The sequence below is a fragment of the Bacillus sp. AFS073361 genome (assembly GCF_002567005.1).
GTDB lineage: Bacteria > Bacillota > Bacilli > Bacillales > Cytobacillaceae > Neobacillus.
The window spans coordinates 115,343-173,013 of sequence record NZ_NUZU01000007.1; the positions used below are offsets into that span (position 1 = coordinate 115,343).

General features: G+C 38.9%; 56 protein-coding genes (2 of these 56 running past the window's edge). 41 read left to right on the forward strand and 15 right to left on the reverse strand.

What is annotated here, in order from left to right; translation table 11 throughout:
* Together gltB and gltD are read left to right on the forward strand one after the other, a co-directional pair.
* A protein-coding gene (gene gltB / locus COJ96_RS04945; protein ID WP_098571863.1) for a glutamate synthase large subunit crosses the window boundary here: on the forward strand, positions 1-3,645 show its 3' portion. 909 nt of this gene lie to the left of the window's left edge; the window shows 3,645 of its 4,554 coding nt (coding positions 910-4,554); its start codon lies beyond the left edge, outside the window; its stop codon occupies positions 3,643-3,645.
* 16 nt (positions 3,646-3,661) lie between these two features.
* A complete protein-coding gene (gene gltD / locus COJ96_RS04950) occupies positions 3,662-5,146 on the forward strand; it encodes a glutamate synthase small subunit (protein WP_098571864.1) in 1,485 nt (494 codons plus the stop codon).
* Between the two features lie 132 nt (positions 5,147-5,278).
* On the opposite strand, the gene COJ96_RS04955 is transcribed toward gltD, so the two are convergent.
* Positions 5,279-5,788, reverse strand: coding sequence for a DUF2179 domain-containing protein (locus COJ96_RS04955; protein WP_098571865.1), 510 nt, complete (start codon positions 5,786-5,788; stop codon positions 5,279-5,281).
* Between the two features lie 273 nt (positions 5,789-6,061).
* On the opposite strand from COJ96_RS04955, the gene purT reads away from it, so the two are divergent.
* Entirely contained in the window at positions 6,062-7,240 is a 1,179-nt protein-coding gene (purT, locus tag COJ96_RS04960) for a formate-dependent phosphoribosylglycinamide formyltransferase (RefSeq protein WP_098571866.1), read from the forward strand.
* 157 nt (positions 7,241-7,397) lie between these two features.
* Here purT and COJ96_RS04965 read toward each other — a convergent pair whose 3' ends face one another.
* On the reverse strand, positions 7,398-7,580 hold the full coding sequence (locus COJ96_RS04965) for a YolD-like family protein (protein ID WP_098571867.1): 183 nt from the start codon (positions 7,578-7,580) through the stop codon (positions 7,398-7,400).
* A 190-nt stretch (positions 7,581-7,770) separates the two neighbouring features.
* Between COJ96_RS04965 and COJ96_RS04970 the strand changes: the two genes are divergently transcribed.
* Positions 7,771-8,091 (forward strand): ribonuclease E inhibitor RraB, encoded by a 321-nt coding sequence (locus tag COJ96_RS04970; protein ID WP_098571868.1) that lies wholly within the window; start codon positions 7,771-7,773, stop codon positions 8,089-8,091.
* Positions 8,092-8,262: 171 nt separating this feature from the next.
* On the opposite strand, the gene COJ96_RS04975 is transcribed toward COJ96_RS04970, so the two are convergent.
* Positions 8,263-9,474 (reverse strand): MFS transporter, encoded by a 1,212-nt coding sequence (locus COJ96_RS04975; protein WP_098571869.1) that lies wholly within the window; start codon positions 9,472-9,474, stop codon positions 8,263-8,265.
* Positions 9,475-9,688: 214 nt separating this feature from the next.
* Here COJ96_RS04975 and COJ96_RS04980 point away from each other — a divergent pair, with 214 nt between their 5' ends.
* The 5 genes from COJ96_RS04980 (at position 9,689) to glnA (ending at position 14,874) form a co-directional block, all read left to right on the forward strand.
* Positions 9,689-10,447, forward strand: a complete 759-nt coding sequence (locus COJ96_RS04980) for a GNAT family N-acetyltransferase (protein ID WP_098571870.1) — start codon at positions 9,689-9,691, stop codon at positions 10,445-10,447.
* 34 nt (positions 10,448-10,481) lie between these two features.
* Positions 10,482-11,039: a DUF6155 family protein gene (locus COJ96_RS04985; RefSeq protein ID WP_180229984.1), complete on the forward strand. Its 558-nt coding sequence runs from the start codon at positions 10,482-10,484 to the stop codon at positions 11,037-11,039.
* 109 nt (positions 11,040-11,148) lie between these two features.
* A complete protein-coding gene (locus COJ96_RS04990) occupies positions 11,149-11,598 on the forward strand; it encodes a DinB family protein (RefSeq protein WP_098571871.1) in 450 nt (149 codons plus the stop codon).
* Between the two features lie 344 nt (positions 11,599-11,942).
* Complete coding sequence (sstT, locus tag COJ96_RS04995) at positions 11,943-13,181, forward strand: serine/threonine transporter SstT (RefSeq protein ID WP_098571872.1); 1,239 nt, start codon at positions 11,943-11,945, stop codon at positions 13,179-13,181.
* A 328-nt stretch (positions 13,182-13,509) separates the two neighbouring features.
* Entirely contained in the window at positions 13,510-14,874 is a 1,365-nt protein-coding gene (gene glnA, locus COJ96_RS05000; RefSeq protein WP_098571873.1) for a type I glutamate--ammonia ligase, read from the forward strand.
* A 133-nt stretch (positions 14,875-15,007) separates the two neighbouring features.
* Here the strand turns inward: glnA and COJ96_RS05005 are convergent, their stop codons facing one another.
* Complete coding sequence (locus COJ96_RS05005; protein WP_098571874.1) at positions 15,008-15,238, reverse strand: ABC transporter; 231 nt, start codon at positions 15,236-15,238, stop codon at positions 15,008-15,010.
* Between the two features lie 291 nt (positions 15,239-15,529).
* On the opposite strand from COJ96_RS05005, the gene COJ96_RS05010 reads away from it, so the two are divergent.
* Positions 15,530-16,816: an L-lactate MFS transporter gene (locus tag COJ96_RS05010; RefSeq protein WP_098571875.1), complete on the forward strand. Its 1,287-nt coding sequence runs from the start codon at positions 15,530-15,532 to the stop codon at positions 16,814-16,816.
* A 124-nt stretch (positions 16,817-16,940) separates the two neighbouring features.
* On the opposite strand, the gene COJ96_RS05015 is transcribed toward COJ96_RS05010, so the two are convergent.
* Positions 16,941-18,281 carry an FAD-dependent monooxygenase gene (locus COJ96_RS05015; protein WP_098571876.1) on the reverse strand — a complete coding sequence of 447 codons (1,341 nt, stop codon included), beginning with the start codon at positions 18,279-18,281 and terminating at the stop codon, positions 16,941-16,943.
* Between the two features lie 249 nt (positions 18,282-18,530).
* Between COJ96_RS05015 and COJ96_RS05020 the strand changes: the two genes are divergently transcribed.
* The 12 genes from COJ96_RS05020 (at position 18,531) to COJ96_RS05075 (ending at position 30,370) form a co-directional block, all read left to right on the forward strand.
* The gene (locus COJ96_RS05020; protein WP_306460578.1) at positions 18,531-19,529 is read left to right on the forward strand and encodes a hypothetical protein; all 999 of its coding nucleotides are present in this window, start codon (positions 18,531-18,533) and stop codon (positions 19,527-19,529) included.
* 311 nt (positions 19,530-19,840) lie between these two features.
* Positions 19,841-20,932, forward strand: a complete 1,092-nt coding sequence (locus tag COJ96_RS05025; protein WP_098571877.1) for an NAD(P)H-dependent flavin oxidoreductase — start codon at positions 19,841-19,843, stop codon at positions 20,930-20,932.
* A gap of 148 nt (positions 20,933-21,080) precedes the next feature.
* Positions 21,081-21,659 (forward strand): cysteine hydrolase family protein, encoded by a 579-nt coding sequence (locus COJ96_RS05030; RefSeq protein ID WP_098571878.1) that lies wholly within the window; start codon positions 21,081-21,083, stop codon positions 21,657-21,659.
* A gap of 135 nt (positions 21,660-21,794) precedes the next feature.
* Positions 21,795-22,745, forward strand: a complete 951-nt coding sequence (locus COJ96_RS05035; RefSeq protein ID WP_098571879.1) for a ribose-phosphate diphosphokinase — start codon at positions 21,795-21,797, stop codon at positions 22,743-22,745.
* A 242-nt stretch (positions 22,746-22,987) separates the two neighbouring features.
* On the forward strand, positions 22,988-24,544 hold the full coding sequence (locus COJ96_RS05040) for an acetate--CoA ligase (RefSeq protein WP_098571932.1): 1,557 nt from the start codon (positions 22,988-22,990) through the stop codon (positions 24,542-24,544).
* A gap of 117 nt (positions 24,545-24,661) precedes the next feature.
* Positions 24,662-26,056, forward strand: coding sequence for an MATE family efflux transporter (locus COJ96_RS05045; protein ID WP_098571880.1), 1,395 nt, complete (start codon positions 24,662-24,664; stop codon positions 26,054-26,056).
* 90 nt (positions 26,057-26,146) lie between these two features.
* Entirely contained in the window at positions 26,147-27,073 is a 927-nt protein-coding gene (locus COJ96_RS05050) for a carbohydrate kinase family protein (RefSeq protein ID WP_098571933.1), read from the forward strand.
* 81 nt (positions 27,074-27,154) lie between these two features.
* A complete protein-coding gene (gene purU / locus COJ96_RS05055) occupies positions 27,155-28,054 on the forward strand; it encodes a formyltetrahydrofolate deformylase (RefSeq protein ID WP_098571881.1) in 900 nt (299 codons plus the stop codon).
* Between the two features lie 93 nt (positions 28,055-28,147).
* The gene (locus COJ96_RS05060; RefSeq protein WP_373561653.1) at positions 28,148-28,891 is read left to right on the forward strand and encodes a helix-turn-helix transcriptional regulator; all 744 of its coding nucleotides are present in this window, start codon (positions 28,148-28,150) and stop codon (positions 28,889-28,891) included.
* Positions 28,892-28,897: 6 nt separating this feature from the next.
* Positions 28,898-29,536, forward strand: a complete 639-nt coding sequence (gene folE, locus COJ96_RS05065; protein ID WP_098571883.1) for a GTP cyclohydrolase I FolE — start codon at positions 28,898-28,900, stop codon at positions 29,534-29,536.
* 15 nt (positions 29,537-29,551) lie between these two features.
* Positions 29,552-29,752, forward strand: a complete 201-nt coding sequence (locus COJ96_RS05070) for a CDGSH iron-sulfur domain-containing protein (RefSeq protein ID WP_098571884.1) — start codon at positions 29,552-29,554, stop codon at positions 29,750-29,752.
* A gap of 195 nt (positions 29,753-29,947) precedes the next feature.
* On the forward strand, positions 29,948-30,370 hold the full coding sequence (locus COJ96_RS05075) for an SRPBCC family protein (protein ID WP_098571885.1): 423 nt from the start codon (positions 29,948-29,950) through the stop codon (positions 30,368-30,370).
* Positions 30,371-30,450: 80 nt separating this feature from the next.
* Here the strand turns inward: COJ96_RS05075 and COJ96_RS05080 are convergent, their stop codons facing one another.
* Positions 30,451-31,128, reverse strand: coding sequence for a Dph6-related ATP pyrophosphatase (locus tag COJ96_RS05080; RefSeq protein ID WP_098571886.1), 678 nt, complete (start codon positions 31,126-31,128; stop codon positions 30,451-30,453).
* Between the two features lie 247 nt (positions 31,129-31,375).
* Between COJ96_RS05080 and COJ96_RS05085 the strand changes: the two genes are divergently transcribed.
* The 6 genes from COJ96_RS05085 to COJ96_RS05110 all read left to right on the forward strand — a co-directional run bounded on the left by COJ96_RS05085 (position 31,376) and on the right by COJ96_RS05110 (position 38,361).
* Positions 31,376-32,755: a sigma-54 interaction domain-containing protein gene (locus COJ96_RS05085; RefSeq protein WP_257148435.1), complete on the forward strand. Its 1,380-nt coding sequence runs from the start codon at positions 31,376-31,378 to the stop codon at positions 32,753-32,755.
* Between the two features lie 305 nt (positions 32,756-33,060).
* Positions 33,061-34,194 (forward strand): iron-containing alcohol dehydrogenase family protein, encoded by a 1,134-nt coding sequence (locus COJ96_RS05090; protein ID WP_098571888.1) that lies wholly within the window; start codon positions 33,061-33,063, stop codon positions 34,192-34,194.
* Positions 34,195-34,229: 35 nt separating this feature from the next.
* Entirely contained in the window at positions 34,230-35,219 is a 990-nt protein-coding gene (locus COJ96_RS05095) for an ABC transporter substrate-binding protein (RefSeq protein WP_098571889.1), read from the forward strand.
* A 108-nt stretch (positions 35,220-35,327) separates the two neighbouring features.
* On the forward strand, positions 35,328-36,134 hold the full coding sequence (locus tag COJ96_RS05100) for an ABC transporter permease (protein WP_306460579.1): 807 nt from the start codon (positions 35,328-35,330) through the stop codon (positions 36,132-36,134).
* Positions 36,135-36,992, forward strand: coding sequence for an ABC transporter ATP-binding protein (locus tag COJ96_RS05105; RefSeq protein ID WP_098571891.1), 858 nt, complete (start codon positions 36,135-36,137; stop codon positions 36,990-36,992). It begins immediately after the preceding gene.
* Positions 36,993-37,038: 46 nt separating this feature from the next.
* The gene (locus COJ96_RS05110; protein WP_098571892.1) at positions 37,039-38,361 is read left to right on the forward strand and encodes an aspartate aminotransferase family protein; all 1,323 of its coding nucleotides are present in this window, start codon (positions 37,039-37,041) and stop codon (positions 38,359-38,361) included.
* A 42-nt stretch (positions 38,362-38,403) separates the two neighbouring features.
* On the opposite strand, the gene COJ96_RS05115 is transcribed toward COJ96_RS05110, so the two are convergent.
* The gene (locus COJ96_RS05115) at positions 38,404-39,228 is read right to left on the reverse strand and encodes a hypothetical protein (protein ID WP_098571893.1); all 825 of its coding nucleotides are present in this window, start codon (positions 39,226-39,228) and stop codon (positions 38,404-38,406) included.
* A gap of 181 nt (positions 39,229-39,409) precedes the next feature.
* Between COJ96_RS05115 and COJ96_RS05120 the strand changes: the two genes are divergently transcribed.
* Together COJ96_RS05120 and COJ96_RS05125 are read left to right on the forward strand one after the other, a co-directional pair.
* The gene (locus tag COJ96_RS05120) at positions 39,410-39,970 is read left to right on the forward strand and encodes a class I SAM-dependent methyltransferase (protein ID WP_098571894.1); all 561 of its coding nucleotides are present in this window, start codon (positions 39,410-39,412) and stop codon (positions 39,968-39,970) included.
* Between the two features lie 73 nt (positions 39,971-40,043).
* The gene (locus COJ96_RS05125) at positions 40,044-40,637 is read left to right on the forward strand and encodes a class I SAM-dependent methyltransferase (RefSeq protein ID WP_098571895.1); all 594 of its coding nucleotides are present in this window, start codon (positions 40,044-40,046) and stop codon (positions 40,635-40,637) included.
* A 94-nt stretch (positions 40,638-40,731) separates the two neighbouring features.
* On the opposite strand, the gene COJ96_RS05130 is transcribed toward COJ96_RS05125, so the two are convergent.
* Positions 40,732-41,025, reverse strand: a complete 294-nt coding sequence (locus COJ96_RS05130; RefSeq protein ID WP_098571896.1) for a hypothetical protein — start codon at positions 41,023-41,025, stop codon at positions 40,732-40,734.
* A gap of 174 nt (positions 41,026-41,199) precedes the next feature.
* On the opposite strand from COJ96_RS05130, the gene COJ96_RS05135 reads away from it, so the two are divergent.
* A complete protein-coding gene (locus tag COJ96_RS05135; protein WP_098571897.1) occupies positions 41,200-41,694 on the forward strand; it encodes a hypothetical protein in 495 nt (164 codons plus the stop codon).
* Between the two features lie 18 nt (positions 41,695-41,712).
* Here the strand turns inward: COJ96_RS05135 and COJ96_RS05140 are convergent, their stop codons facing one another.
* Positions 41,713-42,648 (reverse strand): AEC family transporter, encoded by a 936-nt coding sequence (locus COJ96_RS05140; RefSeq protein ID WP_098571898.1) that lies wholly within the window; start codon positions 42,646-42,648, stop codon positions 41,713-41,715.
* A gap of 143 nt (positions 42,649-42,791) precedes the next feature.
* Between COJ96_RS05140 and COJ96_RS05145 the strand changes: the two genes are divergently transcribed.
* Entirely contained in the window at positions 42,792-43,514 is a 723-nt protein-coding gene (locus COJ96_RS05145) for a DUF2161 domain-containing phosphodiesterase (protein ID WP_098571899.1), read from the forward strand.
* Positions 43,515-43,552: 38 nt separating this feature from the next.
* On the opposite strand, the gene COJ96_RS05150 is transcribed toward COJ96_RS05145, so the two are convergent.
* Together COJ96_RS05150 and COJ96_RS05155 are read right to left on the reverse strand one after the other, a co-directional pair.
* On the reverse strand, positions 43,553-44,368 hold the full coding sequence (locus tag COJ96_RS05150; RefSeq protein WP_098571900.1) for a cytochrome c oxidase assembly protein: 816 nt from the start codon (positions 44,366-44,368) through the stop codon (positions 43,553-43,555).
* On the reverse strand, positions 44,355-44,843 hold the full coding sequence (locus tag COJ96_RS05155) for a DUF2243 domain-containing protein (RefSeq protein ID WP_098571901.1): 489 nt from the start codon (positions 44,841-44,843) through the stop codon (positions 44,355-44,357). Before COJ96_RS05155 ends, COJ96_RS05150 begins: the two co-directional genes overlap by 14 nt.
* Positions 44,844-45,051: 208 nt before the next feature.
* On the opposite strand from COJ96_RS05155, the gene COJ96_RS28455 reads away from it, so the two are divergent.
* Both COJ96_RS28455 and COJ96_RS05160 read left to right on the forward strand, forming a co-directional pair.
* Positions 45,052-45,225: a hypothetical protein gene (locus COJ96_RS28455; RefSeq protein ID WP_180229986.1), complete on the forward strand. Its 174-nt coding sequence runs from the start codon at positions 45,052-45,054 to the stop codon at positions 45,223-45,225.
* Between the two features lie 269 nt (positions 45,226-45,494).
* On the forward strand, positions 45,495-47,660 hold the full coding sequence (locus COJ96_RS05160) for a malate synthase G (RefSeq protein WP_098571902.1): 2,166 nt from the start codon (positions 45,495-45,497) through the stop codon (positions 47,658-47,660).
* 82 nt (positions 47,661-47,742) lie between these two features.
* Here the strand turns inward: COJ96_RS05160 and COJ96_RS05165 are convergent, their stop codons facing one another.
* On the reverse strand, positions 47,743-49,332 hold the full coding sequence (locus tag COJ96_RS05165) for an acetolactate synthase large subunit (protein ID WP_098571903.1): 1,590 nt from the start codon (positions 49,330-49,332) through the stop codon (positions 47,743-47,745).
* A 419-nt stretch (positions 49,333-49,751) separates the two neighbouring features.
* Between COJ96_RS05165 and COJ96_RS05170 the strand changes: the two genes are divergently transcribed.
* The 3 genes from COJ96_RS05170 to COJ96_RS05180 all read left to right on the forward strand — a co-directional run bounded on the left by COJ96_RS05170 (position 49,752) and on the right by COJ96_RS05180 (position 52,097).
* Positions 49,752-50,204, forward strand: a complete 453-nt coding sequence (locus COJ96_RS05170) for a C40 family peptidase (RefSeq protein WP_098571904.1) — start codon at positions 49,752-49,754, stop codon at positions 50,202-50,204.
* A 136-nt stretch (positions 50,205-50,340) separates the two neighbouring features.
* The gene (locus COJ96_RS05175; protein ID WP_098571905.1) at positions 50,341-51,276 is read left to right on the forward strand and encodes an aldo/keto reductase; all 936 of its coding nucleotides are present in this window, start codon (positions 50,341-50,343) and stop codon (positions 51,274-51,276) included.
* A 248-nt stretch (positions 51,277-51,524) separates the two neighbouring features.
* Positions 51,525-52,097, forward strand: coding sequence for a DUF2062 domain-containing protein (locus tag COJ96_RS05180; protein ID WP_098571906.1), 573 nt, complete (start codon positions 51,525-51,527; stop codon positions 52,095-52,097).
* Here COJ96_RS05180 and COJ96_RS05185 read toward each other — a convergent pair.
* Together COJ96_RS05185 and COJ96_RS05190 are read right to left on the reverse strand one after the other, a co-directional pair.
* Positions 52,094-52,930 (reverse strand): SDR family oxidoreductase, encoded by an 837-nt coding sequence (locus COJ96_RS05185; protein WP_098571907.1) that lies wholly within the window; start codon positions 52,928-52,930, stop codon positions 52,094-52,096. The two genes, COJ96_RS05180 and COJ96_RS05185, sit on opposite strands and share 4 nt — an antisense overlap.
* Before the next feature lie 119 nt (positions 52,931-53,049).
* On the reverse strand, positions 53,050-53,244 hold the full coding sequence (locus tag COJ96_RS05190; RefSeq protein WP_098571908.1) for an alpha/beta-type small acid-soluble spore protein: 195 nt from the start codon (positions 53,242-53,244) through the stop codon (positions 53,050-53,052).
* Positions 53,245-53,429: 185 nt separating this feature from the next.
* On the opposite strand from COJ96_RS05190, the gene COJ96_RS28460 reads away from it, so the two are divergent.
* The gene (locus COJ96_RS28460; RefSeq protein WP_180229976.1) at positions 53,430-53,579 is read left to right on the forward strand and encodes a hypothetical protein; all 150 of its coding nucleotides are present in this window, start codon (positions 53,430-53,432) and stop codon (positions 53,577-53,579) included.
* A 21-nt stretch (positions 53,580-53,600) separates the two neighbouring features.
* Positions 53,601-54,725, forward strand: coding sequence for an NAD(P)/FAD-dependent oxidoreductase (locus tag COJ96_RS05195; RefSeq protein ID WP_098571909.1), 1,125 nt, complete (start codon positions 53,601-53,603; stop codon positions 54,723-54,725).
* Between the two features lie 56 nt (positions 54,726-54,781).
* Here COJ96_RS05195 and COJ96_RS05200 read toward each other — a convergent pair whose 3' ends face one another.
* Complete coding sequence (locus COJ96_RS05200) at positions 54,782-55,477, reverse strand: response regulator transcription factor (RefSeq protein WP_098571910.1); 696 nt, start codon at positions 55,475-55,477, stop codon at positions 54,782-54,784.
* Positions 55,478-55,622: 145 nt separating this feature from the next.
* Between COJ96_RS05200 and COJ96_RS05205 the strand changes: the two genes are divergently transcribed.
* Both COJ96_RS05205 and COJ96_RS05210 read left to right on the forward strand, forming a co-directional pair.
* Complete coding sequence (locus COJ96_RS05205) at positions 55,623-56,570, forward strand: alpha/beta hydrolase (RefSeq protein WP_257148436.1); 948 nt, start codon at positions 55,623-55,625, stop codon at positions 56,568-56,570.
* A 28-nt stretch (positions 56,571-56,598) separates the two neighbouring features.
* A protein-coding gene (locus COJ96_RS05210; protein WP_098571911.1) for a flavin-containing monooxygenase crosses the window boundary here: on the forward strand, positions 56,599-57,671 show its 5' portion. 577 nt of this gene lie beyond the right edge of the window; the window shows 1,073 of its 1,650 coding nt (coding positions 1-1,073); its start codon is at positions 56,599-56,601; its stop codon lies beyond the right edge, outside the window.

A 57,671-nucleotide genomic window follows, 5' to 3' on the forward strand; every position in this document is an offset into this window, starting at 1 on the left:
GTACTGGCGGGCCGAAAACCTGCTCATGCTGCCATGATGCTGATTCCGGAGCCATGGTCAGAAAACCCGCATATCACAAAAGAAAAGAGAGCATTTTACGAGTTTCATAGCTGCTTAATGGAACCATGGGATGGTCCAACGGCGATTTCTTTTACAGATGGTAAACAAATTGGCGCGATTTTAGATCGAAACGGCCTTCGTCCTGCTCGTTATTACGTTACGGATGATGATTATATTATTTTTTCATCAGAGGTTGGCGTCATTGATGTTGAACCTGAAAAAGTGCTATATAAAGATCGTTTAAGCCCAGGGAAAATGCTGTTAATTGATTTGGAAGAAGGACGGATTATTTCTGATGAAGAAGTAAAAAACGAGATGTCTGAAGCACTTCCTTATCAGCAATGGTTGGACGAACAGCTTATTCGTTTAAATGAAGAAAGATCCAACGAAGAAGAAGTCCTAGCTGATTTACTCATTCGCCAGAAAGCATTCGGCTACACCTACGAGGATATTTCAAAATACTTGGTTCCTGTTGTAAATGAAGGAAAAGATCCAATTGGCGCAATGGGTAATGACATGCCTTTAGCGGTTTTATCTGATCGGGCGCAATCATTGTTTAATTACTTTAAGCAATTATTTGCCCAAGTAACCAATCCGCCCATTGATTCACTACGAGAAGAAATTGTCACATCAACGATGACGGTATTAGGTGCAGAAGGAAATATATTACAGCCTTCACCGTTAAACTGCCGTCGAATTCAACTTGATACACCAGTCATTAACAACGGTCAATTAGAGCGTTTGAAATCTTTGGATTCAGCCGAATTTAAGAGTAAGGTTATTGACATTCTGTTTGATGATAATCTGGAAGGCAGTCTTGATAGGATTTGCCAAGAGGCAGATTCCGCGATCTCAGAAGGGGTAAGTCTAGTAATCTTATCTGACCGTAAAATGAATAAGAACCAAGCAGCGATTCCTTCGTTATTGGCAGTAAGTGCTCTTCATCAGCATTTGATTCGTGAAGGCAGCAGAACGAAAGTAAGTATTATTATCGAATCTGGAGAAGTACGTGAAGTTCATCATCTAGCTGCATTAATTGGTTATGGTGTTGATGCCATCAATCCATATCTTGCATTCGCCACCTATAAGCAGGCCATCGCAGAAGGAAGTTTACAATATACCTATGAAGACGCGGTAAATAATTATGTAAAAGCAATGACTGAGGGCGTTGTAAAAGTGATGTCCAAAATGGGGATTTCAACGGTCCAAAGTTATCGTGGTGCACAAATTTTCGAAGCAGTTGGAATCAGCGAAGAAGTCATTGAGCGGTATTTTACAGGAACGGTTTCACAGCTTGGTGGGATCGGTTTAGATACAATCGCGAAAGAAGCAAAAATGCTTCATACTTTGGCATATGCAGATTCTTATAATCAAACTTTAGATTCAGGCAGTAACTTCCAGTGGAGAAAAACAGGGGAACATCATGCCTTTAATCCTGGAACGATTCATACACTGCAATGGGCTTGCCGAAAGGGCGATTACGAATTATTTAAAAAGTATTCCAAACTTGCAAATGACGAGAGAATTGGGTTCTTACGGAATTTGTTCTCATTTGATGAAACAAGACAGTCTTTATCAATCGACGAAGTAGAATCAGTTGATTCCATTGTCACCCGTTTCAAAACAGGAGCGATGTCGTTTGGATCAATCAGCAAGGAAGCACATGAAACTTTGGCAATTGCGATGAATCGTTTAGGCGGAAAAAGCAACTCTGGTGAAGGCGGAGAAGATTCGCGCCGCTTTAGCTTAGATGTAAATGGCGATAACCGTCGCAGTGCTGTAAAGCAAATTGCTTCCGGCCGTTTTGGAGTCAAAAGTCATTATCTGGTTCATGCGGATGAGCTTCAAATTAAAATGGCACAAGGAGCAAAGCCAGGTGAAGGCGGACAGCTTCCGGGTAATAAAGTTTATCCATGGGTTGCTGATGTTCGTGGTTCCACACCAGGTGTTGGGCTGATTTCACCACCACCGCATCATGATATTTATTCGATCGAGGATTTGGCGCAGCTGATTCACGATTTGAAAAATGCCAACCGAGATGCACGAATCAGCGTAAAGCTTGTTTCCAAAGGCGGGGTTGGAACGATTGCTGCCGGTGTGGCCAAAGGTGCCGCAGATGTCATTGTCATCAGTGGATATGATGGTGGAACTGGAGCATCTCCAAAAACTAGTATCCAGCACACAGGATTACCATGGGAACTGGGGCTTGCCGAAGCGCACCAAACGTTAATGCTAAATGGTTTACGCGATCGTGTTGTGCTTGAGACTGACGGTAAATTAATGACTGGAAAAGATGTTGTAATGGCCGCGTTATTTGGGGCTGAAGAGTTTGCTTTTGCGACTGCACCACTTGTCGTGCTTGGATGTGTGATGATGCGTGTTTGTCATTTAGACACTTGTCCAGTTGGAATCGCCACACAAAATCCACAGCTTCGTCAAAAGTTCACGGGAGAAGCTGATTACATTGTCAACTATATGCGTTTTATTGCTCAAGAAGTTCGAGAACTAATGGCGGAGCTTGGCTTTAGAACAGTAGACGAAATGGTTGGTCGTACAGATGTATTGAAAATGAGTGCCCGAGCAAAAGCACATTGGAAAGCAAAGGACTTAGACCTAACTCCATTGCTTCACCAACCTGAGGGTGCTCGCACATATACAACACCACAAAATCACAAAATTGACGAGTCGCTTGATATTCAGAAAATCTTACCGGCCGTTCAAAAAGTATTACAAGATCAAGTTCCAGTGGATGTGAGCTTCCCGATTACAAACGTGAACCGTGTGGTAGGTACAATTGTTGGAAGTGAAGTGTCGAAGCAGTATGGCGAAGCGGGGCTGCCTGAGGATACGATTACCCTAAGATTTACAGGGTCCGCAGGTCAAAGTTTCGGTGCCTTTGTTCCAAACGGCGTGACATTAGAGATTACGGGAGACGTCAACGATTTTCTTGGGAAAGGCTTATCTGGAGGAAAGTTGATTGTGAAAACAGACCAATCATCTAAATTATTAGCTGGGGAAAATGTAATCGCTGGGAATGTTGCCTTATACGGTGCAACAAGCGGTGAAGCATATATTAATGGACGTGCCGGCGAACGATTTGCGGTCCGTAATAGCGGTGTGAATGTGGTTGTCGAAGGAATTGGCGATCATGGCTGTGAATATATGACAGGCGGACGCGTCGTTATTTTAGGTGATGTAGGTAAAAACTTTGCTGCAGGGATGTCTGGCGGGATTGCGTACGTATTAGCTGATGATCAAGAGGCTTTTAAGAAGTTATGTAATCAAGAGATGATTGAAATAGAGTTGTTGTCGAAAAACGATGAGGATGAATTAATGCAAATGATTCAAACTCATTTCTATTATACGAATAGTGTGAAAGCAAGCTATGTTCTAGAAAACTGGGGAAATTATGTCAGAAAATTTATCAAAGTCATTCCGAAAGACTATAAACGGATGCTTGAGCAAATTCAGAAGCAAAAGGATGCAGGTTTACCAGATGAAGACGCGATTATGAGTGCATTTTTAGCCAATTCTTCCAAACAGAAAAAAACTACAACTAAACAGCCAGAAGCTGTACTACGCTAAGAAAGGGGAGAGGAAGATGGGAAAAACAACAGGTTTTATTGATTACTATCGAGAAAAAGGTAAAGAACGAAATCCCCTTACGCGAGTAGGCGACTGGAAAGAGTATTCCCTGCCTTTTTCGGACGAAACTTTAAGCAGACAAGGTGCACGGTGCATGGATTGCGCCACTCCTTTCTGCCATATGGGAATGGAAATTCAAGGAGCAACATCCGGGTGTCCGATTCATAATCTTATTCCCGAATGGAATGACTTGGTATATCGCGGGAGGTGGAAAGAAGCCCTTGATCGGTTGCTTAAAACGAATAATTTCCCGGAATTCACCGGGCGGGTATGCCCTGCACCGTGTGAAGGATCATGTACGTTAGCCATAACGGACCCAGCAGTAACCATTAAAAACATTGAACAAGCGATTATTGATAAGGGTTTTGAAAATGGCTGGATTGCCCCTCGGATTCCAGTAAGCAGAACGGGGAAAAAAGTGGCGATTATCGGTTCAGGTCCGGCTGGATTAGCCAGTGCGGATCAACTCAACCAAGCAGGTCACTCGGTAACGGTTTTTGAACGTGCAGACCGTCCTGGTGGTTTACTCATGTATGGTATTCCAAATATGAAGCTCGATAAAGGAGTGGTTGAGCGTCGAATCAGCTTATTAACCCAAGAAGGGATCAAGTTTGTCACGAATACAGAGGTTGGAAAAGATATTACTGCTGAAGAACTCCACGCACAATTCGATGCTGTGATTCTTTGTACAGGTGCTCAAAAACAGCGTGATCTAGTCATTGAAGGGCGTGAGGCGAAAGGGATTCACTTCGCCATGGAATACTTGACCAAGGCAACGAAGAGTTATTTGGATACGAATTTTGAAGATGGTCAATTTATCAATACTGAAGGCAAGGACGTCATCGTGATTGGCGGTGGCGATACGGGAGCAGATTGTGTGGCAACGGCCCTGCGTCAAAATTGCCGTAGTGTGGTTCAGTTTGGCAAACATCCACAATTACCTGAGACGCGTACTTCAGGGAATATGTGGCCAGCCTATCCTAATGTTTTTACTATGGATTATGCGTATAAAGAGGCCGAGGCCAAGTTTGGCGAAGACCCGCGTCAATATTCGATCCAAACGAAGAAAATAGTTGCGGATGAAAACGGCCGCTTACAGGAACTTCATACCATTCAAATGGAAAAATTAAGAGATGATGAGGGCCGATTCTTTTTTAAAGAAATTCCGGGAACTGAAAAAGTCTGGCCAGCCCAATTTGTCTTTATTGCGATTGGGTTTGAGGGCACCGAGCAGCCGCTTTTGAGTCAATTCGGTGTTAATGCAATCAACCAAAAGATTGAAGCAGCTTACGGTGAGTATCGTACAAACGTTGAGGGGGTATTTGCTGCAGGTGATGCTAGAAGAGGGCAAAGTCTAATTGTTTGGGCCATCAATGAGGGAAGACAGGTTGCTCATGAAGTGGATTGTTATTTGATGGGGAAATCCTATCTACCTAAATAATATTATAGTAGAAAAACGGCCAGGTTTAGTATGTAACTTGTTCCATCTTTATAAATGGCATAAGAAATGACGTGTGGTTTGACACACGTCATTTTTTTATCTTGTAAAAATTGCATATACAACATTTCGCTTCTAACGAAGTCGATCCAATAAGAAACCGCCTTTAAATCTTCTTGGCTCGTATGAAATAATAAACGCATTAGGTTCAAATTTTTCGACAGTAGCTATTAGTTCATTTTCTCTATTTCTCTTTGTCAATATTTCCATTCGATAACGTTCACTGTCGCGTCCTTCACCTGTATATAATGTAACACCAAAACCATTTTGTCTTAAAGTGTCTATCAAATGACCATTTTTTTCTTGTGTATTAACCGTAACGTTAATATAACCAATTGCTATTTTTTGTTCTAATTTCGTTCCAAGGATGATTCCTAACCCGAAACCAACGGCATAAACTACCATTGCAATAATACTTTGATCCCCACCAAATACGAGTGAAAGCCCAAAAACATATATTAACATTTCTGCGATACCTAAAATTGATGCTAACACGGTTATATTTTTAACCAAAAAGATTGTTCGCAGTGTGTAAATAGGTACATAAACCAATTGTAACAGCAAAATCAAAATAATCTCTTTCACTTTGGCACCTCTATCGTCAATTTTAAATTACTTTTTATTTTATCTCTTTTAAACTAAATAAAATAGTGTTTTCTTTTCTTAATTCGTTAATTTACGAATCTTTTATTTCTATTTTTTATTTCCCTTCGTATTGATAGTATGAATCCTTTGGTCAGACGAATGATTAATAGTATAAAATATATAAATGTTCGTTATTTAAACTATTTTTCTATTGATATTCCCATTGATTATACGATATTATAACTAAAAAGCAAACATTTAGGAGTGGATAAGATGATTAGTTACCCAAATTCTAGCAAACCAAAAAAAGTGATGTTACTTGGTTCGGGAGAGCTCGGAAAAGAAACGATTATCGAAGCTCAGCGCCTTGGTATGGTAACGATTGCTGTTGACCGTTATGAAAATGCTCCTGCCATGCAGGTAGCCGATCATTCGTATGTTGTTGATATGCTTGATGGAGTAGAACTGCGAAAAGTGATCGAACTAGAAAAGCCGGACTTGGTTGTTCCTGAAATTGAGGCAATCGCAACGGAAACGTTAATTGATCTTGAGAATGAAGGTTTTTGTATTGTGCCAACGGCTAAAGCAACGAACCTGACGATGGATCGAGAAGGAATCCGAAGATTGGCTAGTGAAGAATTGGGGATTCCAACTGCGAAATACGCCTTTGCAGACACGCTGGAGGAATTAAGAAGTGCCGTACAAGAAATCGGTATTCCATGTGTAATTAAACCGATTATGAGTTCATCTGGAAAAGGACAAACCATTTGTCGTTCTATCGAGGATGTTGAAATATCGTGGAATGAGGCAATTTCGGGTGGAAGAGGCAAAAAAGCTCGAGTGATTGTCGAAGAATTTATTCACTTTGATTCTGAAATCACACTGTTAACGGTTCGTTCTGTCTCAGGCACAACCTTTTGTGCTCCAATCGGTCATGTCCAAAAAGATGGGGATTATATTGAATCCTGGCAGCCGCATGCTATGTCAGAGGAACAAATAGCAGAAGCGCAGGACATCGCAAAAAAAATCACCGATGCCCTGGGAGGATACGGACTTTTTGGCGTTGAATTATTTCTTTCGGCAAAGGGTGTTTATTTTAGTGAGGTTTCACCACGACCACATGATACGGGAATGGTTACCATGGCTACGCAGGATCTTTCTGAGTTTGCCTTGCACATACGGGCCATTTTAGGATATTCCATCCCAGGGATTCAGCTGTTAACTCCTGGTGCAAGTCGCACGGTTAAAGCATGGAAAGAGAGTAAAGGATACCAAATTGAAGGCATTGAGGACAGCTTATCTATCCCAAATACCCAAGTAAGAATCTTTGGAAAGCCTGAAACAAAAGTAGGCCGTCGGATGGCGGTGGTCTTAAGTTCGGGAGAGTCTGTTGAAGTAGCAAGGAACCGAGCCGAAATAGCCGCGTCAAAAATAAGGATCACGCATAGCTAAATCCAATTCAAAAAAGAATTTTCCAAATATTAGGTGCCTTGGTATAACATGACCAAGGCATCTTCTTGTTCTAATGGAAAATTCAGAAAAAAAATAACCTTTTCAAGGTTTAGGGGTGGGGATTTCTTTATTAGCTTTCATTGGTGAAATAAAACTGTTAATAAATATGTCTTACAGAAGATAAACGAATGGAAAATAACATTTGTTTTTCATCTTTTAAAGAAAGCAATTGCTCTTTAAGATTTAGGTGATAAACCCGCCCTTTTAAGGTTTGCAATGCACCATTTTTATAGTAAACAATCGTAATTAGGCCATTTTGAGTTAGTTTTTTTAAGAACATTTATATCCCCCTTTTATTAGTAGTGGATTGTTGTACAATTCACATTATATCCTTCGTATTTTAAGAGACTATGTAGAAGATGTTAATAATATGTTAATAATATGTTAAGTCAAGCTAATTTGATTAGTGGAATAGAAATAAGTGAATTATAATAAATATTGAATGTAATAGAATATGGAGGAAAAAACCAATGAAATTTCCAAATGATGCGGATGGAGTGGCTTTACAAAGTCTTTATAAAGATGGAGTGAATTTTAAAAAACCACAGTCAGTTGAGTTTTTTGTGGCCGTGCTTGATCAAATGACAGGTGAAAAATTATCGCAAGTACTAAAAGGAGAAGGATTCAACTGTTTCCTAGAGCAAGATGACGAAACAGATGAGTGGGCATGTTCTTGCTCGAAAAGAATGCTATTAAATCATAGTGAATTAATTAAAATACAGAAAAAATTAAATGACTTAAGTAAACCACATGGTGGTTATTCGGACGGTTGGGGTGTTTTTGTAGATTAAAAAAATTGGCGGTTTTATTTTATTAGGTTTAGTGTCTATATATTTGTATATGAAAGCCCTGGGCCTAATCAATTATTTTGGAGGGCACCAGGGCTTTTCTTTTAGTCATTTATCCCAAAACGTTACAAAGTATAGATCTTGTACAATATTGCGAGTAAGACTCCTTGTTTCTTAAATTCTATGTGGAGAATGCCGTAATGCTCTTATAGAAATGCTACCTAATCGAATTACTATGATGATAGAAATTATCGTGTGGACTACAATCATGGAGACAACACCATGCCAGCCAAAACTACTATAATATGCACCACTCACCGTTCCTCCGATACTAGATCCCGCATAATAGAAAAATAAATATAGGGATGATGCTTGTGCTTTATCATGAGTAGCGATTTGTCCCACCCAACCACTTCCAATCGAATGTCCAGCAAAAAAACCGTACGTAAAAATGGCTATTCCAATAATTTTTAACGATAAAGACGAATTTAGCGTTATACATGTCCCTAACAATACAATGAACAATGACACCATTAATAGTTTTCTTTTCCCGTATTGATCGGCTAACATTCCCATCCAAGTAGAACTAAATGTTCCAACAATATACACAATGAATATAAAGCCAACTAAGGTTTGACTTAAAGAATAAGGTGGAGCCATTAACTCAAAACCAATGTAATTATATAACGATACAAAGCATCCCATTAATAGAAATCCAGTTAAAAATAAATAAAGGAGGCCTGGTTCTTTAAATTGGACAAACAAGGAGATTGCTAATTTTTTAATTTCAAATTTTCGCGGTTTAAAATGTGTAGATTTCGGTAAAATAGACCAGAAAATAAGACTAGCAAGCAAACTAATGATTCCAATAAAGGCCAATGCTACATGCCAACTAAAATAATCTGTTAAAATTCCACTAATTATTCGACCTCCCATTCCGCCAATGGAGTTCCCGCTAATGTATAATCCCATTGCCATCCCTAAACTTTTAGGGTCAATTTCCTCACCTAAGTAGGCCATCGCAACAGCAGGCAATCCTGCTAATGAAATCCCTTGTAAGATTCTACATAAGATTAATAGATGAAAATTTGGACTAAACGCAGTTAAAATGGATAGAATCGATGAAACAATTAAAGAAATAGTCATGACTGGTTTCCGGCCAAATACTTCTGATAAAGAACCAGCAATCAACATACTCACCGCTAAAGCAATAGTGGTAGAGGACAAGCTTAAACTGGATACAGCTGGTGAAATATGAAATTCCTTCACGATCTCCGGCAGTAATGGCTGTGTTCCCCAAAGGATCGCGAATGTATTAAATCCACCGGCAAATAAAGCGATGTTTACCATTTTAAATGTGTGTGTCCCGCGCTGAATATAGTTCATTATTGAAAAATACTCCTTTAGTTGTTGGTTTTATAAATTATCTCTACCTCATCATACTCCTCTTTTTGCATAGGTTCTAATAAAATACCTTTAAGAAGCTCCGTGCGGTCACCATTCTAAAAAATGTCAATTATTCCAACAATTATAGAAAAAGTATATAATGAATTTGGATAGTTCATATGGTCGGACATTTATGGAAAAGAGGACTAAATCGATGAAGAATATAACATTCGAGAATATTTATGTGGTTGGTCAGGTTGTATTTGAAAATAATCAATACAAACACATTCATTATCCTGAAATGTTACTTAGATATGATAGTAATTTTATAGAGTTTAAGTTATCACCATCTTTATCGGAATTTAAAAGTGTGGAGTTTTACTTGCGAAATTATCATTTAAAAAATGGTCAAAATCATGTAAAGTTTTATTTTCCTCCAAACGAAAAGCTAGCGGAGGAATTAGTAGCTTACATGAAGGATTCAGGTTATAGTATTGGATTTCTCGAATTGTACGCCATCCAGCCTAAACAATTTCCTTTGGTGGCAGACAACCCGGATGTAGAGGTACAAGTTGTGACAGATAAAAACCTGGAAACTTTCCTTGAATTGCAGTATAAGCATGATTTGGAATTAGGTTCGGAATTTGCAAATCAAAAGAGGGAATTAGCTAAAAGAAATTTTGAAGATCCGTCTATTCAGCAGCTGCTTGCATTTTATAAAGGAGTTCCAGCAGGTTCAGTAGATGTGATTATTTCGAAAGAAACCGCCGAAATTGATGGCCTGGTGGTAGATGAGGATTTTCAGAAAAAAGGAATTGGCAGCAGGCTGCAAAAATTTGTTATGGAGAAATATACTAATAAAACCATCATTTTAGTAGCGGATGGTGAAGACACTCCGAGAGAAATGTACAGGAAACAAAACTATGAGTATCTAGGATTTAAATATCATTCACATAAAATATTTGAAAATTAAATGTTATGATGAATGTAGTAATAGTGGAGGATCTATGAAAATCAAGATTACTGATTTAAAAAAACAGTTAAAAGGATATGACCAAAAGGAATTGATTGAACTGATCGTGGCTATGTATAAGTCAAACAAAGAGGTTCAAAACTACTTATCCAGTAAATTTCTAGGGGACCAAGTAATTGAAGTTCTTTTTCATCAAACCCAGAAAAAAATTAAAAATGAATTTTTTCCAGAAAGAGGAACTGAGAAACTCCGATTGACAGAAGCAAAAAAGGAGATAACTGCTTTTAAAAAGGCAACAAATGATGAGAAACGAACAGTTGACCTTATGCTTTTTTATGTGGAAATGTGTGTGAAATTTACAAATTCATATGGTGATATAAATGAAGGTTTCTACACCAGTCTAGTGAGGATGTTTGATAAAGTAGCCATGGAATGTGATCGTGATGAAGAACTATATAAAGCCTTTTCTAATAGATTACGTAACATTATTTCTAATGTCGACTTAATTGGCTGGGGGGTTGAGGAAGCAATAATTGAGTCGTATTATTCGATTGAATGGGTTCATGGTGAAGATGAGAATGATGATGAATAGGTTCTTGTCTTACGACTTGGAACAGAAAGTTCCGATATATAAATGGTTAATCGAAAAAAATCGAGGGACGCAAAAGTAACAACACTAGTTAATACATGGAGGTGTACGCATGAAAACAATCCGAAATATGTTTGAGCATTTACATTGGTCTAATCAACGGATTCTTGAAACCTTGCAAAATATGAAGGGGGAGAATGAACAAATTAACAGGCTATTCGCACATATCCTTCTCGCTGAACAGGTGTGGTTGACCAGGTTAACAGGATCAGACAGTTCAAATTTACCTATCTGGGCAGATGTTAGTATAGAATCATGTGTAGAACTGGCTAATCGAAATAATCAAAACTTTAAAGAATTCCTTTCGGGTTTAACTGACTCTGGTCTCGAACAAATCGTTTCATACAGGAACAGCAAAGGCATAGAGTTTAAGAATTCGGTAAGAGACATCTTGACCCATGTTGCTTTACATGGTCAATATCACCGAGGACAGATCAATCAACTTTTAAGGGCCAATGATACCGAGCCTGTTATTTTAGACTATATTGTCTTTAGGAGATAGATGCTGGATTTAAAAAGGAGTGTTTCATTGGTGTCAGGCACCGTGAAACACTCCTTTTTATTTAGACTTTTCTTTATTCCTTTCCGTGTAAATTTTTTTAGCCTCCATTTTCATAGTCTTTTATTCAATTGTTATTAAGGAGGCTTTAGAATGAAATTACGAAAGTAAAAGCGTTTGCATTGGTTGCTTACTGATTAATACCAGGAAATACTATTGTAATATATCTAAATATTCACTATAATACTATTAGTTCTAAAATAGTTCAGTAGATAAAGCAGAGAGAGGATATGTACACCTAAATGGACTATGAATTTGCAATTATCTTAAACTAGTGGAGGAATTCTATGAAAAGTCTAGTGAACAAGTGGAATCAAATTAGTCTGGTAAAGCAAATAATTGTCGGTTTGATTATTGGCATTATTCTAGCTGTTACGGTCCCAGCAGCAGCAAAGCCTGTTGTTATCTTAGGTTCTTTGTTTGTAGGTGCTCTAAAAGCCATCGCACCCGTCCTCGTGCTCTTCTTGGTAATGTCAGCCATCGCTCAGCATAAGAGTGGTCACAAAACAAACATGAAATCCATTATTTTTCTTTATCTTTTAGGTACCTTTTTGGCTGGATTAGTTGCGGTTATTGTCAGTTTTATTTTTCCGGTCAGCTTAACACTTGCAACCGGTTCGGAGGAATTAGCAGCTCCAGGCGGTGTGGTAGAGGTTCTCAAAACGTTATTGTTAAACGTTGTAGATAACCCAGTTAAAGCTATTTACAATGCGAACTATATTGGTATTTTAGCTTGGGCTGTACTCCTTGGTTTAGCGTTAAAAAATGCTCCAGATACAACCAAGACAATGATTTCTAACTTTTCAGATGCGGTGTCCAAACTGGTTACATGGGTAATCAAATTTGCTCCATTTGGAATCATGGGCCTTGTTATTGAATCTATTACAACTAACGGAGTCTCGTCATTACTGAGTTACGGGAAATTGCTTGCTGTTTTGCTTGGCTGTATGGTATTTGTGGCGCTTGTTGTTAATCCAATCATTGTGTTCGCTGCAACTCGTCAAAACCCATACCCGCTTGTATTTATGTGTTTAAAGGAAAGTGGAATTACAGCTTTCTTCACACGCAGTTCCGCTTCAAATATTCCGGTCAATATGAAATTATGTGAAAAACTAGGTTTGGATAAGGATACTTATTCCGTATCGATTCCTTTAGGTGCAACCATCAATATGGCGGGAGCAGCTGTTACCATTTCTGTATTGACACTTGCAGCGGTCCATACATTAAATATTGAAGTGGACATTCCGACAGCCATCATCCTAAGCGTTCTATCAGCTGTTTGTGCTTGTGGTGCTTCAGGTGTTGCGGGTGGTTCCTTATTACTGATTCCGCTGGCATGCAGCTTATTCGGAATTCCAATGGATGTTGCCATGAAGGTGGTTGGCGTTGGATTTATTATTGGTGTTTTACAAGATTCTTTTGAAACGGCATTAAATTCATCTACAGACGTACTTTTCACTGCTGCGGCAGAATTTAATGAAAAACGTAAACAAGGAAAAAGTATTACTATTCAAAAAGCTTCATAAGCAGTATATGAATAGGTTGAATTCAAAACAGTTGTTAGAGAGCTCTCTAGCAGCTGTTTTTTTGTATTAGCTAAAATACGATAGACTGTTTAAATGATAAACCTAAAATAATATACATAAATCTGCATAAATATGAACACGAGATTTGCTGAACTTCATGAGAATATTAGATTTAATCAGGTGTTTTATGAAAACGCTTACTAAAAATTCAGAATAAATATTCAAAATATTTACCTAAAAAGATTGTCAAACTATTCTTTTTTTATTATAATCAGTTTATATTAATCGATGTAATAAAATATAACATGAAATTGCGAGGTAAAGTGACATGACAAAAACATTAATTTCAAACACACCAGGTGCTGCCACAACTCTTGAACAAATTAAAGAAATCATTAACGAAAAAAGTGTTGAATTATTACACTTGCAATTTGTCGATATCGAAGGAATCTTAAAGCACGTTACTGTAACTATTGAGCAATTGGAAGATGTCGTTGAAGGTAAAATGATGTTTGATGGTTCTTCAATCAAAGGTTTCTCACCTATTAACAAATCAGATCTTTATTTACAGCCTGATTTAGCTACTTTTGCGGTTCTTCCTTGGACAGTTGAAAACGGATATTCGGAAGCTAGATTCCTATGTTCTGTTAAGAACCCAGATGGTTCCTTGTTTGAAGGAGACACAAGAAATGTTTTAAAGAAAACAGTGGATCGCGCCGAGAAACATGGATACACGATTTCAGTGGGTCCAGAGTTAGAATTTTTCCTTTTTAAAACAGATGAAAATGGTTATGCAACACAAGAACTTGGTGATAAGGCCGGTTATTTTGAGCCATCTCCACATGACCTTGGCGAGCGCGTTCGTTTAGAAATTTACCGTGCCTTAAAAGCAATGGGCTTCACCATTGAGGCTTCTCACCATGAAGTAGCTGAAGGGCAACATGAAATTAACTTTAAATATGCAGATGTATTAACGGCTGCTGACCTTTCCACTACATATAAATGGGTCGTGAAGACAGTAGCGAAGAAATTCGGATTACACGCAACCTTTATGCCGAAGCCAGTATTTGGAATCAATGGTTCTGGTATGCATGTCAACATGTCCTTCTTTGAAGGTAGCGAAAATGCCTTCTTTGATCCATCCGATGAGTTACAATTATCTGAAAAAGCTTATCAATTCATTGCGGGTGTTCTAGAAAATGTGAAGAGCTTTACGGCAGTAACAAACCCGCTAGTAAACTCTTATAAGCGATTAGTGCCTGGTTATGAAGCTCCTTGTTATCTTGCTTGGTCTGCGTCAAACCGTTCAGCGTTAATTCGTATTCCAGCGAAAAAAGGCCTTGCGACACGTGTTGAATTACGTTGTCCAGATCCATCAGCTAACCCTTACTTAACGTTTGCAGTGATTGCTTCTGCGGGTCTGGATGGAATCGAAAAAGGACTAGAAGCACCAGCTCCGATTAATGAAGATATTTTCCATATGACAGAAGAAGAAAGAGCCTTCCGTGGCATCGATAGCCTGCCTGGAAGTTTAGCAGAGTCAATAAAAGAATTAGAATCAGGAGATATTGCGGCTAATACACTAGGTGAGCACGTATACAACGAGTATGTTTCAATGAAGAAAGCAGAATGGGACAGCTACCGTACAGCGGTTCATGCATGGGAAATCGATAACTATCATTCTAAATTCTAATTTAAAAAGCGGGCACCAGGGCATTAAACAACCCTAGTTGCCCGTTTTTTTATGGAAGTAACTGTAAAGGACAGCCTCTAATTGAGGCTGCCCTTATATATAAATCCAAATTGGCTCAATTCTGCTTGCTATTTCACTTAATGTGATGCCATGCCCTCCTAAATACGTATAATCCAAAGATAAGGAATGCAAGGAAGCCAATTACAATGATAAGGAATTTTAGAACGGTAACAATTAAACCAACTAGACCGATAACTCCAAGCAAAGAAGTCACCCACAATAATCCAAACAATAGCCAAATGGCACCTGTTAAAAATCCAAGAAAAATTCCAAAAATGCCACAGGAACAATGGTTAGAACCCATCTGATTTCACCCCCTGTCCTTGTTTGTTCACCAACATTGTATGCGGTTTCTATTGAAGATGTTTTATGAAAATAGAAAAAAGGCGAAAGACCTAAACATGATTTTTTGATAAAAACACGAACAATAATTAAAGAATATAATTTATAATTCGTGTTTAAATTGAATTTTTCGCTTGAAATACATAAAATTGTAGGTTAATATAGTCAAATAACAAACATTACACGTGAAGTGGAAGTTGTTTAAAAGATTAATCTGAATTTGATATCTAAATAAATATTATGTGAAACGGGGATGAAGGGTCAGATGAAGAATCGATGGCTTATAGCTCTTTCGGCAGTTGGAATACATATTTCGATAGGATCGGTATATGCATGGAGTGTATTTACAAACCCATTACAGCAGCAAATGGGCTGGGGATTAAAACAGATTTCATTTACATTTAGTTTAGCCATATTATTTTTAGGATTATCCGCGGCCTTTTTAGGCCATTTTGTGGAGAAGTTCGGACCAAGAGTGTCTGGAACTCTTAGTTCCTTGTTTTTTGGAGTTGGTGTTGCTGGTGCTGGGGCAGCTGTACACTTTGAATCTTTACTATTACTCTATTTATTTTATGGTGTCATTGCTGGTATTGGCTTAGGGGTTGGTTATATTACACCAGTGTCAACATTGGTCAAATGGTTCCCTGATCGAAGAGGATTGGCAACCGGACTAGCTATTATGGGGTTTGGCTTTGCATCAATGATTAGCAGTCCAATAATGAATCACTTAATCCAAACTTACGGCATTTCCAACACCTTTTATATTCTTGGCGGTACATATTTTCTAGTCATTTTTTGTTCCGCTCAATACCTTGCTCCGCCAGTAGCAGGTTGGGTACCTAAAGGTTTTGATTCAACGGTTGAAACTTCAGGGAATAAAAGGATAAAAAAGGATCTTAGACAATTAACGGCAAATGAAGCGGTAAAAACAAGACAATTTTGGGCGTTGTGGATCATGCTTTTTATCAACATAACCTGTGGGATTGCCATTCTTTCCGTTGCATCGCCTATGGCACAAGAGTTGGTTGGTATAACAGCGGCATCTGCTGCGACAATGGTAGGAATTATGGGGTTATTTAATGGTTCCGGACGTATTCTTTGGGCAACTATTTCTGATTACATTGGCCGACCAAATGTGTATACTCTATTTTTTGCTTTCCAAATTGTTGCCTTCTTTGTTTTACCGAACATTACAGTGGGTATTCTGTTTTCAATCATTGTTTATATGATCATGACTTGTTATGGGGGAGGATTCTCTTCGATACCAGCCTATATAGGCGACCTATTCGGAACGAAGCAGTTGGGCGCCATTCACGGCTATATTTTGACAGCCTGGGCAGCAGCCGGTTTAGTCGGTCCGATATTCGTTTCATGGATTCGAGAAACAACCGGAAGCTACCGAGGAACACTTCTTGTATTTTCGGGGTTGTTTATCATTGCATTAGCGATTTCACTATTGATAAGAGTAGATATTAAAAAGTTGCGGGCTTTGAATGAGACTCCGGTGGTAAATAAAATGGATAATTTGAAGAGTAGCTGATTAGAAGGATAAAAGGGACCTGGTTCTTTCAAATTGAACCAGGTCCTAACTATTTTATATGAACCTGCTATTATTAACTATTGGTGCCTGACACCCTATTTGCGGGACGATGTCCCATAAAAATTCATTTTGAAAAGGTCTTTTTCAATACCTGTTTGATAATTCGAGGGCTCATTAAGATGGTCATCGGACGAATTAGGTTCATGACTTTGATGAACGAATTATATATTTCTTGATTTTCCGATGATAAGAGGAAAATCTTTTTGGCGTACCATTGCTGAATGAAAAGACCTGCAGGTTTTTTCCCAATGGTCTCGGGATATCGAAAATCTTCTGTAATCACCATATTCCAAATAGGGGCGATGATTTTAGCTTCTTGTTTATGGAAATTAGTAGTGACTTTTAGAAGATCATGACTTTCATTTTGAAGGAGTTCTTGCAGTTTAAGAGCCTCTAAAACTGCGATACTCATACCTTGACCAAAAACAGGATCAATTCTGCAAACCGTATCACCTATCAATAACAGTCCGCCGGGCAAATTCTTTACCCTATTAAATTGTTTCCAAACGATATGTGGTACACGATAGACCGAGGTTCCGGAAAGAGGAACTGCATCCTTTATTTCATGGTAGATATCTAATTTAGGTAATTTTTTTGTTAGGTCTATAAAGCCATTATCACTTTTGACTACCTCTTTTTCGTTTACCTCATTATGATAGCCTATAAGTGTGACAATATGACATTCTCGTTCTACCCTAGAGATGGTACCACCTATTTTTTCTTGTGGCGGATTAGGATAGACAAGTTTAATAGCCCAGTCTCTTGATTGGCTTTCAGGCAGTTGAAAAGATTTAGTAATGTAACTTAATCCAATTTTCACTTTTTGTTCAGGGATAGACACACCACGTTTGTTTAGCCAACTACTAGAGAGACTGCTCACTCCACTTGCATCAATAACAAGGTTCGCTGTTAGATTTTTTTCTGTCCCACTGTTATCGATAAGAACGACTCCTGTAATTTGATTCTTTTCCTCATTATAAATATAGTTTTCAACCGTGTGATTATAAAGAAAGGTTACGTTCGGTATAGCTTTTATGTAGTGGTCTATATGCCACTCTAAATGTGGGCGCGTTTGCAGAGTTGTTGTGTATCCACCATTAAAACGTAATTTCCAGACACCATGGTGGAACCATGCTAGATCCTGCGTAGAGTTTATTTTCACTGCACCACTTGAGTGGAATTTCTTTGTTATACCTGGAAACAACGCTTCGAGACCATGCTCACCAGCTTGGAGGAGCGCATGTAAATGTTCACCTTGTGGGGCACCTTTTCTTGGAATGGGGCCTTGAGGTTCGTAATCACGTTCGATAATCATTACCTCTTTGAAAAAATCAGACACAACACGTGCTGCTAATTTCCCTGAGATGCCTCCGCCAATAATTATTGCTCTTTCAAATTTGGACAAGGGGTGATAAGCCTCCTATTAATAATTTACCTACAATATAATAGCATACAACTTTCATAGATTGTATTGCCAAGAATTAAATAGTGTTAATCAATGACTAAATACTCCTCTTCACATGAAAATACTATCCGAACGCGAAATTTGTGATATATTTCACAAATTGTTCAATTCTAAGATGGTTTTAGATTGGAGGAATACGGTATATTATCACTATATTCATGTTGTTTATATTCACTAGGGGGCTTACAGATGATGAAAAAGATATTTCAGATACTATTAACATTAGGGCTTATTATGACACCAATTTTTGCGCAAGTACATGTGAAATGGTTCACAAATGTGGAGCCGCATAAGGAGTCCATTGAAAATATATTATCACCAATGTTTTTACTTTTAACTCTTGTGGCTGCTGTTGTATTAGCTTCATTAACACTGATCATTCCGAAAATGGCTAAATGGGGAACAGTGAAAAAAATGGAGGATCGTCTCTCCAGTTTAAGAAAGTATTCTAGGTATTTATTAAAATATGGAACCGCCGTTTCGCTGATGATACAAATGGTGTATGGAACTCTATTTGCTCCAGAGTTTCATGTTAATAGTACAATTATTACAGTATTAGCATGGGTGACAATCGGTTTCTTATTGATACCTCATCATATTTCTACAAAAATTGGTGCTTCGATATTATTAGGATTATTTATTTATGTAACCATCCATCATGGTGTTTTCTATATGTTAGATTACGGATTTTACGTAGCCATTATTGGTGTATTGTTGGTAGGAAATACAAGACTAGAGCAAGCCGGATTCCCATTTCTGTATTTAGGGACAGGATTATCGCTTAGTTGGGTAGCGGTTGAAAAATGGGTCTATCCAAGTATGGCTTTAGATATTGTCGCAAACCACCATGTGCCAACATTTGGCTTTGAACCCAGTTTGTTTGTTGTTATGGCAGCATTTATTGAATTTGTCGTCGGTTATTTATTAGTGGTCGGAGTTTTAAATCGTGTATTAGGTTTTGTGGTTACAGCTATTTTCATCTCCACCACCATGCTCTTTGGAATGACAGAAGTCATCGGTCATTTCATGATTCACATTGTGTTAATTATCTTCATTCTTGAAGGTGTTTCATTCTATAACCCGCCAATAAAAATGCATAAAACGAAAACAGATCAATTTATCTTTGTGTTTTTAAACTTCATTTTTGTACTAGCAACTTTTTTATTAATTTACTATCGTTTCGCATAACACTTATATAGTTGTTTTCGATTTTTACAAATTTAAAGGAAGAAGTGGGGCAGGGCTGCTGATAAACATTGTCAACAGCTCTGGTGCTCGCTTTTTTTTATGCCTACTTATTCATGGACAATGTTTCAAACCAACTTTAAAGGAAAAGGTAACGAATCGTTCTGATCGCCTACGTTCTATGATGGTGAGTCTACGGAATTCAAAAGTGGTGCCTGACACTTTTTCTCTATTTGTGTTTTAATATTAATAGAGGAAAAAAGTTTCCATGAATGAAATGCAAACCAATATTAATAGAAGAAAAGAGGATTTCTATGAAATTAAACACAAAACTATGTGCAATTCTAGATATAGATTATCCGATTATTCAAGCTGGAATGGCGGGAGGGCCTACGACCGTGGATCTTGTTGCTAATGTATCGAACGCTGGGGCATTAGGGACGTTGGGCGCAGCCTATATGAAACCAGAAGAAATTAGAGTGGCCATTAAAGAAATTAAGAAACGGACAACCAAGCCATTTGCTGTTAATTTGTTTTGTACAAATCTGACCGATCATTATGAAGGTGTGGAAGAGTCACAGAAAGTCCTTAATAAAATAAGGAAAGAGTTAGGTATGGAGCCGGCAAACCACCAAGTGAAAACAAATAACTTTTTTGACGAACAATTTGCTGTATTAATAGAAGAAAAAGTTCCTGTCATTTCCACAGCATTCGGGGTCCTTCCGGAAGATAAAATGGCAATCGTCAAGCAACAAAATATCACTATCACTACCATGGTAACAACCGTTCAAGAAGCGCTGCTCGCTGAGGAAAATGGAGCAGATATTATCATTGCCCAGGGGAGTGACGCCGGAGGTCATCGAGGAACATTTGAAATTGAAAAAAACACCCATGGTGCAACAGTCGGAACTTTTTCGCTAGTCCCACAGATCGTTGATGCAGTTTCAGTGCCTGTTGTCGCTGCTGGTGGCATTATGGATAGCCGGGGTTTGGTGGCTGCCTTAGCTTTGGGTGCACAGGGAGTTCAAATGGGAACCGCTTTCCTAACAACGATTGAGTCAGGTGCTCACCGTGTGTATAAAGAGGCACTTATCAATAGCACGGAGGAAAGTACAGTGATTACGAAAGTCTTTTCAGGTCGTCCGGCAAGGGGAATTAAAAATGCTTTTATTCAAGCTTACGATGATGCCAAGATTTCCCCAGCCGATTTCCCAACACAAAATACTATGGCGAATGATATCCGTAGACAGGGAGCCCTTCTAAATAATCCGGACTATATAGCACTTTGGGCAGGACAGGCGACAAGACTTTTACAATACGAAATTCCTGCAAGCAAAGTTATCCATGATGTAGTTACAGGGGCAAAACAGTTACTATCTACTAATGAATCTATGAGTAATCAATAATAGTCCCCGAAATATTGCAAATATGAATGAGTGCGTGAAACCTTTCGCGCGCTTTTTGGATGTTCCGTGAATACGATTCATTCTTTTTACAAAAAATTAACCTAATCATTTCAAGATACTGGAAAACGTAAGTTAGGAGAAATACAGAATGAATCTTTTTGTAAATCCACCAGCACTTTTGGTTTTAGACGTTCAAGATGGGTTTGATGATCCGTACTGGGGGAAGCGGAACAATCTCGAAGCGGAGGAAAATATTTTACAATTGCTTACCGAATGGCGCAGACGGAAATGGCCGGTTATCTATTCTCGACATTTATCCCTTTTGCCTCAATCACCGCTCTATTATAAAAATAAAAACGGGACAAAATTTAAGGAGATAATTCGTCCTAAAGCGAATGAAAAAGTCTTTCAAAAAAATGTAAATAGTGCCTTTATTGGCACGGAATTAGAAACTTATTTACGTGATCAGCAAATCAAATCGGTAATAATCACAGGCCTGTCGACCCAACATTGCGTATCCACCACCACTCGGATGAGTGGAAATTTGGGTTTCGATACATATTTAATCGAGGATGCGATCGCTGCATTTGAACTTATAGACCATAAAGGAATAAAACGCTCTGCCGAGGATGTACAAACATTTGAACTTGCCACTTTGCATCATGAATTTGCAACCATTATGACAACAGCTAATATACTGACTAAATTAACTAACTCAAACGAGTGACGTAGAAAACACAAGGATTTCCGATTAAAAGTTACCTCTTTGGTGTATTTCCTACCACTATGTTGATTAATATAGTAAAATAAGATGGATCGATAATTAGTAAAATTAGAAATTCAAACGTGTGGAGGATCTAAGGTGACATATCAACAAAATAAACGATTTAAATTGTTCTCATTGAATTCCAATCAAAAACTAGCAACAGAGATGGCAGAGCTCTTAGGATGCGATTTAGGAAACAGTTCTGTGTCTCATTTCAGTGATGGAGAGATTCAGATTCATATTGAAGAAAGTGTTCGTGGCAGTGAGGTCTATGTTGTACAATCCACATCTTACCCTGTAAATGATAATATTTTGGAGCTCCTCATCATGATTGATGCTCTAAAAAGAGCTTCAGCTAGTATTATTAATGTGGTCATTCCATACTATGGATATGGACGACAAGACAGAAAGGCACGTTCACGGGAGCCGATTACAGCGAAACTAGTAGCGAACCTTTTAGAAACGACTGGAGCAAGTCGAATTCTTACAATGGACCTCCATACATCACAAATTCAAGGTTTCTTTGATATCCCCGTAGAACATCTCTATGGTGTTCCAATCCTTGGACAGTATTTTAAGGAACAAGGTTTAGAAGATATTGTTATTGTCGCGCCACATAATGGCAGTATTGGCCGGGCAAGAAAAGTGGCCAACCTATTACACGTTCCACTTGCCCTAATCGATAAAAGAAGATTTGAAGAAAATGGTCCCCAAACCATAAATGTTATTGGTAATGTCGAGGGCAAAAATGCCATAATTATTGATGATATGATTGATACCGGTGCAACCATTTCTTTAGCAGCTAAAGCTCTAGAAGAAAATGGGGCAAAAGCAATTTATGCCGGTTGTACGCATCCTGTTTTTACAGACCGAGCGATTGAAAAAATAGAATCGTCACCAATTAAGGAATTAGTCGTGACAAATACTATTGAATTGTCGGAAGATAAAATCAGTAGTAAAATTAAAACGATTTCTGTTGCGCCTCTTCTTGTTGAAGCAATCGACCGGATTCATAATGAAAAAGCAGTAAGTCCTTTATTTGAATAAGTGATCCTACGAAGCCAACTATTTCTTATAGTTGGTTTTTTGGAGTTTGGTTAAGACTAGATAATAGGCCTTAGTATTAACCGAGGCGAAATAATTTACATAGTTTTAGAAAATGATATGATTATAAGAGTGAATATTACTCAGTATCTAGTGTTATAACCAGGTACTAACCAGGAAGATCAAACGAGATTTGGTAACCCCAAAATCTAAACTACCAAGAATGGAGATTGACAATTGTGGATATGAAATCATTTATTGCACCAGAACACTTCAATTTAGCAAGTGAAATTTCTAAACATTACTCCGAAAAAATCGCTTTACGATGGCAAAATGAACTAGGAGAAACGAAAACGATTTCTTATGCTCAGTTAATCACAAAAGCTAATAAATTAGCAAATGGATTAACGAAATTAGGACTAGAGAAGGGTGACAGGGTTGTTGTCATGAGCACTCGCCTCATTGAATCCTATGTTATTTATTTAGCCTGTTTAAAAGCAGGATTAGTCATTAGCCCTTCTTCAGAACTTTTACGAGCAAAGGATTTACTGTATCGCTTAAATCATTCGGAAGCGAAAGCCGTCATTTCTTATTCTGAGTTAATTGAAGAATTTGAAAATATTAAAGAGGATACTCCATTTTTACAATATAAGATTGCTTTTGGTCAGGAAGTACCAAATTGGCTTTCCTTAGAAGATTTAGCAGCTGAGGAATCAGAAATTTTCAGCGATGTCGATACCCTGAGTGGCGATTTTGCCTTTTTAGCTTATACATCTGGGACAACCGGTCAGCCAAAAGGTGTTGTTCACAGCCATGGCTGGGGTTATGCTCATTTAAGAATTGCGGCATCCAGATGGCTGAATATTAGTGAGGACGATCTGGTTTGGGCTACAGCTTCCCCAGGGTGGCAAAAATGGGTTTGGAGTCCGTTCTTATCGATTCTAGGTTCAGGTGCCACAGGATTTATCTATCATGGAAGGTTCAATCCGCACAAATATTTACGTCTTCTTCAAAATCAACAGGTAAATGTTTTATGCTGTACACCTACCGAATACCGGATGATGGCTAAATTAGATGATCTTTCCAACTTCGATCTATCCCATTTGCATACGGCTGTATCTGCAGGGGAGGCGTTAAATCGTGAAGTCATTGATGTGTTTAAAGAACAATTCAAGATCCTGATACGCGATGGCTACGGACAGACAGAAAGTACATTATTGATAGCGAACTTAAATGTTAATGAGAAAAAATTAGGTTCCATGGGGCAGCCGTTGTTAGATGAATTGATTGCTGTCGTTGATGAAAACGGCCATCCGGCACCAATCAACCAAGTCGGAACGATTGCCATTCGAAGCGATTTTCCGGCTTTATTTAAACAGTATTATAAAAATCCTGTAACCACGGCTTCATCTTATCAAGGTCAATATTTTCTAACTGGTGACCGTGCATTGAAAGACGAGGATAATTATTATTGGTTCCAAGGACGAAAAGACGATGTCATTATCAGCTCTGGATATACGATTGGACCATTTGAAGTAGAAGATGCATTAATGAAACATAAATTGGTTAAGGAATGTGCGGTAGTCGCTTTACCGGACCCAATCAGAGGAAACGTTGTTAAGGCATTTGTTGTGTTGAAAGATGGCATTCTTGGAACAGTGGAGTTAACAAAGGAGTTACAGGGATTTGTAAAGAAATTAACTGCTCCTTATAAATATCCAAGGGTGATTGAGTATATCGACGCACTACCGAAAACGGATTCGGGAAAAATTCGTCGTGTCGAACTGCGAACACAACGATAAATGGACATTTCTGACAGAAGATTAAAACCTTTACTCACTTCCAAATCGTGGTATAATAAGCCGTATTAAAATACGGTCGGTACGTTTCAAAAAATTCCATTAAAGAAGTGTTGCGTAATGAATAAATTAGAACTGAATATTAGGCACAGAGCTGTTCCTTTGTTAGATAAGTATTTTTCTGGCGAGTCGATAGGTTACAAGAAAATATTTGCGATTATCCTGCCCATATTCGTAGACCAGGCCTTTTTAATTATCATGAGTTTATTAAACACAGCGATGATTAGTTCTGCTGGAGTGGCAGCGGTTAGTGCCGTGAGTATGGTAGATTCATTGAATATTTTCCTAGCCAATGTCTTTATAGCGGTCGCAACAGGAGGGACCGTGATTGTAGCCCAATATAAAGGGAGCGGGAATGGGGAGATGGTGTCCAAAACGGCGACACAAGCGATCACTGCCGTAACCCTATTTTCAGTCCTAATCAGTACTTTAGTTATCATTTTTCATACGGCAACCTTAAACCTATTATTTGGTAAAGCGGAAGCGGATGTATTTCAAAATGCTCGAATTTATCTTATCGGCAGCTGTCTTTCTTATCCATTCATCGCGATCTTTCAAGCGGTGACTGGCGCGTTAAGAGGTGTGGGGGAGACGAAACCCTGTTTGAATTTATCGCTAGTAATGAATTTAACCAATACGATTCTAAATCTACTACTGATTACATTCTTTCACATGGGTGTGGAGGGTCTAGTGATTTCCACGCTTTTGGCGAGATTTTTAGGAATGGCCGCTGCCTTGGTTTATGTCTTAAAATACAATGAGACGATCCGTTTCAAGATAAAAAATGCGGTTAGAATTGACCTTTCTATTTTAAAAAAGGTCATGTTTATCGGGCTGCCTTTTGCCGCAGAACAAATCTTTTTCAATGGTGGAAAGCTGCTAACGCAAACGTTTATTGTCCAGTTAGGTACTCTTTCACTTACCGTTTTTGCGATTGCCAATGTGTTAATGATGGTCTATCAAATCGGACCTAATTCAATCGGAATCGCCATCGTCACTATCGTAGGGCAATGTATTGGGCGTAGGAATATTGCAGACGCGAGGAAATTTATCTTCTCGTTAATTGGTCTTTCTTCGATTATTTTTATCATCGCGGATTTCTTGCTATTGCCATTGTTTCCGTTGTTGATAAAAATGTTCAATCCACCGGAAGAAATTATTCCTACGATTTTTACACTAGTATTAATAGCGGCCATTGCACAGCCAATCCTGTGGTCACCAAGTTTTATTATGCCATCAGCACTACGGGCAGCAGGGGATTCCAATTTTACTTCGATTGCTTCATTGCTCTCGATGTGGTTGCTGCGGGTCATCTTAGGTTATGTTTTAGGAATTACCTTAGGTTTTGGAATTGTCGGTGTCTGGGTGGCAATGATTGTGGAATGGGGGACTCGCGGACTCATCTTTGGCTTGCGGTTTAAAGGGAAAAAGTGGTATGCACATAAACTAGTTTAATATCGTAACCGATCCTCCTCAACCATTTTCAATTGAGGGGGTTTTTTCATATAATCATCATAGATACATCATTGGAGGAGGACCATCTTGGTGCAAAAAGGAGTTATTTCACTGGGTGAAGCATTTGTAGACTTTATTTCAATGGATCAAACGAATACCAAATACCAGCAGCTGCTGGGCGGAGCCACCGTAAATGTGGCAGTGGGGACTAAGAGACTCGGGATTCCAGCTTATTACTTATGTAAACTAGGGACCGATGAAGTCAGTCAATTTGTAGAACAAGAATTCAATAAGGAACAAATTGATATTTCTTATTCTGTCTACACTTCGAGTAAGTGTATTTGTGGTGTATATATACATATAAATGAAAATGGTGAGCGCTATTTTCATTCTTACGTGAATGCTACTCCAGACGAGGTATTATCTGAAGATGAATTACGAAGGGAAGTTTTTGAAAGGGCAAAGATTTTTTATTTTGGTTCAGGAACACTTTTTCATGAAACAGCTAGGAAGACAACTGAAAAGGCCTTATCATATGCCAAGGATGCTGGTAATATCATCGGCTTTGATGCCAACCTTCGATTAAAGCGTTGGGAAAGTGAGGGGGATTGTCGCCAAACTGTTTCATCCTTCCTTCAGTATGCACATATAGTAAAATTGGCTGAAGATGAGTTGTATTTTTTAACAGAAACAGATTCTTTAGAGGCTGGATTAAACCAAATATCTAGATGGCAGATTCCTTACCTGTTTATCACGATGGGAAGCAGGGGTGCATGTGCAATTTTTAAGGGAAACAAAGTTTTTGTTCCTGCTCCAAAAGTTGAAGCTATCGATACAACTGGTGCAGGTGATGCATTTATGTCAGCCCTCCTGTATTGCTTTCATGAAAAAGGTCAGCCGGACAGTCTCTCCCAATTAAAAGAGTACCTTCAATTAGCGAATAAAGTTGGAGCTGCCGCGACGACCGAAAGGGGCTCATTGTCAGTTAATATGTTATCGCAGAAAATTATTGATTGATACGAATTTTCAAAATAGTGATTAACTAATACGACCATCTAATGTATAATGTGTAAAACAATATTAGAGAGGTTTTGTGACATGAACGCATATATAAAAGATCAGATTGAATTATTTCAAGAAAAGAATAAGAACCGTGGTTGCCTATTAGTTAGCTGTCCTGACCAACCTGGAATTGTGGCTGCGATTTCTAAATTTCTTTTTTCTTTTAACGCAAATATTATTGAATCCAGCCAATATTCCACCAACCCTGAAGGCGGCACATTTTTCATCCGAATCGAATTTGAATGTCCTAATTTAATGGGTAAAGCAAAAGAGATGGAGAGCCAGTTTGCTGAAATTGGCAAAGAGTTTTCCATGGAATGGAACCTTACACATGTTTATCATGTGAAAAAAGCGGCAATCTTTGTTTCAAAAGAACTTCATTGTTTGCTTGAACTTTTATGGGAATGGCAAAGCGGTGATTTAATGGCTGATATTGCCCTTGTGATCAGTAATCATGAAACGGCAAGAGAGGTTGTCGAAGGGCTGAACATCCCGTTTTATTACGTTCCAGCCAATAAAGATATTCGTGGACAAGCCGAAGCAGCACAACTTAAACTTCTAAAAGAGTATGAGATTGATTTCGTGGTATTGGCCCGCTACATGCAAATCTTATCTCCAACATTTGTCGAAGAAAATCCAAATAAAATTATTAATATTCACCATTCATTTTTACCAGCCTTTGTTGGTGCAAGACCATATGAACGGGCATTTGGCCGCGGTGTAAAATTGATTGGTGCCACTTCTCATTATGTAACAAATGACCTCGATGAAGGACCTATTATCGAACAAGATATCAGCCGGGTCGATCATCAGGATAATGTCGATAGCCTTAAAAAAATCGGTCGTAGAATTGAAAGAAGCGTTTTAGCTAGAGCCGTGAAGTGGCATATCGAGGACCGCATAATTGTCCATCAAAATAAAACGATTGTTTTCTAAAAAATCCCTCTGAAAGGGATTTTTTTTATTAGGTTTTGAAAAAATGAATTTTTCCATTTTTTCAATAAAAATCTTGAACTATTCGAAAGGCAGGTGAATATACATTTAAGAAAGAGCAGGGAGGGAAGAGACCTGAGTTTTCAAGCCGAACATTTGTCGGAGCCAAGAAGAAGAATCGTTCATGCGATTAAAACAAGTGGTGCTTCATCCATGAGCGAACTGGCCTCATTGCTAGATATGTCCGGTGAGGCTGTCCGTCAGCATCTCCTCCATCTAGAAAGGGATGGCTGGATTATCAGGATTTCTGAAAAGCAAAATGGCATTGGCCGGCCTCACATCCGATATCAATTAACCTCTGCTGGTGAACATCTCTTTGATAAGAATTATGATCACTTAACAATTGAAGTTCTTGACACGATGGTCAAACATCTCGGAATAAGTGCTCTGAAAAATGTACTTGCCGCGATGGTTGAAGAAAGGGTTCGTGAATGGGAACCGAAATTGTTGGGGCTTAGTACCAACGAAAGAATAAAGGTGCTTAAGGATTTTTACGCAAAAGATGACTCTTATATGGAAATAGTCAAAAAGGGTAAGGATGATTACTTAATTGAGCGGAATTGTCCTTTTCATAATGTTGCACTCGAACGTCCTATTTTGTGCAGTGTGACTATTTCAGTTCTTACACAATTACTTGGATGTAAGGTGCAAAGAGAACAGCGTCTACAGAATGGTGATGGCTGCTGCGCCTTTCGCATTCAACAAAATGAGCAAGTGAATCATCCCGCCCCTTGTTTAATCATCGAGGATGAACCCTCCAATCCCAAGTCAAAGGAATGATGTGAAATGACTAGTGATCAATATCTTTTATTATCTGAGAAGTTCCCAAGCTTGTTTAAACCCCATGCACAGGAAAACCATCGAAATTTAATGGATGTAAATTTTTTCACCACGGCAATTAGACAATTAATTCAATTGTGCGGGGATGATCCTGATCGAGATGGACTACAAGATACTCCATTTAGGGTACTCAAAGCATTTCTCGAGTACACGGAAGGTTATCATGAGGACCCAAAACAACATCTTGAGAAGACCTTTGATATTGAACATAAGGGACTGATTTTAGTAAAGGATATTGAGTTCTTTTCGATGTGTGAACATCATTTTGCTCCTTTTTTTGGCGTGGCCCATGTAGGTTATATCCCAAATGAGAAAATCACTGGTTTATCAAAAATTGGTCGAATGGTGGATGGGTATGCGAAAAGATTTCAAGTTCAAGAACGGCTTACAACGCAGATCGCCGCCGCGATGGAAGAGGTTTTGGAGCCAGAAGGAACAATCGTTGTCATTGAAGCCAAACACATGTGTATGTGCAGCAGGGGAACGAAAAAATCCACTGCGTCCACCACAACGTCAAGCGTCCATGGAGTATTTGGCAAACAACCTGATTTACGTTCTGAATTTTTTTCATTAATAAAAAACTGAGGAGATGTGATAAGGATGGAAAATCAAATTAAGATTAGTGATAATGGACCATTGCAGGTAAGTGGTGATTTTCAGATTTTTGATTCTGAGGGCAAGGAATATCCAAAAAAGGCAAAAGTGTATCTATGCCGTTGCGGCCTTTCCAACAAAAAGCCGTTCTGTGATGGTTCACATAAAAAAGGCGGATTTGAAAGCAGTCCAAGAGCCTCTGAGTAGGGTGTCAGGCACCACTTAAACATTTAAACAGCCAGGACGGGAAACCCCATCCTGGCTTTATTGTTTTTTGTGTTTCTTTATCAATACTGGTGATTGCGGTTACAAGGAAGAGTTGATAAGATATTAACAGGTTTGTGACAGCAAGAATTCAATCTACATAATAAACTTAGTATATGTTGAAAGGTGGAAATTCAAATGACAACAAGCAATTTTGAAAAGATCACTGTACAGACAACTGTTCATGCGCCGGTAGAAAAAGTATGGGAACATTGGACAGAGCCAAAACACATCACCCAATGGAATAATGCTTCAGAAGACTGGCATACACCATTTGCAGAAAATGATTTAACGGTTGGTGGAAAATTCCTTACAAGAATGGAAGCAAAAGATGGCAGTTTTGGTTTTGATTTTGGCGGAGTATATGACGAAGTCAAATTAAATGAGGTTATTTCTTATACCATGGGTGATGGAAGAAAAGTATCTGTTACCTTTAAAGGTCAAGGAAATGAGACTGAGGTAATTGAAACGTTTGATGCGGAAACGACCAATCCAATTGAGATGCAACAAGCAGGCTGGCAGGCGATTTTAGATAACTTCAAAAAATATACAGAACAATAATTAATTTCCAAAAGCGGAAAATCATTAAAGACATAACAAAGGGGGGCATCCCCCTTTGTTATTTTAACCAATTCATTGCCTTAACGCTCAATAATGCTATAACTCTTAAATTCTAGTTTCTTTGTGGTTTCCAGTTGGATTAATTCTCCTTGTTCCAATTGAATTCTTTTTGAAAATAATGGTCCATCATAGACGAAGGTATGGTATTCACCCGCTTCTCCCATCGGACAAATAGTAGTCTGTTGTACATCTTTCAGAAAGGTTTCATCTACTATTCTACCAAGCCACTTGTCTTCCAAGACATCTTCCCGTACACGAATCACAATTGCTTCATACCCCGATTGGACAAATTTCCCTAAAGATTGTAGGGCTTCTTCCTTTTTCATCCATAATGGGTACAATGAGTCCACATTTGCAGCGGCTGCTACTTTTTCTCCCCATTCTCGATGTTCGTTTAAATATAGATCACCGTAGGCGATTCCCGTGATATTTAATTGGTTTTTCAAGTGTTCTATCGCGTTGACAAATTGACTTGTATAGTTTTCGTATGTACATTCGATAAAATGAACAGGTATGTTTAACGATTCACCTTGTAGTTTAATCATTTCTGTTCGCTCGCCATGACCAAATGTTCTCCCTAATTCTTTAGGTACTGTTGTAACCAAGGATACTACTTCAAATCCCTGTGATATTAGGGTATCTAACGCCATACAACAATCCTTCCCGCCACTCCACGATAAAGCAATTCTTTTTTTCAAGCTTCATCCTCCTCATTTAGATATTCTCATCGATCCACATACTGATATTTTATCATAAAGGTAAAATTGCTGAGGGCGTGACCCGGAAATAAATTGTCTTTCATTATACAAAATTGAATAATTTATTTAAAAAAGTATAAATTTTATCAATTATCTGATATAACTGTAATATCAAGAAGTTTACCCTATTTTCTATTCAATAATGAATAATAATTGAGTCTGAATAGTTCAAGAAGGAGGGGAATATGTGAGTGATGAAAAAAAAGTTTGGAATGAAAATGAAGCCATTCTACATTCATTACAAGACGATATTTTAGTCACCGACACAGATGGGATTATTTTGAAAGTAAGTGAAGCTACCGAAGGAATTTATAATATGAAGTCCAATGAAATGGTCGGCCGGTCTGTTTATGAACTTGAAAAAGAAGGGGTATTTACACCGATTTTGACGCCGTTGGTTATTAAGGAAAAAAAGAAAATCACTCTAGTCCAAACAACTAATAAGGGAGAAAAGTTACTTGTAACTGGGATTCCTGTTTTTGATCATAACAATAATTTAGTAAGAATCGTCAGTTATTCACATGATGTTACCGAGTTACTTAACATGAAAAAATACTTAACGGACATCGAAGACGAAATGGAACGAGTGAAAAGTGAACTGGAAATGCTAAGAAATCTCCAATTTGATTCTGACGGAATGATTGCCACGAGTACAGAAATGAAAAAAGTACTCCAGCTTGCTCTGCAAGTGGCTGAAATTGATGTCAATGTGTTGCTGCTGGGTGAAACAGGGGTAGGCAAATCACATATTGCGAAATTCATTCATAAAAAAAGTTCTCGGAAAGACGGTCCTTTTATCGAGGTGAACTGCGGTGCCATACCCGAAGCCTTGTTTGAGGCAGAGTTTTTCGGATATGAATCAGGAGCATTTACGGGAGCCCATCCAAAAGGCAAGATCGGGCTAGCGGAACTTGCAGGAGGCGGGACCTTATTTTTAGATGAAGTGGGTGAGTTATCGTTAGTCAATCAAGTGAAAATTCTCAAATTCATTCAGGAAAAGCAATTTTACCGTGTTGGTGGAACGAAGCTGCGAACCGTTGATTTCCGTATTCTTGCCGCAACAAATCGAGACTTAGAGAAAGCCGTGGAAGAAAAAGTCTTTAGACATGACCTCTACTTCCGTTTAAATGTTGTTCCGATTACCATTCCGCCATTAAGAAATCGCTCAACCGATATCATCCCGTTAATTGAACACTTCTTAACGTATTTTTCTAAAAAGTATCATCGTGAACGAAGCCTTGATGAAGGTGTTCTGCATCTGTTGTTTACACAAGAATGGAAAGGAAATGTCCGAGAATTAATCAATTTAATTGAAAGATTGGTAGTTACTTCTCCAAAACAATTGATTGAAATCGAAAACCTGCCGCCTCATTTTCGAAAATCTTTTTCTCATGTAACGTCTGTTGATGACAATAATCGTTCATTGAATGAGATTCTAGATAGTGTAGAAAAACAAGTGTTACTTAAGGCTAGGAAACAATACAAAACGACGATAGACATGGCAAAAGCATTAGGGATAAGTCAGCCTTCGGTGTTTAGAAAAATCAGAAAGCACGGAATAGATTAAAAATGGCACAAAACTTGCATTATTTTTAGATGTAAGACACAAACGAAGCGGCCGCATATGTATAGAAATCCATATCAAACGGGAGAAATTCCACGGCGAAAAGAAAGGGGGCTGATTATATTTATACAGAAATAATGAAAGATGATATTTTTAAATAGCATCATTTTTGTATTTTTATAGCATATATTGTATTTTTACTTGATGATAGAATATTAAGAAAATATATTGACATAAAATAGACAAGTATTTATATTTAAAGAATATTATTCATTTTTAAACAATTTACAAAGGATTTGAGGTGTAATATGAAAGTAACGGTAGGACCAGCTCAATATATTAGAAATAAAGGTTTACTAGAAGAAGCGGGTAGGTACATAAAAAACTTTGGAAAAGCAGCTGCTCTCATAGGAGGCCAAATTAGTAGAGGACTTGTGGAAGATTCATTAAGAAAGAGTTTGACAGAACACGAGATTTTATTAAAACATTCGCTTTGGTATGGCGGAGAATCGTCTCAAGCGAATATCGATCAATTAGTAGCTGTACTAAAAGATGAACAGATTGATGTCCTTATTACGACAGGTGGAGGCAAAGCCATTGATACTGTTAAAGCTGTTGCCTATCAACTTAACAAACCGTTAATTGCCATCCCAACTATCGCTGCAACTTGTGCAGCAGCAACACCTATTACCATCCTATATAGCAATGATGGTGAATTTATTGGGATCGAACGAAAGTCGAAGGCACCTGATTTAGTCTTAGTTGATTCGGAAATCATCATGAACGCACCGGTACGCTTTTTAATCGCGGGTATTGGCGATACATTGGCTAAATGGTTTGAGACCAAATCCTCTGTGAAAAAAGCGGTGCCTAACATTTTAAATCAAACGGCTGTTGCGATCGCAGGTCAGGTTTATCAAACGCTGCTTCAAATCGGGAAAAATGCTGTCACATCTGTTCAAACCCAAATAGTAACAATAGAGTTCGAAGATGTGATTGATACCATTATTTTAGTCAGTGGCAGTGTCAGTGGGTATGGCGGGGATGATTGCCGAACAGCTGGAGCCCATGCGATTTATTCAGGGTTAACGATTTTCCCTGAAGTACATCACACCTATCACGGGGAAATTGTTGCCTTCGGGATCCTTGCACAGTTGTGTATGGAGAATACCAGCGAGGTCGAACTTAAAAAGTTAATAAGTTATTACCAGGAAGTTGGACTTCCATTTACTTTAAAGCAAATGGGAATTACAAATTTAACAGAAAGTCAGTGGCAGAAGCTTGGGGAAATTACTGTTACAATCGAGGATATGGCAAATATGCCATTTGAAGTCTCACCTGAAATGGTGATTGAAGCTGTTCGCCGAGCTGATGAAATTGGAAATAGAATGTTAACAGGTGTTCTTCATTCTTCATTTCGTTTAACAGAGAAACAGATTTAAATAGCTATATATTTAATTACAAGGGGGAATTTGGAGTGAAAAAGTGGTTATTGGTTTTTTGTTCATTGATGTTGCTAGTTGCATTAGCAGCGTGTGGGAAAGAGGATGCAGCAAGTACTGCTAAGGATGGGAAGTCGTCTGAGTCATTGAAAGTGACACTGCCAACCTGGACAGGGTACGGTCCGTTATTTTTAGCAAAAGAAAAGGGCTTTTTCAAAAAGAATGGGATTGATGTGGACCTTTCCATTGTAGAAGGATTAGGAGAACGTAAACAAGCATTAGCCAGTGGGAAAATTGATGGGATGGCAACGGCACTGGATGTCCAAGTGTCCCTGGCAGCATCTGAAATTCCTGTCCAAGTAGTTTGGTTATTAGATGATTCTTACGGCGGGGACGGGATTCTCGTAAAAAATGGAATTAATAGTGTAAAAGATTTAAAGGGCAAACAAGTAGCATTTGAGGTAGGTTCAACTAGCCATATGTTAGCACTGCAAGCATTAAAACAAGGCGGATTAACTGAAAAAGATGTACAAGTCGTGCAAATGTCTGCCGGTGATGCCGGTGCTGCTTTTGCCGCTGGTAAAGTGGATGCAGCTGTTACATGGGAGCCTTGGTTATCAAAGGGAGCAGAAGCAAACGGTAAAGTTTTATTAACAACTAAAGATTTATCTGGAATCATTGTTGATACGGTCAGCTTTAAAGAAGATGTAATCAAAAACCGTCCGAAAGATGTGAAAGCTTTTGTTAAGGCGATGGGCGAAGCCATGACGTATTGGAAAGAACATGAAAAAGAAGCCAATGAAATTATGGCAAAAGGTTTAAATATTGATGTGAAAGAATTTGAAGGAACGGTTACTGGTTTGAAATTCTTCTCGAAAGAAGATAATGAAAAGTTATTTGGGACAGAAAGCGCTAAAGGTTCCATCTATCAATCTACAGAAAATGCGATTTCGTTTTATAAGGATCAAAAACTTCTTAAAACCGAGCCAAAAGCAGAAGATATTATCAATCCGAGTTTCCAATAATGATAAGGTTTAAGTTAGTTTAAGGATTCACTTTAAACAGCCTGACTTATGAGATGTTTTATTTAACCTCATCAGTTAGGCTTTTTTACAAAATAGACACATAAGAAGGTGAAAAAATTGATCACAAAATTGTTTACTCCTAATAAGGAAATACCCAAAGTATTTTATACTTCCGCGGGCTTTATCACATTTATTATTTTTCTATTAGTTTGGTCAGTACTTAGTTACGGACAGTTCGTGAATCCATTATTCCTTCCGACTCCTACTGCCGTATTATCTACCGCGGTGGATATGTTTGTAAATGGTCAAATTCTTTCAGATATTGGGATCAGTTTTACCAGGGTTCTGTTTGGATTTCTTGCTGCAGCCATTATTGGTATACCGCTTGGGATCTTAATGGGCTCACTAAGGATTATGGAGGGTGCTTTTGAACCAATCATTGGTTTCATTCGTTATATGCCGGCATCTGCTTTTATTCCCTTACTGATTCTTTGGATTGGACTTGGTGAGACAGAAAAAATGAGTGTTATTTTCCTTGGAACGTTTTTTCAGCTGACGTTGATGATTATGGACGTCACCAAGAATGTTCAAAATGATTTAGTTGATGTTTCCTATACATTAGGGGCAAAGAAGGCACAAGTGTTTACCAAAGTTATCCTCCCTGCTTCCTTACCGGGAATTGTTGATACCCTCCGGATTACGTTCGGCTGGGCTTGGACCTATTTAGTGGTTGCTGAAATTGTTGGTGCATCTAGCGGTTTAGGATATATGATCATGCAGGCTTCTCGTTTTCTGCAGCCAGATAAAATCATTGTCGGAATCTTGATTATTGGTATCCTCGGGCTGATTACAGACATTCTCTTTAAAGCCATATATAAGGCTTCGTTTTCTTGGATGAGAAAGGATGGTTTTTAAATGGTAACACCTCAATTGAGTGTTAAAGAAAAGGAAAAAATAGTTGTACCAAACCAGAAAGAATCTCTTTTAAATATGACTGGGACCCCGAAATTAGAAATTAAAGAGGTTGGAAAAGTTTTTAAAACAAAAAAAGGTGAAACGACCGCATTGGAAAAAACATCCTTTTCGATTGAGGAAGGGGAATTCGTTACGATTTTAGGACCTTCGGGCTGTGGGAAGTCAACCGTTTTAAGGATTGTTGCAGGGTTAGAAGAAGCAACTTCCGGCCAAGTACTCCTTGATGGGCAGGAAATCCATGGTCCAGGACCTGATCGCGGAATGGTATTTCAATCGTACACATTATTTCCATGGTTATCAGTGAAAGACAATATTACCTTTGGGTTAAAGCTAAAGGGTGTTTCTCAAAAAGAGAGAGACGATATTGCTAGACACTACTTGCAATTAATCGGTTTAGAAGGATTTGAAAATCATTTTCCGATTCAGTTATCCGGTGGGATGAAACAACGTGTTGCAATTGCTCGAGCGCTGGCAAACGATCCAAAGATTCTATTAATGGATGAACCGTTTGGGGCATTGGATGCCCAAACACGAAACATCATGCAAGAAGTGCTCTTGAAAGCATGGGAAGAGTCGAAGAAGACAATTCTGTTTATCACTCATGATGTTGATGAGTCGATCTTTTTAGCAGATTCGGTATATGTTATGACGGCAAGACCAGGACGTTTAAAGAAAAGAATCCCGATTGCATTGGAGCGGCCAAGGGATTTCAGTGTGAAAACAACTGCAGAGTTTGCCGAGTACAAAGAGGGATTATTATCATTGATTCGAGATGAAACGTTAAAAGCAATTAAATAAAACAGCAATTTTCAGAGTTAAGGAATTTGAATACGGAGGTCAAAGTATGGATAACAAATGGGATCACCTCGTGAAAAATATGCCAAATCGACTGGCACCAAGCATGGCAAAGGATCATCCAAATCTACCGGTGGTGAAAGAGGAAGGCTGTTATTATTTTGGAGTGGATGGAAAGAAATATCTTGATTTTACCTCTGGAATTGCGGTAACAAATGTTGGACACCGTCACCCTAAGGTAGTCCAAGCAATTAAGGATGCTGCCGATGGATTGATGCATGGTCCTTCTGGGGTAATTATGTATGAGTCCATTTTACGATTGGCCGATGAACTCGCCGAAATTTTACCAGGAGAACTTGATTGCTTTTTCTTTGCCAATAGTGGGACAGAAGCTATCGAAGGAGCACTTAAACTAGCAAAATATGTAACCAAACGCCCGTATGTTATTTCCTTTACCGGTTGTTTTCATGGTCGTTCGTTAGGTGCATTAAGTGTGACTACATCGAAAAGCAAATATCGGAAATTCATCCAGCCATCTGGTCTTACCTATCAAGTACCCTATGCGAATGTTAAAGAGAGTCCAGAAGGTATGGATCCAGAGACGTATGTGATTGAGAAATTAGAAAAAGATTTCGCGTCATTATTTAGTCATCAAGTAACACCGGAAGAGGTAGCCTGTGTTATTTTAGAACCGGTGCTCGGTGAAGGCGGTTATGTTGTTCCGCCGAAGGGCTGGTTAAAGAAAGTTCGAGAAATTTGTGACCGCCATAATATTTTACTAATATTTGATGAAGTTCAAACCGGATTTGGCCGTACCGGTCAATGGTTCGCAGCTCAAACCTTTGATGTTACTCCTGATATTATGGCCATCGCTAAAGGAATTTCCAATGGCTTGCCGCTTAGCGCAACGGTTGCTTCCGCTGAATTAATGAAACAATGGCCGCTCGGAAGCCACGGAACGACTTTTGGGGGTAATCCGATTGCTTGTTCTGTTGCACTGGCTACCTTGGAAGTGATGAAAGAAGAAAACCTTCTTGAAAACACTAGAAATATGGGGAGTTATGCTGTTCAGGAACTCGAAAAAATCAAGGAACGACACCCTGTTATAGGAAGCATCCGCGCGGTGGGCTTAATGATTGGAATTGAAATCATTGACCCAGTGACAGGTGGACCGAATGGAGAAGGATTGTTAAAAATTCTTGATCTTGCTCTTGAAAAGGGGGTACTATTCTACCTTTGCGGAAATCATGGAGAAGTCATTCGAATGATTCCACCACTAGTCGTCACCAAGGAACAAATTGATGAGGGTCTCCGGATGTTTGATGAAGCATTAACGGAGTATGAAGCAACATTAATGCAGCCAATTAAATAATCAATAATAAAGTTGGTCGCCAATTCATGTTGGCGACCTGTTTTAATGAAAAAATATCCCATTATGCATTGATGTCATATAATAGTCGAGTGCTTTGCTTCTTGCCCTATCTAATTTTTCAGGATTGTGATATGAAAAGTATTTTAAGATGAAATCACTGTAACCAAGCTTGTTTAAAAGGTACAAAACATTATTGGGGATCATCATTTCTTCTGGGTTTTCTAAGTCAATCACAAAGGAATAATAGTCATTACTTTTATTGTCCTTGCTATAGCAAAGAAAACAGGGGAGTTTCCGATTGGAAATCAGATACTTTTCGAGAATGTAGGAAGTGATCCTACCTTGGAAATGAATCATTTCTTTGGGGATTAGCGGAAAATACTGCCTACAAATTTCTTCTGTGGTAAGTGCTAGATTAACATATTCATTGCTATATAAATTATATCTTCTTAGGTTCTGGACCTGATTTAGACTAGGATGCAGGTTCTTCCGTCCATAGAAAGTGGTAATTCTAAATAATTTTTCCGTGTTTTCGTAAGTAAAGACTATATCATTATCAATGGACCCAATGCCATGTGCTAACTGGTCAATTCGATAAGAACAATTTCGAAAAATGATTTCCAATGATTTTTGCAAAGAGTCTAGACAGATGATCGGGCCAACTCTTTCGTTCCATCGTTTGAGCGCATGATTGTCTATTAAAATCGGTTTGGAAGGACAAAGGATATTTTTTGTGTCTTTATAGTTGTTCATTTGTTCATAAAGTATATTTATATTTTTAATCTTTATTGTAAAAGGATACCCTTCAGCCTTAATGATTTTTATATATTTTGGTTTTAATAAGCGATTAATAATATAACTTCTCATTTTGCCCTCCTTTATTGATTTTTCAGTTTACTTTAGATACTTTCATTATATCAGACACAATTAACTAATATTGGAATGTAACAAAATAAAAATTTTATTCATGTGTATCTGAATCTAAATGGACAATTCCACTTTGATAATGTAGGTTTAGGTTCATATCGAAGTGTTAAGGAGGTTTCAAATGGACAGTAAAACGAAATGGAATAATAAATATAAAGAACGGATGATTGACTTAAAAGACCCTATACCAAATCCAAGACTAGAAAACTTTTCAGGGTATCTAAATGGAGGTACTGCACTTGATCTTGCGTGTGGCCTTGGAGGGAACAGTTTGTTCCTTGCGTGTATGAATTATCACGTTCAGGCTGTTGATATTTCGGATGTTGCGATTGACTTTATTAAGGAACGTGCTGCACAGAATCATCTCAAAATTCAAGCAGAAGTTTGTGATCTAACTGATTTGAATAATCCTAACTGGACCAACCATACTTATGATATTATTGTTATTTCCTATTACCTTGATCGTTCACTTTTCCCGATTGTTAAAAGCGTAGTTAAAGAGGGAGGATATTTTTTTATGGAGACCTTCTACCAATCACCGGGAACCGAAAATCAAGGAGTGTCTAGTCAATATAAACTTCTCCCCAATGAGTTATTGGCTGAATTTGGAGATTGGACGATTCATTTTTTTGAAGAAAATGAATCGGCAGGCCGGCAAACCATATTTTGTCAGAGGGAATGATGACAAAATAACAAAATTAGTTACTTGTAAAAGTGTTATGTAAACTTTATAAACTTGTTTGGAGTGGAGAATTTTGAGTCAATTATTTGCCAATTGGTATGATTTTTTTATGAAACCGTTGGAGAAAAAGAAGTTTAAGAGAATTCGTGAGGAACTCCTAGCGAAGGCAACGGGGAGCGTTCTTGAATTAGGGTCGGGTACTGGGATTAATTTTCCTTTATATAAGGAAGATGTTATAGTAACTGCGATAGAACCGAGTCAGCACATGATTGAGCGATCATTAACTAAACACGGGCAAGCAGTTGTCCCCATTGAAATCGTACAGGCAAGTGCAGAAGAACTGCCCTTTGCTACGGATTCTTTTGACACCGTTGTGGCGACACTTGTATTTTGCACTATTCCCAATCCGGAAAAAGCCATTATCGAAATGAAACGTGTTTGTAAACCAGGTGGGAAGATCCTTCTATTTGAGCATGTTAAAATGCAAAATCGGTTCCTATCCTCACTTCAGAACTGGCTGACTCCAGCGTGGAAAAAAATTTGTGATGGGTGCCATTTAAACAGGAACACCTTAGAGTTACTAAGGAATAAAGAAATACCTATTATTCTAGTGCATCAATATTATCGGGATTTATTTGTTTTTGCAGAAGCAGAAAATAGGAAATAGGGCTTAAAAAAGGAGGCTGCTACAGGTTATACATGGTAACCATGTAGGAGCAGCCTGTTACTTTTAAGCCACTAGTTCCGTGCCCCCTATTTTTTTAATCCTTAATATCAACATTTCCATCTTCATCAATTTCGATGGTTGTATAGCTTTTAAAGGTGTCAATATTGGTGATTTCATGCGGAACAACGCTTGCAAAGCTCTCCATGTATGGCTTGTACACTTCAGGATCTTTGACGAGATGGTAGAAATTGACTCTTCTTCCATCTTTCATATCAGTCATTCTCAGTAAAAATCGATCCCCAAATTGCCCTTTAAACCACTCTCTTGCTTCCTCATGACTAGTGAATTTAGGCATTTGATTAGGATCAATAGAATAATCTTGATTCATTTACAAAAGCACCTCTTTCCAATAAATTGCCACTTTTATTATTCCCCATTGATATAAAAATTATTGTTTTTCAAAAGTTTATAGGAAAAATACAACAGATCACATTACTATGGTAAATTTAAAGAGTGAATTTTAGGTCAGAATGATTTATACAAATGTATGGAGGATAGGTTTATGGTAGTTGTAAAATCAGTTACAATCGATGGTGAAAGTATCCATGTTTTTCGAAACGGGATCTACATCTTTGAATCGAGCTCCGGCTTTACCCTAGAATTGGATTTAATTGTTAGTGAGATTGTTGTAAAAAAATATAAGACCCTTGAAAACGTCATTGTCGAGATAGAATTAGAGGATGGTAGAACGATCAATTCCATCATGCATGTGAAAATATTGACTGGCGGATTACCTCAAATAAATTTATTCTGTGAACTCGATGATATTCATGACTACGAAGGGTTCACTCGGGTTGGCGAAAATGATGCTTGGTTTCCGAATATAGAAGAGGGCATTACAATAGAAGAAATAAGAAAAATCGAAATGCCCAATGAGGACGTTAGTATTAAACTAAATTTACCAATCGACCAGGTCGAATGGATTAAAAAACATAAAAAGAAAAGTTTAAATGAATTATTTCAAAAATTAATTTATGAATATTGGGAAAAAGGTTAGAGAACAACTGCAATTACATTAGTAAAATAGTTTACAAAGAAAATAAAGCAGCGGAACGGTTAGGACACATAATAATGTCGTTAATAATGTTCCCATAGATGCAAAAAAGGTGTCCGCCCCAAATTTTTGCGAGTAAAGCGAGATGGTTGGCGCGGATGGCATCCCTGAAACAATCACCGCAATCACAAGAACTGGATATGGGACAGAAAAAGCCGCAAACGGGAGTAAAAACAGTGGGATAAAGATCAGTTTGGTAAATGCGGATGTCCAAAGATACGGATTTTTTAACGACAGGAAAAAGCCTTTGTAACTAACATTTGCGATTAAACAACCAATCAGAATCATTGAAAGTGGGATGGTCATTTTTCCAACACTATCCAGCCCTTTAAATACCACTTCAGGCCAACTTAGCGGGGAAATAAATAGAATTAGTCCTGTTAATGTGGAGAGAATTCCAGGATTGAAGAAAATTTTTCTCCATTTAATCGTTTCTTTATTTTTGCTAAACAGGTAAATTCCATAGGTCCAAATAAGAATCAAATAACACATATTAAACATGGTCAGGTAAAGGATTCCTTGTTCGCCTAAAAGGATATAACTGACTGCATACCCTATATATCCTTGATTTCCAAAAATAATTAACCCTTCATAGACGCTCTTTTGATCTTCCCGAAGTTTTGCGTGCTTGCGCATCCAGGCAGCTAAGGAACAGGAAAATGTAAGAATGAAGACGGACATCACGGAAAGCCAAATAAATTCTTTCACCAACGAATTGGAAAAGGGGATATCCAAGGAAACCAAAATAAGGGCCGGCAAGGTCACATAGAGGATTAACTGTGTTAAGACTTCATTCGCATGGTTGTTAAGAATACCCGTTTTTCGTAATATAAATCCCAATAAAGCAATGCCATATAGGGTTAACATTTCTAATGAAAATGATAAATCAGAGCTCATTACATCCACCCCCTGATGATTAGTTTATTAGAGGTTTACATATAAAGTTCGTTGACCGGTGAAACATACTTTTTCTAAAAGAAAATTTGCGTTACATTTTGATAGAATGATTCGAGAGGTTTGCATTGGGATGGTGATACAATATGAAGGAAACAAAAAAACTGCAAGAAGTCGATTTATATAAACCCATTCAAACCTATTTTGTCCGTGAAGGTTATGAGGTATATGGTGAGGTGAAGGACTGTGATATTGTTGCAGTCAAGGATGAAGAGATAGTTGTAGTCGAATTAAAGCTCACTTTAAGTGTGGACTTACTTGTCCAAGCAGCCAAAAGACAGCGGATTACAGATAAAGTTTATGTGGCAATCCCGAAACCAAAGCAACGTTTGAATTCCAAAAAGTGGGCAGAGAAATGCAATTTAATTCGCAAGCTAGAGTTGGGATTAATCGTTGTTTCGAGCCCTGGGAAACGCGGAAAAGCTGAAATAATATTTGATCCTTCGCCATTTAAGTATAGAAAAAACAAACTAAGGCTCGAATCTATTATAAAGGAAATTAACGGCCGCAGTGCAGACTATAATGTAGGGGGCAGTAATCGGACCAAGATTATGACTGCATATAAAGAAAATTGTGTCCAGATTGCTTGTAATCTTGAATGTTTGGGTCCATTGTCCCCTAGGATGCTAATTCAATTAGGAACAGGGAAAAATACCTCATCCATTCTTACGAAAAATTATTATGGTTGGTTTGAAAGAATCAAACGAGGAACCTATGTGATAACGGAAAAGGGGAAAGCAGAGTTAAAAGAATACCCGGAGTTAGTAAATTATTATTTAACTAGAATAGGTGACGAGAAAGGTACGTAAGAACATAGGGCTGCCCCAAGATTTCTTGGGACAGTCTTTTACTTATTCAATACATTTAAAGCCTTATTCGTTCTTGGTCGGGTTCCCTTGAACCATTGGTAACAAAGGATCGTAATCAGAATCAAATCAATGACATCGCCGCCATAATACATGATCAATCCGCCCGTTTTGGCTTGGTCAATCGGAACTCCCATAGGGGGATGAGCATAAATATATTTTGAAAGGATGCCGTGACATGCCAAGGCGATTATTAATACGCATGAACGATAGATATAACCCGTCCGGTGTGGGTTTGGATCTGCATAAATGAAGGCACCTGTGAAAAGATAGCCTGCTAGAAATACGTGCAGGTGAACCGCAATTTGAACCAGCTCGTTTTGTTCCATTGTCTGATAAAGGCTGGTCGTATATAGGACCCAAAGGCCTCCAACATTCAGAAAAGAGGCCGTTAACGGATGAGTGATTAGTCGAAGTGGATTACTTTTTAAAATATGGGATAAAGTCCGTGCGTGCTTCACGTCTAGTGTACGAAGAATCAGTGTCATTGGGGATGCCAAGACCAGTAATAGCGGCGCCAGCATTCCGAGAAGGAGATGGCCGAGCATATGAGCCGTGAAATCTGAATGAGAACGAGTAGCAAGCGGCCCAATAATAGCCGCTAATGCACAGAAAATACCTGTAATCCACTTGACAATTCGGTAAGACCGCCATGATCTTTTTCGCCGCTTAGATAGGATGGCTGCGTAAAGATAAATGACTAATGCAATGAAAAACGGCACTGATAAAATCAGTTGGACGCTTAATCCATGAAATTCCATCTCAGATCCATCATGTATGTGATTATTTAGGTGCATGATTCGTTGTAACTCCTAATTGACTTGATTTCCCTTTTGAGCGAGCGAGGATAGCAATGCCAATTATTATCATCAAAACTGAGGTAATGTACCAAACCATGTCGTAAGGGACGATATTAACATCGTAGCGAATTTGGTGGAGACCCATTAATTTATGCTGGATGGTACCATCGTATAATTGAAATCCACCTGCACCCAGTAATAACCCTCCAAACCACCTCATTGGCAGCCAACCACCTCGGCGGCGAAGGTCGGCAAGCATGAATAAGGATCCAACTGTAGCAAACCAACTAAAGGCATGAAAAAATCCATCAGAAACAAGTCCGATTCCAGTCGTGGATTTATCGTAAAAATGATGCCAATGCAGTAGTTGATGAAAAACTGCTTCATCGATAAAGGCGACAAGTCCTATGCCAAAAAGTAAGCCGGACCAGAGATTTTTAGGGTAATTTGTTTTGTTATTATTCTCCGCCATTTTCTTCTCCTTTAAGAAACGAATTCTTCTGCTCTTCAATTTACCCTATATGAATAACCCATAAACAGGATGTGGTAGGATTCCTGTCCATTAATATTGTTTTTTGGTTGATGGCTATATTTGTTGATAAAAATCTTATTTTTAATTTCTCTGCAATTTGTCAAAACTGATATGCAGAGGTGATTAAGATAAGGAAGGAGACATATGTATGAATAAACCTTTTGAATACCCGGAAATGTACTATAACGAAGTCATCTATTTTTTAGAAACGAAATGGAAGCGTCGACTAAGTGATCATGAGAGGCATGTTCTCATTGAAGGCTATCGATTCGGGCGGCTGGTTGAGGCAGAAAATGAAATCAGAATCCTCTCAGTGAAGTAATTTTTTCTGAAGTTAATATCAAATGGCAGCCGCAGCTGCCATAATACTTCATTAATAAAATTTTTAAATAACCTTTGCTCAATGCAAGGTTTTTTCTTTATTTAAGTATTGTATAATAAAGGAAGCGTTTCATTTTTTTATAATAAATGTAACTGTGTCCGTGGTAAACAAGTGAAGGGAGGGCCGGTGTGACAACAGCAAAGAGATTCGCAGATTCAGAGATTTTGATCCGATGTAATGTTTAAACTACATAAGGGGGAATTGGTAAGATGTCAAACTATGTAAAAATAGGTAATCTTCAAGTAGCGGATGTACTTTATCATTTTATTAACGACAGCGCATTACCAGGCACGGGCTTAGACCGCGAGCAGTTCTGGACTGATTTTGAAGCACTCTTTGCTGATTTAACACCAATCAATAACCAATTATTAGATCGACGAGATGACCTTCAGCGTAAAATCAATACCTGGCATAGAATCAATAAATCCTTCCACTTTGAAAATTATCATTCTTTTTTGAAAGAAATCGGCTATTTAGAACCGGAGACTTCTGATTTTCAGATCAGCACGGAAAATGTGGATGAAGAAGTAGCCTTAAAAGCAGGGCCTCAGCTCGTCGTTCCTGTCGATAATGCCCGCTATGCACTAAATGCAGCTAATGCCCGCTGGGGAAGTCTCTATGATGCCTTATATGGGACGGATGCGATTAGTGAAGAAGAAGGTGCTAATCGTGCAGGGGCTTACAATCCGATTCGCGGAGAAAAAGTTATTGCTTTTGCAAGAGACTTCCTTGATCAAACCATCCCGCTCGAGCAGTTTTCTCATAAGGAGGCTGTCAAATATTCGATTGAAAATGGGAGATTAGCAGTTTTACTTGGGAATGGCGCGACCGTTGGGCTTCAAGATGAACCCAAATTCTGTGGCTACCAAGGGAATCCAGGCGAGCCTTCCACCATTTTACTGAAAAATAATGGTCTCTATTTTGAAATTCAAATCGACCCTGGCCATCCAATAGGAAAAACCGACCGAGCTGGCGTTAAAGATATTTTTATAGAGTCGGCTCTTACGACGATTATGGATTGCGAGGATTCCGTTGCCGCCGTGGATGCAGAGGATAAGGTCCTAGTATACTCCAATTGGCTCGGATTGATGAAAGGTGACTTAACAACTGCATTCACAAAAAATAATAAGACAATTACTCGCTCGCTTCAGCCTGACCGCACGTATATCTCACCAACTGGTGAGGAATTTGCCCTAAAAGGGCGTTCTCTCATGTTTGTCCGTATTGTCGGTCATTTAATGAAGAATCCTGCTATCCTAGATAAGGATGGAAACGAGGTACCAGAAGGGTTAATGGATACGGTCGTTACTAGTTTAATTGCCAAGCATTCTCTTTTGGCCAATGGTCCATATCAGAACTCTGCAAAGGGATCGATTTATATTGTTAAACCAAAAATGCATGGTTCTAAAGAAGTCGCTTTCGCCAATGAAACATTTAATCGCGTGGAAGATATGCTAGGACTGGAGCGGAATACGCTAAAGATTGGGGTCATGGATGAAGAGCGAAGAACGTCGTTGAACTTGAAAAATTGCATTGGTGAAGTAAGGGAACGAATTGTTTTCATTAATACTGGTTTCTTGGACCGGACTGGCGATGAAATCCATACTTCAATGGAAATAGGGGCCGTTATCCGGAAAAATGAAATGAAGTTCTCTACATGGCTGCAAAGCTATGAAAAATCCAATGTGTTTGTCGGGCTGGCAGCTGGTCTAAAAGGCCGTGCACAGATTGGGAAAGGAATGTGGGCAATGCCGGACCTTATGGCCGAAATGCTCAAGCAAAAAATCGGTCATCTGCAAGCAGGCGGGACAACGGCTTGGGTACCTTCACCAACTGCGGCGACCCTGCATGCGCTACATTATCATCAATTGGATGTCTCAAAGGTGCAGGATGAATTAGCAAAGGGTGTCCAGGAGGATTTAAGAGATGAGATATTAACTATACCTGTCGCTGAACAAACCAACTGGTCCGCCGAAGAAATTCAGCAAGAGCTTGATAACAATGCACAGGGAATCCTAGGCTATGTTGTTCGCTGGGTAGAAATGGGGGTTGGTTGTTCGAAGGTACCGGATATTAATCACGTTGGGTTGATGGAAGACCGTGCGACACTCCGGATTTCAAGCCAGCATATTGCCAACTGGCTCCATCATGGGATTTGTTCGAAGGAACAGGTACTGGAAACCCTAAAGAGAATGGCAAAGGTAGTCGACGAACAAAACGCGGGAGATCCGTCGTATCGTCCAATGGCTCTAGATTTAGATCAATCTGTAGCCTTTCAAGCAGCTTGCGACTTAGTATTTAAAGGATATAATCAGCCAAACGGATATACCGAACCGATTTTACATCAGCGCCGCATTGAAGCAAAAGCCCAATAGGGTGTCAGGCACCAAGAATAAAAACACGAGCAACTACATGAAACAGATGTAGTTGCTTTTTTTGGATGAATGAAATTGTAAATCAATTTTCTAAGGTAACCTCGATTAAGAAGATTTCCCCATCAGACTGCATTGCCTCATTAAAGATGTTTTCAAATTCATCAAGCGTACTCGCCCGCATACCTTTAATTCCGAAACTAGCGGCCAATTGGACAAAGTTCGGATTTTGGAACGTTACTCCGTAGTTTTCTCCGAACTTTTTGTCCATTTGCTGGACCTCAAGTTTTAACATCGAGTCATTTAATACAATGATTATGAACGAAAGTCCGAGTCGTTTAGCTGTCTCAATTTCTGCAAAATTCATTAAAGCACCACCATCCCCGGTAATGCAAATAACTAGGTCATCTGGACAAGCAAGCTTCGCCCCAATGGCACCAGGAATGGCGATCCCCATGGAAGCAAGCCCATTTGATATAACAAGCCGATTTGGCTTTTTCGGCTGATAGGTTCGCGCAATAGAAACCTTATGTGCCCCTACATCCGATATCATGATCGTATCCTCTGTTGTATGTGAATTAACGCAGTGGAGAACTTGCTCAATCGTAAAGGAAAGAGTGCCTGACACCAGCTGATCAATTTGATATGCAGTTTTAATTTGGTCCTTTAGCCCGCAGGAGGGAAGCCATGATTTCGTCGGAAGGGTGGATTGATTTAAAAGTTGCAAGGTGTTTCTTATGTTTCCGACCAGCTCCACCTCTACAGGATAATAGTCATTAATTTCTGAAGATAAAGAATCGATATGTAAGATAGGAAGTTTCTTCACATTCCAGTCTTTAGGCAGTTTTTCGACAAAGTCAAAGCCGATGACAATCAGGAGATCTGCCTCTTTTAATCCAGGTAACACTTCGTCATTTTCCTTAAAACCAAAGGTATAGTAATTAAGTGGATGTTCTTTTGAGAGCACTCCTTTTGCCATAAAACTATGGGTTACAGGGCATTGAAGGGTTTCGACAAAGGTCAGTAGTTCTGGGACTGCCTCTTGCCTGATTACACCATTTCCAACGATGACAAATGGTTTAAGATGTTTTTTGATAAGGGTACCTGCAGCTTCAATTGACTCTTGAGCCGGAACACATACAGGCAAGGATGTAACGGGTAAGGGACTACCGCCGATCATTTGATTTGAAAAGTTTTCTGGTAATGTAATGGCAACGGAACCCGGTTTCTCCATTTTTGCCATCTTGAATGCTTTTCGAACCTTCGCCGGCACTGTTTGGGATTCATTGATTTGTGTGCTCCATTTTGTTGCGGGTTCAAACATCGTCACAAGATCAAGGTATTGATGGGATTCCTTATGATGACGTTCCACACCTGCCTGACCAATGATGGCCACAACTGGGGAATGGTCAAGCCGAGCGCTGGCCATACCCGTTATTAAGTTGGCGGCGCCAGGTCCGAGCGTTGATAAGCATACACCAACTTTGTTTGACAACCTTCCATAGACGTCTGCCATAAATGCCGCTCCTTGCTCGTGCCTGACATTTATGTATTGAATTTGTGTCGATTTGGAAAGGGAATCAACGAGGTCTAGGACCTCCGTGCCAACAATTCCGAACACATATTCTACTCCTTCGTTTTCTAGACAATGGACAAGTACATCTGTTACCTTCATCAAATCCTCCTCGTCAATTTAATTTGGTTACCGATGATTTCTATAACCTCCGATTATTCAACGTGCACGTGAATCATACAAAACGAATGATTCCCGTTATCCTGATTTTTCACGCTTCACGGGGAACATACACTAGGTATGATTACCATTGCCCCAATTTTTCACCCTTTACCGGTAACATACACCAGGTATGATTACCATTTCCTCGATTTCTCAGCCTTCACGGTCACCATACGTTTCCTACACAATAGTATTCTTACCTAAATACCTATCTATTTTGTCTCTATTAATGAAAACTGATGATCTGCAAAAAAATATATCAATATAATTTTGTAATGATATTGTAATATTGCTGAGATGTCACTGTTACACCTTTCTAGTATATTTGACCTACCAAATCACACTAGGGGGTAACAATTATGCTAAAGAAATTCATCGTTGCATTTGTCATTATCGTTTCTTGTGGCTCTTTGTTTGCTAACATGGGTGATAAAGCGGAAGCGGCTTATTATCATACAAAGGCTATTTCGGTAGCAAAGTCTAATATTGGAGTACCATATCAATGGGGTGGAATGTCGCCCGGCGGATTTGATTGTTCAGGTCTTATTAAGTATTCCTATGCAAGGGCTGGAAAAACCTTAAATCGTACAGCGGCACAAATGTTTTATGGGAACGGACATCGTATATATTCAAATATACAACCAGGTGACTTAATGTTCTATGCTCCAACCAAGGCAAGTAAACCGACACATGTAGGGATGTACATCGGAAATGGTAAAATAATTATGGCTTCTTCATCAAAAGGAGTCATGATTACAAGCACTAATAACCCATATTGGCATTCAAGATACATTGGAACAAAACGCGTTTAAAGACCATCGATCCCTGATGGTCTTTTTTATACATAGAAAAATTCTAATATTTATTTGAAAAATTAAATCATTAACTTTGTATTCTTTTCTAATCGTTTGTTATCATCAAATTAGTAAAATAAGGGAGTGAACGCTAATGACTAAACATACTCGAATCGGGAAAACGGATTTATTTGTCAATCCAATTGGACTTGGTACCAATGCCGTTGGGGGTCATAATCTTTTTCCGAACTTAGATGAAGAAGCTGGCAGGGAGTTAGTTCGAACCGGTTTGGCTCATGGGATTAATTTCCTTGACACAGCATATGTCTATGGTTTAGGACGGTCCGAAGAAATCATCGGGGAAGTCGTGAAGGAAAGCGGAAATCGTTCAGAAATAGTCATCGCCTCCAAAGCAGCACATAAATTGATTGGAAATGAAATGGTTCTTGATAATTCACCAGCTTTTTTAAAACAAGCTGTCGAAGAGAGTTTAAGAAAGCTTCAAACCGATTACATCGATTTATTTTATATCCATTTTCCCGATCAGGATACACCGAAGGACGAAGCTGTTGGGGCCTTAAAGCAATTGAAGGATGAAGGAAAAATTAGAGCAATCGGGGTATCTAATTTTTCAATTGATCAACTAAAAGAAGCTAATAAAGATGGTTATGTTGATGTCTACCAAGGGGAATATAACCTGCTAAGCCGTGGTGCAGAACGGGAAATATTCCCATACGTTACCGACCAGCAAATCTCATTCGTTCCCTTTTACCCATTAGCATCTGGATTATTAACTGGTAAGTATTCTCGAGAGACGAATATCAATGAAAAGAACCGTAAAAGACCACAGTTTAAAGAAGGCGTTTTCGAACAAAACTTGCAAAAGATTGAACAGGTCCGTAAAATTGCATCAGAAAAGGGTGCTGAAATTGCCCAAGTGATTCTTGCCTGGTATCTGTACCGCCCATGCATCGATGTAATTATTCCTGGTGCAAAGCGAGCAGACCAAGTGCTTCATAATCTAAAAACCTTACAGATCCAATTAACAACTGAAGAGATTCAAGAAATTGATCGAATTTTCCCATCCTAAAGGAAAAGTCGTGAATAGTGATTTTTTATCACCTTTCACGGCTTTTTTTTCATTAAAAAAGGCATAATAAGAATCATTCCTTTTTAATTGAAGTGGTATGTGGGAAAATTATCCTTGGTAATTTATGAGTTCGCTTACAATTATCTTAATTTTTCTTTATTTAATGTTATGATAAAGGTATTAGTTAAATCGCCCTAAACACGATGCTATTTAGTCACGAAAATCTGATATAAAAAGGAAGTCTTCGTATGAACCTTAAACACAAAAAGTATCCTTTTTTTAAGCGAATTGGACGAGCATTTAAGTTGAATTTTATAAAATTGCTTCGTTCTCCAGGTGGAGCCAAAAAAGTTTCGTTGGGATTTGCAATTGGTTTTGGCTTAGAAATGATTGTTCTTTCAACAGCTTCCCTTGTTTATATCGTATTTTTACCAATGGTTCGAATGGCAAGAGGTTCCTTGCCAGCGGCGATTATCGGAAATGTAATCGGAAAACTATCCTTTCTACCAGTATTACTCCTACCTTTAGCTAAGACTATCGGTAAACTGATTTATCCTATAAACGAGAGTATAGGGCATAAGTCCCCTTTTTCGTTTGAACAGTTGATGCAAGGAGATTTCCGCAGTGTAGTCAGTTTACTTCACGGTGGTGTCCATGTGTTAATTGGAATGACGATTTTTGGCATCATTCTTGGGATTATTTCTTACTTCTTTGTTCATTATTTTTATGAAAAAGAAAAAACGAAAAGACTTGCAAGGATTCGTGATAAACAAGCCCTTCGAAAAAATAACCTTGTTATGATTGATGCGACCAATAATTAAGATTTAAGTCGCTTGAGAATAATTGCTTCTAATAGTTTCCACGGCAGCAAATTTTTTAGCTTCAACATCGTCTTCACACCAGCCCCGATGGGATACCTAAGGCTTGGTGATTGGGGCTGAGAAGCAATTTTTGCTGCCAACTTGGCAACCTCGATGGGATTACCATGCTTGGCCTTACCGCCCTCAATTTCATGTAGTAAACTTTCCATATAGGATAGGTATGGGGACTCAGGATTGACTTCCATTCCGTCCACACTTGCCCAAATATTGGTTTGATAGGATCCAGGTTCAATGAGGGAAACGTCGATCCCAAATGGTTTCAACTCAAGTCGCAGGCTTTCGCTATAACCTTCAAGAGCGTGCTTAGAAGCGACATAAGCAGATAATCCTGGGAATCCTAGTCTCCCACTAATGCTGCTGATATTGATAATTCTGCCCTGTTTCCTTGCCCGCATCAAGGGCAAAACTGCTTTAGTGACAGCAATCACTCCGAACAGATTTGTTTCGAATTGACTCCTAAACTCGTCAATTGAAAGCTCCTCGCTAAAACCCCCAAGGGCAAATCCGGCATTGTTTACTAATACGTCGATAGCTGGGTACTCGTTGAGAATCCCTTGAAAATGTTGAATGGAATCACTGGAAGTGACATCAAGCGGTTGAACATGAATCAAATCCTCGACATTGTTTTCTTTAGCAAGAGTGAATAACGACTCTGATTTATTGATATCCCTCATGGTTGCGATCACTGTAAAGCCTTTTGCTGCCAATTCAATCACAGTTAGCATCCCGAAGCCGCTTGAAGTCCCTGTAACAATCGCTGTTCGTTGTATCATGATTTCCTCCTTGACTTCCTTTTCTTCTATATTAAACGTAAAATAGCGATGGTTGTATATCTAAAATCGAAAAAGGCTGTCCCAAAATCCGTGGGACAGCCTTTGATTGAAATCATCCGTTATTGATTTTGATGATTTCTGAGGGTTTGTTCAGCATAAGCAACAAGACGTTTCGTCATTTCGCCGCCGACTGAACCGTTTGCTCGTGCGGTCGTATCAGCACCAAGTTGAACTCCAAACTCGTTGGCAATCTCTTGTTTCATTTGATCTAAAGCATTGTCAGCTCCAGGAACCAATAGTTTGTTTCTAGCCATGATACATCACTCCCGACGAAGTTTTTTGAGCAATATGTCATTGCTCGTATATAATTTAACCGATTATTATTATTTTCATTAAAAGTACACTAGGAATTCGAGAGGGTGACCACAGGGAATAGTGTCCCAAGGGTAGGGAATATTACCCTTATAGTTGGGTATACATTTAATTGAGAAAGTGAGTGATGAATGATATGATTGAATTTCCGAAAAATCTTTATTGTGAAAAGTGCGGCAAAGAAACCGAGCATATGGTACGTGAGGATGCATTAGAGATAGAATATACTTGTACCGAATGTAAGAATGAACAAGAAATTATTAAGTCCTTTTTTTAAAAAATGTGAAACAGGTGTGTTATGCAGAAAATAATCGTAATAGGAGCAGGAATACTTGGTGCATCGACCGCCTATCATCTTGCGAAATTAGGTGCAAATGTAACATTGGTTGATCGAGCTGACTCGGGACAGGCGACTGATGCCGCTGCCGGGATTGTTTGTCCTTGGCTTTCACAGCGGCGTAACAAAGCTTGGTACCAGTTAGCCAAAGGAGGAGCTCGTTATTATCCAGAATTAATTGCTCAACTAGAGGCAGATGGAGAGAGAGAAACTGGATACCAACAGGTTGGTGCAATCAGTTTACATACGGATCTGAATAAACTCGAACAAATGGCGGAACGAGCGAAAAAACGTCGCGAAGATGCTCCTGAAATCGGAGAAATTACGATACTATCGCCGTCTGAAACAAAGCGTCTATTCCCACCATTATCGGAGGAATATGGGGCTGTTCATGTGAGTGGGGGAGCACGGGTTAATGGAAGGGCATTGCGTGATTCATTAATACGCGCTGCCACAAAACAAGGAGTTATACTTCTCCACGGGAATGCGTCCCTAGAGATGCAGGGGAATCAAGTCATTGGGATTAAGATTGTAGATATAATATATCCTGCAGATCAGGTAATTCTGACCGCCGGTGCATGGTCTAACGAGCTTTTGCAGCCATTAGGTGTGGAGTTTTTAGTCCAACCTCAAAAAGCGCAAATCATTCATCTGGAAATACCCAAGACGGATACAGGCCAATGGCCAGTGGTTATTCCGCCTCAAAACCATTACATCCTTACGTTTGAAAATGGCCGAGTTGTTGTTGGGTCGACCCATGAAAACGAGGCTGGATTTGACACGCGTATAACAGCTGGTGGAATTCATGAGATATTAAACAAAGCTCTAGAAACAGCGCCTGGTCTTGCAGAATGCTCATATCTTGAAACAAGAGTTGGTTTTCGTCCGTTCACCCCAGGCTTTTTGCCTGTATTTGGGGCGTTGCCACGATTTGAAGGAATCTATTTAGCCAATGGTCTGGGGGCTTCGGGGTTAACGAGCGGTCCGTATCTTGGTGCAGAACTAGCCAAACTAGTCGTAGGTCAACAAACAGAAATTGACCCGAAAAACTATGCCGTGGATGGAGCACTTGCACCAGTTAAATAAAAAAAGCACCCTATTTGGGTGCATAAGACCATTGTTAATAAAGCGCTTTCAAAAAACTACGTGATAATTCCCCTGCGGAATAGTTCGCCAATCGCATGGGAACGATTTTGAACGCCAAGTTTTTTAATCGCTGTTTTTACATATTGTTTGACTGTTAATTCGCTAATTTTCATTAAATCTGCCATTTCCTTTGTGCTTTCTCCCCAAGCAATTCTGCGCATCACTTCAAGTTCCCGCTTACTTAAAAATTGTGGATCCTCCACACTTTCGGATTTCTCAAGAAACTTTCCAACTTCTTTTCCATAATGAGTGAAGGAGGAAAGAAGAATTTCATCTATCCTAGATCCTTTTATAAATTCATTCGTGCAAATATAACCAATAATCACCGAACGAAAACAGATAGGGACAACCACAACCGAATGTACACTCGAGGATGTTATGTATTTACTACTTGTCTGCTTCAAATACTCAATTCCTGAACAATACTTCGCTTTCTTTTCATGAATCGCTGAGTAAATAATCGGCAGGGAACGGACATCATCCCGAATATCCCCAATATGTACCAACCCCTCAGCGGTCAATAAAATAATACCTTCACCAAGGAAGCCTAACGGGGAAAATCTAAATAAATAGGCATTCCTGACGGGATAAAGCTCCATGTAGACATCAAGAATTTTAAATAATCGTTCTTCATGGCACGTTGCTTCCTCTAATTTTTGAATTTGTTGCTGAAAGGTATACTGAGATGTCAAATTATCATCTCCTTTTAGGGGATATAACACATCTAAAATTAGGAATATTCAAATTATACAAAAAATTATATTCTTTAGATAGACTTTTAAGAAAATCTTTTCTTTGAAAGTTAAAAAAATCCTCATTAGGAAAGGAAGATGTTCTTTGGCCAATTTAGATCCGCAAGCAAAAGCTTATTTAGAAATTTTTAGTCAGATGCCATTGATCCAGACATTAGATGCACAAACCGTTAGAGAAATGTTTGCTTTAGCCCCTCCTGTTGAGGTAGAGTTGGCGCCGCTTGCGAAGGTAGAGGACCGAATGATTCCTGTAGCAGATAATGCGGAAATCAAGGTTAGGATTTACACACCGGAAGGCCAAGGACCATTTCCACTGTTTATCTACTATCATGGCGGCGGCTGGGTAATTGGTGATCTTGAGACGGCAGATCCTAGCTGCCGAATGATCGCCAATCAAACAGGAAGAGTAGTCGTTTCTGTGGATTATAGGCTTGCACCTGAATATAAATTCCCTATCCCTGTAGAGGACTCTTATGCTGCATTAAAGTGGGTTAGTGAAAATGCAGCGGCATTAAATGGAAACGCTTCCAACTTAGTGGTTGGCGGTGATAGTGCTGGTGGGAATCTTTCTGCAGTCGTTTCGTTAATTGCAAAGGAACAAAACGGTCCAGAGGTTGCGGCACAAGTTCTTATTTATCCAGTAACAGCATTAGGATATGACACCAAATCATATGAAGAGTTTCAACAGGGGTTTGGGTTGGATCGAGACTTAATGAAATGGTTTGGCAACTACTATATTAACAATGAAGAGGATACAAAAAATAAATACATCGCTCCATTATTGGCAGACGATTTAAGCAATCTTCCGCCGGCATATGTCATTACTGCAGAAAATGATGTCCTAAGAGATGAAGGTTTAGCCTATGCTGAACGCCTAAAGCAAGCAGGGATCAAGGTTGAATCAATTATTGAAGAGGGACTTGTGCATGGTTATTTTACAAATATGGCGGTATTTCCAGAGCGGATTAAAGGATCTATTTCTAAATTCGCCAAGTTTCTAAGTGAAATTGACCAAAGGGTTGGCAGGGTTTAATGAATAATTTAGATCCTGGAGGAGGAGTATGATGAAATCTATGAAACAATCGAATCATGTTGCTAATTACGACGCTGTTGTTGTCGGGGCAGGTTTTTCGGGGTTATATACGCTTCATCGCTTACGTGAGGCTGGTTTCTCTACCCGTGTTTTTGAGGCGGGGGATGGTGTTGGCGGTACATGGTATTGGAACCGTTATCCGGGAGCACGCTGTGACTCAGAAAGCATCTATTATAACTATACGTTTTCAGAAGAACTCTATAAGGAATGGACCTGGACCTCTAGATATCCCGAGCAGCCAGAGATCCTGCGTTACTTAAACTTTGTCGCGACTAAGTTTGATCTTCGCCGTGATATCCAATTTAAGACACGGATTAACGCAGCACATTATAACGAAGAGTCGAATAGATGGCTGATCTATCTAAATGATGGGACGAGTGTAACAGCCAAGTTCTTTATCACGGGTGTTGGTTGTCTATCAGCCGCCAATATTCCAAACTTTAAAGGAATCCAAAATTTCAAAGGCGAGTGGTACCACACGGGGCATTGGCCGCATGAAAAAGTTGATTTCAAGGGGAAGCGGGTAGGGATTATTGGAACGGGGTCAACTGGTGTTCAGGCCATCCCAGTCATCGCACAAGAGGCCAAGCACCTTACCGTCTTTCAGCGGACACCACAGTACTGCGCTCCAGCGCGAAATCATCCGTATGACCCAGAGTACATCCGGAAGACGAAGGAGAATTTCAGCGAAATCAAACGTCAAATGCGTGAATCTCAGGGCGGCCAGCCAGTGCCAGTACCTACTAAATCAGCATTAGAAGTCACCGCCGAGGAGCGTGAGCTGGTCTACGAAGAGGCGTGGGAGAAAGGTGGATTAGGGCTGTTTAGCGCTTATTATGATATTACGATTAATGAAGCAGCCAACGAAACTGTGGCCGAATTTATCCGGAACAAAATCTGTCAAATCGTCGAAGACCCTAATGTAGCCGAAAAACTCCTGCCAAGCTATTTTTATGGGACAAAGCGGCCGATCATTGACACAAATTATTATGAAACGTATAACCGTGACAACGTCACATTAGTAGACGTAAAGAAGGCACC

What these genes read in the sequence shown, in the direction of transcription:
- COJ96_RS05045 (WP_098571880.1), top strand. Translation starts at nt 24,662, where the DNA reads ATGAATAAATTAGAACTGAATATTAGGCACAGAGCTGTTCCTTTGTTA.
- purU (WP_098571881.1), top strand. Translation starts at nt 27,155, where the DNA reads ATGAACGCATATATAAAAGATCAGATTGAATTATTTCAAGAAAAGAAT.
- COJ96_RS05075 (WP_098571885.1), top strand. Translation starts at nt 29,948, where the DNA reads ATGACAACAAGCAATTTTGAAAAGATCACTGTACAGACAACTGTTCAT.
- COJ96_RS05190 (WP_098571908.1), bottom strand. Translation starts at nt 53,244, where the DNA reads ATGGCTAGAAACAAACTATTGGTTCCTGGAGCTGACAATGCTTTAGAT.
- COJ96_RS04970 (WP_098571868.1), top strand. Translation starts at nt 7,771, where the DNA reads ATGAAATTTCCAAATGATGCGGATGGAGTGGCTTTACAAAGTCTTTAT.
- COJ96_RS04975 (WP_098571869.1), bottom strand. Translation starts at nt 9,474, where the DNA reads ATGAACTATATTCAGCGCGGGACACACACATTTAAAATGGTAAACATC.
- COJ96_RS05115 (WP_098571893.1), bottom strand. Translation starts at nt 39,228, where the DNA reads ATGAGAAGTTATATTATTAATCGCTTATTAAAACCAAAATATATAAAA.
- COJ96_RS05010 (WP_098571875.1), top strand. Translation starts at nt 15,530, where the DNA reads ATGAAGGGTCAGATGAAGAATCGATGGCTTATAGCTCTTTCGGCAGTT.
- COJ96_RS05105 (WP_098571891.1), top strand. Translation starts at nt 36,135, where the DNA reads ATGGTAACACCTCAATTGAGTGTTAAAGAAAAGGAAAAAATAGTTGTA.
- COJ96_RS05110 (WP_098571892.1), top strand. Translation starts at nt 37,039, where the DNA reads ATGGATAACAAATGGGATCACCTCGTGAAAAATATGCCAAATCGACTG.
- COJ96_RS05135 (WP_098571897.1), top strand. Translation starts at nt 41,200, where the DNA reads ATGGTAGTTGTAAAATCAGTTACAATCGATGGTGAAAGTATCCATGTT.
- COJ96_RS05025 (WP_098571877.1), top strand. Translation starts at nt 19,841, where the DNA reads ATGAAATTAAACACAAAACTATGTGCAATTCTAGATATAGATTATCCG.
- COJ96_RS04990 (WP_098571871.1), top strand. Translation starts at nt 11,149, where the DNA reads ATGAAAACAATCCGAAATATGTTTGAGCATTTACATTGGTCTAATCAA.
- COJ96_RS05120 (WP_098571894.1), top strand. Translation starts at nt 39,410, where the DNA reads ATGGACAGTAAAACGAAATGGAATAATAAATATAAAGAACGGATGATT.
- COJ96_RS28460 (WP_180229976.1), top strand. Translation starts at nt 53,430, where the DNA reads ATGAATGATATGATTGAATTTCCGAAAAATCTTTATTGTGAAAAGTGC.
- COJ96_RS05005 (WP_098571874.1), bottom strand. Translation starts at nt 15,238, where the DNA reads ATGGGTTCTAACCATTGTTCCTGTGGCATTTTTGGAATTTTTCTTGGA.
- glnA (WP_098571873.1), top strand. Translation starts at nt 13,510, where the DNA reads ATGACAAAAACATTAATTTCAAACACACCAGGTGCTGCCACAACTCTT.
- gltD (WP_098571864.1), top strand. Translation starts at nt 3,662, where the DNA reads ATGGGAAAAACAACAGGTTTTATTGATTACTATCGAGAAAAAGGTAAA.
- COJ96_RS05180 (WP_098571906.1), top strand. Translation starts at nt 51,525, where the DNA reads ATGAACCTTAAACACAAAAAGTATCCTTTTTTTAAGCGAATTGGACGA.
- COJ96_RS04965 (WP_098571867.1), bottom strand. Translation starts at nt 7,580, where the DNA reads ATGTTCTTAAAAAAACTAACTCAAAATGGCCTAATTACGATTGTTTAC.
- COJ96_RS05140 (WP_098571898.1), bottom strand. Translation starts at nt 42,648, where the DNA reads ATGAGCTCTGATTTATCATTTTCATTAGAAATGTTAACCCTATATGGC.
- COJ96_RS05150 (WP_098571900.1), bottom strand. Translation starts at nt 44,368, where the DNA reads ATGCACCTAAATAATCACATACATGATGGATCTGAGATGGAATTTCAT.
- COJ96_RS05155 (WP_098571901.1), bottom strand. Translation starts at nt 44,843, where the DNA reads ATGGCGGAGAATAATAACAAAACAAATTACCCTAAAAATCTCTGGTCC.
- sstT (WP_098571872.1), top strand. Translation starts at nt 11,943, where the DNA reads ATGAAAAGTCTAGTGAACAAGTGGAATCAAATTAGTCTGGTAAAGCAA.
- COJ96_RS05175 (WP_098571905.1), top strand. Translation starts at nt 50,341, where the DNA reads ATGACTAAACATACTCGAATCGGGAAAACGGATTTATTTGTCAATCCA.
- COJ96_RS05070 (WP_098571884.1), top strand. Translation starts at nt 29,552, where the DNA reads ATGGAAAATCAAATTAAGATTAGTGATAATGGACCATTGCAGGTAAGT.
- COJ96_RS05160 (WP_098571902.1), top strand. Translation starts at nt 45,495, where the DNA reads ATGTCAAACTATGTAAAAATAGGTAATCTTCAAGTAGCGGATGTACTT.
- COJ96_RS05030 (WP_098571878.1), top strand. Translation starts at nt 21,081, where the DNA reads ATGAATCTTTTTGTAAATCCACCAGCACTTTTGGTTTTAGACGTTCAA.
- COJ96_RS05020 (WP_306460578.1), top strand. Translation starts at nt 18,531, where the DNA reads ATGATGAAAAAGATATTTCAGATACTATTAACATTAGGGCTTATTATG.
- COJ96_RS04980 (WP_098571870.1), top strand. Translation starts at nt 9,689, where the DNA reads ATGAAGAATATAACATTCGAGAATATTTATGTGGTTGGTCAGGTTGTA.
- COJ96_RS05170 (WP_098571904.1), top strand. Translation starts at nt 49,752, where the DNA reads ATGCTAAAGAAATTCATCGTTGCATTTGTCATTATCGTTTCTTGTGGC.
- COJ96_RS05130 (WP_098571896.1), bottom strand. Translation starts at nt 41,025, where the DNA reads ATGAATCAAGATTATTCTATTGATCCTAATCAAATGCCTAAATTCACT.
- folE (WP_098571883.1), top strand. Translation starts at nt 28,898, where the DNA reads ATGACTAGTGATCAATATCTTTTATTATCTGAGAAGTTCCCAAGCTTG.
- COJ96_RS05185 (WP_098571907.1), bottom strand. Translation starts at nt 52,930, where the DNA reads ATGATACAACGAACAGCGATTGTTACAGGGACTTCAAGCGGCTTCGGG.
- COJ96_RS05165 (WP_098571903.1), bottom strand. Translation starts at nt 49,332, where the DNA reads ATGAAGGTAACAGATGTACTTGTCCATTGTCTAGAAAACGAAGGAGTA.
- COJ96_RS05195 (WP_098571909.1), top strand. Translation starts at nt 53,601, where the DNA reads ATGCAGAAAATAATCGTAATAGGAGCAGGAATACTTGGTGCATCGACC.
- COJ96_RS04985 (WP_180229984.1), top strand. Translation starts at nt 10,482, where the DNA reads ATGAAAATCAAGATTACTGATTTAAAAAAACAGTTAAAAGGATATGAC.
- COJ96_RS05145 (WP_098571899.1), top strand. Translation starts at nt 42,792, where the DNA reads ATGAAGGAAACAAAAAAACTGCAAGAAGTCGATTTATATAAACCCATT.
- COJ96_RS28455 (WP_180229986.1), top strand. Translation starts at nt 45,052, where the DNA reads ATGAATAAACCTTTTGAATACCCGGAAATGTACTATAACGAAGTCATC.
- COJ96_RS05040 (WP_098571932.1), top strand. Translation starts at nt 22,988, where the DNA reads ATGAAATCATTTATTGCACCAGAACACTTCAATTTAGCAAGTGAAATT.
- COJ96_RS05090 (WP_098571888.1), top strand. Translation starts at nt 33,061, where the DNA reads ATGAAAGTAACGGTAGGACCAGCTCAATATATTAGAAATAAAGGTTTA.
- purT (WP_098571866.1), top strand. Translation starts at nt 6,062, where the DNA reads ATGATTAGTTACCCAAATTCTAGCAAACCAAAAAAAGTGATGTTACTT.